We start from the raw sequence: 57,671 nt of genomic DNA on the forward strand, positions 1-57,671 counted from the left end.
GGTTCGAGTCCTTCATGGCTCACCAGTTTATTCAATCAATCTCAGCGGAAGCTGAGGTTTTTTTGTATGTTCACAACTATACCGAATGTAGGTGAAGACAGCATGAACAAGTGGATCATACGAGCGACTGTGTTTGTAGCAACCACGTTTATTGGCTTTGGTATTGCAAAATGTTTTGACGCAATCGGGAAGCCAAGGATAGCGGGTATTATTTATGCGTGCAGTATAGTGGCCGTGTTGGCTGCAGAAGAATGGATGAGAATGAAACAAAACAAACAGGCTGCTAAACAACGCATATAACACTCATCATACATAAGTACCGGACTGGGATTAGCCAGTCCGGTTTTTTTGTATCTTGATATGGTACAATGGAAGTAATTTATGCTGGATGAAATGGGTTGAGAGCGATGATGGATAAGCAAGCATTACAACTGCAAATCGAGCGACTAACAGGTATGCGCTTAGAGTCGCAACACATATCAACGGCACGGTGGGAAGATTGGATATCAGCAGCTGTGGGAGTGAAGGATGGAACTCCATCTCCTCGTACGATGGTGAAGCATGATGAGGAATGGTATTTGTTATGGAAGCAGGGTAAGACAACCACCGACGTCATGAAGCTGCAAGGGAAATCGCTATCGGGACAAGAGCTGCAATGGCTTGAATTAGTGCTGTTGATGCAGCATCAACCGAAATCGGGGATGGATACGGTTCATGTCACGGATGAGCAGCAGGCCTATCTAATCGGTCAATGGATCATCGAGCACATGCGAGATGGAGATACGGCCGCGGAAATTCCGGACTCCTTCTCATGGAAGACGAAAATGTTCACACAGACAGTGCCTTTCTTGCTTGTTGCGGAACATGCTCATCGAGATGGGCCAGGGTACAAGCATTTATATAAACTGCTCAAGTCTTATTTTGGCGGAGAATTGATCCTCCTTCCTTTATCGGATAAGGAGTGGCTGATCTTATGTCCCGAGCAACTGATTCAAGTTAGTGAGGCAGATGAGGATGTAGAAACGAAGGAGACGATGGAAGAGCAACTTACTTCTTTTTGTCTGGGACTGTATGAGCTGGTGGCCAGTGAATGGGTAGGTGACAGCCAGCTGTCCATTGGGTATCCTTTTGCACCGGTGAAGGGTATGCCGTCGGTCGTTAGCCAGCTGAGAGAAACGATGTACTTGGGGCGGACGTTCCATGTCACAGACAATATTCATCTTCCATGGGAGCTGCATCTAGAACGGCTTGTCAACAGTATACCAGATGCGGTTCGTAAGCAGTTTCTGCAGCGTGTCGTTACGAAGGCAGACAGCTTCAATGATGTAGAGACACTGTCTACGCTGGATACGTTCTTCCAGCATGACTGTAGTGTAAGCGAGACAGCCAAGCGTCTCTATATCCATCGTAATACGCTATTATACCGATTAGATAAGATTAAACATGAGACCGGGTTGGACGTTCGTCAATTTACGGATGCTGTGTTGGTAAAATTGATATTGCTATTGTACAAAGTAACAAAATAGGCCATTCATTTTTTGTGCAGTTTGTGTATGGTCATTTGTACAGGGTTCCGGTAAGATAAATGTATCGAAAGTAACCGATTACATTGTATCTAACTATAAGGGGGAAACGCACATGGCAGGCGTACGTTTAGAACATATTTACAAGAAGTATTCAGGTTCAGATAATCCAACAGTTAAGGATGTTAACCTGGACATTCAAGACAAAGAGTTCCTCGTATTGGTAGGCCCATCTGGTTGCGGTAAGTCGACAACACTGCGTATGATCGCAGGTCTTGAAGAAATCTCTGAAGGTAAATTGTTCATTGGCGACCGCCTTGTGAATGACGTTGCTCCTAAAGATCGCGATATCGCGATGGTATTCCAATCTTACGCGTTGTACCCGCATATGAACGTGTATCAGAACATGGCATTCGGTTTGAAACTGCGTAAGTTCAAAAAAGAAGATATCGACAAGCGCGTTCGTGAAGCAGCTCGCATCTTGGACATCGAGCACTTGCTTGATCGCAAGCCTAAGGCTTTGTCCGGTGGTCAGCGTCAGCGTGTTGCCTTGGGTCGTGCGATCGTTCGTGAACCACAAGTATTCTTGATGGACGAACCACTTTCCAACTTGGATGCAAAATTGCGCGGTCAAATGCGCGCGGAAATCTCCAAGCTTGCTAAGCGTTTGCAAACAACTGTTATCTACGTAACGCATGACCAAATCGAAGCGATGACGATGGGTGACCGTATCGTTGTTATGAAAGACGGTATCATTCAACAAGCAGCTTCCCCGGACGTATTGTACAATCATCCGGTTAACATGTTCGTTGCAGGATTCATCGGATCCCCTACAATGAACTTTATTACAGGTGTATTGTCTGAAGAAGGCGGCAACTTCCGCTTCAAGGCGACTGGCTTGGATGTAGCAGTTCCTGCAGGCCGTGCACAAATTTTGAAGGAAAAAGGATATGTAGGCAAAGAGGTTATTCTCGGCGTGCGTTCCGAAGATATCCATGAAGAGCCGGTATTCTTGGAAGCTTCCCCTAGCAGCATCTTCTCTGCAGCTATCGAAGTTACAGAGAACATGGGTCATGAAATGTTCTTGTACTTGACAGGTGTAGGCAAGGAAACGGTTATCGCTCGTGTAGACGGACGTTCTAACGCGAAAGAAGGCCAAAACGTGAAGCTTGCTATCGACATGAACAAAATCCACATTTTCGACAAAGATTCCGAGTTGAACTTGTTCGAAAGCTAATTGGATACAATAAATAGAAGGCTGGCCCTGAGGGCCAGCCTTTTTTGCATGTTTTTGTTTCGCAATCTGTATGTTCAGTGAAGTATGGATGTTCGGATCGTGGAAGATTGAACCGCTTTTATTTTTGCTCAAAATCGAGGCCAGTTTTTTGAATGTCTTAGATCCATAGTCTTTCTATTGCTGCAAGCCATTCAATGTGGTGCGAACAGGCTGGGAGAAGTTGTTCCCACTTGCTTGATCCCAGTTGATGGACCAGGTCATGACTCCGCGGAAGTTACGATAGCCTGAGGATTTTATCAATTGATAGGTACCTCCGTATGCCGTTCCCTTGACGAGATATTGCAATGCCTTATCGATATTTGCAGGTGACGTATAACCGCCGCCTGCTGCAGCTGGAGCAGCTGGCAAGCCGATGGCGATTTGGTCTTCGCGCAATGCTGGGAATCGGTTGGATGCGTTGCCGTTGACCGGGAAGCCTTGCAGCAGCATTTCAGCCATAGCTACTTGGAAATCCGCTGTGCCCTGGCTATAGGAACGTCCATCCAGTGCGGTTATGGAGCCTGTATTGTAATGTTGAACATGAAGGATGTTCAAGCGATCATTAAACGCATAAATTACAGGCAGATAAGCTCCCCATGGGCCACCGTATGCAACCATGCCACCCTGTACATATGCAGTTTCTGGCGCCATAGTTAGCATGAAGTCTGAGGATTTTCCTTGTAGAATCGTCCGGATTGCGCTAATGAGATTAACAATCTTCGGTGTTGTTGGGTATTTAAAGTCGGTATCGGCACCAGTCAAGGCAAGCGAGCTTCCTTCCAAATCAATGTCGATTCCGTTGAATCCATATTCTTGAATGAGATCATTCATAGAGCGTACGAAACTATCTCTAGCTGTGGTAGAGGTGAGTTCGACGGTTCCATTTGCCCCACCAATCGAAATAAGCACTTTTTTGCCTTGGGATTGAAGTAAAGCGATATCAGCCTTGAATTGTTCCTTCGTTGCGTTGTAAGGAGTGAAGGCCATCGTTACTCGATCGCCGATTGGCTCAGCGAATGCAACCTGGATGATATCGTAGCGCGGAGATATATCCTTTAAGCGGATATTGGTCGATCCATTATCGAAGTTATGCCAGTAGCCGATTAATTGTTTTGAGCCGCTGCCAATCGGAACTTGAGGGGTATCAGCAGTAAGAATGTTGCTGTCCGCAGAACGATTGCCGGCAGCGTCGTAGGCACGAACGAGAATCGTGTAAGAGGTGGCTGCAGTGAGCCCAGTCAATGTGTAGGTCGTGTTGGATGTTGAAGCAGCGTTGGTTCCGTTAAGGAGAACATCATATCCGGCGACGCCAATATTGTCGGTCGATGCATTCCACGAGAGGGTTAAACTGGTTGGTGTAGCAGACAACAGTTGTAATCCTGTTGGGGCAGTTGGGGGTTCTGTATCCACAGGGGCCATATTCGTATGGACGGCCAGACTGTTGCTCGCTTCTGACCGGTTGCCAGCAGCGTCGAGGGCTTTGATACTGAATGAGTAGGCTGAGTCTGGGGTAAGTCCTTTGGCAGTGTACGATGTGGTATTCGTAGTGCCTGCCAGTTGTGAGCCATTATACACTTCGTAAGATACGACGCCCACATTATCCGTAGCTGGGTTCCAGGCTAATACGACTTCAGTAATGCCAATTGAAGATGCGCGCAGATTGGTTGGGGCTGTAGGAGGTGTCGTGTCAACAGGCTCATCTGCTGACAGCTTCCATAAAGCAGGGACATTCGGTGGTTCCCAGCCGGTTAGTGAAGTATGCGGCTGAATGCAAGCATAAGTCTTGCCGCTATAGGAGACGAGATCCCCGGTTTTGTAGGCGGTATTCGGTGACCATGGGGCTGCTGCCCCTAAGACAGTGGCAGGGAAGAGTGACAACAAGAGGATAAAGACGAGAGCAAGGGATGAAAATGATTTTGGAAGCGGATTCATTGACAGACGTAAGGAACTTCGTTTCATATGATTGCCTCCTTCGTTCAAATATAAGGTTATGGACGAATGGGTCTGACAAGGAAGTCGTCATAGGTGGATTTCGGATTCATCGTCCTGCTCGCTTAACCTATTTATCAGCCAGGTACGGGAATCGGGATAAATATCATACACCTCCTTATCGATAGGTAGTTTGGAATATTCGTGGAGATAGGGTGATTTTCCTGCATCCCTTCAACAAATATGGAAAAAATCGTGGAATATGCCAAGGTTGTGCTTGCGAAAGAAGGAACGTTGAAAAAAGCTAGTTTTTCCTATACGATGAATACAAAGAGATACGGCATTATTGGCATCATAACAGGACGTAATCGATTGTGAGCAATGCCGGAGACGAAGGAGTGAACGACGATGGCCAAAAAGGTAAAGGTCTCCGAAATGGTGGAACAGTTCCACCTGGAGGTGCTGGCTGGCGATACAGGCTTGAAGCGAACAATTACTGTTGATGATTTACATCGCCCAGGCCTCGAGATGGCCGGATATTTCGAATATCACCCGAAGGAACGAGTACAGCTTCTTGGTAAGACTGAGCTTGCCTTCTTCGAAATGCTCTCCCCCGAGACGAAGCGAGAGCGTATGCAATTGTTCTGCTCGGAAGAGATGCCTTGCATCATCGTAACAAGAGGACTCGAGGTTCCGCAGGAAATTCTCGACGTATGTCAGGAGCAGGGAGTGCCTCTGCTGCGCTCGCGCACCGCAACAACGATTCTATCGAGCCGCATTACGAGCTTCCTTGAGAAAAAGCTGGCACCACCGGCTACCATTCATGGTGTACTGGTCGATGTATACGGTGTTGGTATGCTAATTACTGGCGGCAGCGGGATTGGTAAGAGTGAGACTGCCTTAGAGCTGGTTAAACGCGGACATCGTCTAGTAGCGGATGACGCGGTAGAGATCCGTCAAACTTCTGACAATGTATTGCACGGTTCGGCACCAGAGCTGATCCGCCATCTGCTTGAAATTCGCGGTATCGGCATCATCAACGTGATGACGTTGTTCGGGGCAGGTGCTATTCGGAACAATAAGCGAATCAGCGTGGTCATCTCTCTAGAGAATTGGCAGCAAGATAAGCAATATGATCGTCTTGGCATTGATGAAGAGACAACGAGAATTATTGATACGGATGTCCCTCTCGTTACCGTACCGGTTCGCCCAGGTCGGAACTTGGCCGTTATTATTGAAGTAGCAGCCATGAACTATCGCCTCAAGCGTATGGGTTACAATGCGGCATTGCAGTTTACGAACAAGCTGACGGAAACGATTGCCGAAGATATGGACGATTTCGATTGATCATCAGTGTAGCCTAATATAATGAAGGAGTGTAGAGCATGGCAACGATGCTGCTAGACCCGATAGCCATTCAGCTCGGACCATTGAAAGTGCATTGGTACGGGATTATTCTTGGTACCGCTGCACTGGTTGGGCTGCTGCTTGCGATTCGGGAAGGGAAGAGATTTGGCATATCCCAAGATTTCTTTATGGATTTGGTATTGTTCGGTGTACCCTCCGCATTGATCGGGGCACGCGCGTATTATGTCGCGTTCAAGTGGGATGAATATAAGGATAATTGGGTAGATGTCTTTAAAATATGGAACGGGGGCATTGCCATCTACGGTGCTCTCATAGGTGCAGTCATCTGCGCGCTCATCTATGTCCGTAAGAAAGGATATACTTTTTGGCGGATTGCAGATATTTGTGCACCAGGACTTCTCATCGGACAAGCGATTGGACGGTGGGGGAACTATGTGAATCAAGAAGCATATGGAGGGCCGGTTGAGGAATCATTTTTGCGCAATAGCTTGCACCTCCCTGATTTTATTGTGAATCAAATGAACGTCCAAGGCACATTCCATCACCCAACCTTTCTGTATGAGTCTCTGTGGAGCTTCATAGGAGTGTTGCTATTATTCGGCTTGCGACGTCTGCGCAGTGTTCGCAGTGGTGAAGTATTCATCAGCTACCTTATCTGGTATTCCATCGGCCGATTCTTTATCGAAGGCCTTCGCACGGATAGCTTGGCTTACCAAGGTTCAGACTGGGTAGTGTCGCTTATTGATGGATTGTGGTCGCCAATGACGGTCGTATTCGAGCCAGGCTTCCTTGATCCTGCGTATGGAAATGTACGTATCTCGCAGCTGCTTGCGATCTTCTTGATTGTAGCCGGTGTAATTACGATTATTATTCGTCGTATGACTGGTGCCGCGCGAGTTCCTTATCATGCGCCGATTGTGTCAACCCTTGGTACGGAGGCTGCTGCTGGTAGCACGGAAAAAGCGGTGACTACACAGGTGGATAAGGCCGAAGAGAATGTACATGAGACAGGGGCATCTGCGGAAGAGCATTCAGACAATGCACAATCGGAAACTGTGAAAACCGAAACTGCACAAACCGAATCTGAACAAACCGAAGCTGTGCAGGAATCATCAGACATTGATGATGCGAATGAAGCGAAAGATAATCAACAAAAAGATCATAACGAGAGCAAGAAGGAGTAATTAATGAAAATGATACGAACGGTACTGTTTGACTTAGACGGCACGATTATCGACACGAACGAGCTGATTATCGAGACATTTCTCCACGTTCTGCGGGACAAGACGCCGTCACCGTTCACTCGTGAACATATTATCCCGAGTATGGGATTAACGCTCGAAGAGCAGATTCGAATTTTTACAGGGCAGGATCAGGTGGATGAACTGGTAGCAGCGTATCGTAAATACAATTTAGCACGCCATGATGAGCTTGTTCGTGAGTTTCCTTATGTGAAGGAAGTGATGGCGGACTTGCATGCATCAGGCATTCAGCTTGGTGTCGTGACGACAAAAATGCGGGCGACAACAGAGCGGGCGCTGCGTATGTTCGGACTCATTGATTACTTAAGCACGATTGTTACTGTACAAGATGTCAATCATCCGAAGCCGCATCCTGAACCGGTGCTGCGAGCCGTTGAAGCACTGCACGCAAATCCAGCACAGACGATTATGGTTGGTGATAGTCCGGCTGATATTCTATCTGCGAACGCTGCCGGTGTAATATCATGCGGTGTAGCTTGGTCGCTGAAGGGAGAAGCTGTCCTTCGCCAATACGAGCCACGCCATATTATTCATGACATGCGGGATCTGTACGCATTGGTCGGATTGGAGCGGAAATAGAAGTGAGAGATGTGGAGCGGCATCCTGTCGAAGGGTCGAACAGTCTATGGCAAATCTACCGAACCGTTAGTCCTTGGAAGGGAATGTGGAATTTCATTTGCATTCAGCTTGCACGATACTGCCCCTCCTTGCGTATGAAATTGTGGATTTATCGCAAGCTGCTGCGCATGAAAGTAGGTGAATGCACAGCCTTTGGTCTAATGGCGATGGTGGATGTCTTTTTTCCTGAACGAATCGAGATTGGGGATAATACGATAATCGGCTATAATTCCACGATCTTAGCACATGAGTATTTGACACACGAATATCGGCTTGGAACGGTTCGGATTGGCAGTCATGTGATGATTGGAGCCAATAGTACGATCTTGCCGGGTGTCACGATTGGGGATCACGCTGTTGTCGCGGCGGGAACGGTCGTGCACAAAGACGTATTGCCTGGTCAAATGGTTGGCGGCAATCCCATGCGGGTTATTCGGGATGCAGCTCCCATGATAGAAGCATCCTCACAATAGAAGGATAAGCTGAGAAGTGGTAGGAAAGGGGTTCCCCACCTGCCACTTTTTTTGGTATTTACAAACAATTTGAATACGGAAACAAAAATGACAACACTTGCGAAGTATGTTAGATTAAAATAAATGTAATGTTACTGGAAGAAGAGGGAAGTTCGACATGCGAAAGAAACGCACTGTAGGTGTCATATTGCTCATAGCTCTTCTAAGCAGCACGTTGTTCTTGAATACGGATGGGGTACAGGCGCTATCACATCGTATTGTATGGGACGGGTACAACGGTTCGGAAGAGCAGGCATTGTTAATGGGGAATGAATGGTATGTCCCAGCCGACGCCCTGAAGAAAGCCTTCGGCATTCAAGTGCGTACGACAGACAAGCAATTAGACCTGGCACCAACAAATAATCTGGACTCACAATGGGTGTATACACCAGTCCATTATCGTGATGAAGTAGTGACACTGATGTACCACAATGTTCAGAAGAATCCGGATAACGTCACATTTATTTCACCGAATCAGTTGGAAGAGCAGATTCAGGCTTTACTCCATAATAACTATCATTTCATTTCCATGGATCAGTATATAAACTTTATGCTTCATGGGGGGGCGGTTCCACCGAATGCGGTCTTGATGACCTTCGACGATGGGTACGAATCTTTCTATACAGAAGTGTACCCGATCATGCAGAAGTACCATATACCTGCGACGAACTTCGTCATTGTCTCTACGATTGACAATCGCAAGAGTGCCGGACGACCGAAGCTGACATGGGAACAGATGCGTGAGATGAAGAGAAATGGAATGAGCTTCTTCAGCCATACGTACAATTCGCATGTATATACGGTGGTTAATGAGCAGGGTTCCTTGAGACCGATGTTGTCCAAGCCAGAATATTTGAAGAAGCTGCATCGCAAGGAGACACGCACGGAATTTACAGCGAAGGTTAAAAAGGATCTTAAGCGAGCTGAAGATCGCTTAAAGCAGATGCTTGGCAATACGTATAGTGTGGTTGCTTTCCCGTACGGGGCGTATAACAAGGATGTATTGGAAGTGTGCAAGCAGCTAGGTATTCATGTTACCTTCACGGTAAAGCCAGGTATCAATCAACGGACGACAACAAATGGATTCCGTATAAATGCAGGCAATCAGAAAATTCGAACATCAGAATTATTAGAACGCATGGGGAACAAGGGGAAAAATGTGCAGCTTGGGCGTGCAAAGACTTCCTATACAGTAAGTTGGGATCAAGCACCCATATATTCCGAGCTTACGCCGGTTAAAAAAAAGGACATTTGGTACCTGTCACTGCACCAGCTTCATCAACTGTTCGGTATAAAATACGAAATTGACGACGTTCAACAAATTGTGAGGTTGTTTCCCGGGAAATAACCTCGAACGTTGTCTTACGATAAACTTATTATTTGCCGAGTACCGCTTAGATTCGACACCCTTGATTCCTCGGTATGGGGAGAATAGATGACATGAGCAATAAGTCGAGCATTTCATCTTTATCGATATATAGAGCTATCGCGATGATGGCAGTTCTGTGCATCCATGCAACATCTCAGACGATTAAGGCGACACAGACAACCGATTCATTTGTTGTCTATAATTTTTTAAATGTGTTCAGCAAATTTGCTGTTCCTGCTTTTTTGCTGCTGACAAGCTTCGTCATGTTTTATAATTATTGTGACAAAGGATTAACTTCATGGAGCTCCTTAAAGGAATTCTACACTAAACGATTAAAACTAATTCTTCTTCCTTATGTAATCTGTTCTACTTGCTATTTTTTGTTGAATCATTGGCTTGCCTATCGCAGTCGTGGTCTGGGAGATACTTTACAGGCCTATGTTGTCAGCTTAATTAAAGGAACAGCATACACACACCTATACTATGTCATTATTCTAATTCAGTTTTATTTGATATTTCCGGTGATATTGTACTTCTTTCGCTCAGTAAAATCAGCGATATGGGCTATTCCTATTGGATTTTCCCTACATTGGGGCTTTGTCATTTGGAACAAGCTAGACCTGCATATTGTATACAAGGGGAGCCTGCTTGTGTCCTACTCGATCTATGTCATGGTAGGGGCGTTCATCGGTGTGTATTGGAACCGCATACAAGGCTGGTTCAATGCACTAACTCCTGAAGGCAGCAGACGTGATCGCTGGATTACAGCGGTGGTGTGGCTCGTGTGGATTGCGGCTTCACTCGGCCATGTCCAGCTATGGTATGCAACTTATAAATATGGTATGCGCTTCAATACGTTATGGTATGAGGCAGCTTGGAATGCTCACGCTTTGCTGTCGTGCGTCGTACTCATTCAATTATCTCAATACATTGAACGCAGATTTCCTGAGAGATTCGTGAAGTTAATTACTAGATTCGGAGATGTCTCATTCGGCATTTATCTGATTCATCCCGTGATCTTATATCTCTATCGCAAGATTCCGCTAGGAGGCGGAGACTCGATTAGTTATGCGCTGTATATCGGGGGAGGGTTCTTGTGTGCGTTCCTTCTATCTTGGGCTATTGTAGAATTATGCCATCGCTATATTCCGTTCAGTTGGATGTTCTTTGGGGCGGTTCCGAAAAAAAGAAGCGGGAGTGTGCAGAGGCAGAACCAACCAACACAGACGACAGTGCATCCTCCCAATTAGGTTATCACAATACACGCAAAGGCAAAGGTCTATCCTCATGAAGTTGGATCGTATAACGAACCCCACAAAGTGAATGGAGGGATGCAATAGTGGCACGGAAAGAATGGATTTCGACTCTTTCTATCGTGCGCGCACTTGCCATGCTTGGTGTTATCAGTGTTCATGCAACTTCGGAAACCGCAGCGATGATGAAGACATCAAGCTTATTTTACGGGTATACCTTTTTCAACATCTTTTTCAAGTACGGTACACCAACATTTATTTTACTTAGCAGCTTGGTGCTCTTCTATAACTATGGTGGTGGAGATAAGTTGCAGCCTCAGGCGCTGGGGAAGTTCTATAAGAATCGATTTCGCTATGTATTCATACCTTATCTAATCTGCTCAGTCTTCTATTTTATGCTTGTGCAGGTAACTTGGTATCCAGATCGTTCGTGGAGTGAAGCAGTGCCTGTGTTCGTTACGAAGCTATTAACAGGAACTGCTTATACGCACTTGTATTTTGTGTTTATTAGTATACAGTTCTACTTATTGTTCCCGTTGCTGCTAATGCTATTTCGCTCCCGGCGAGTTGTCGCTTGGGCCATCCCACTCGGCTTGGTCTTGCAATGGGGGTATGTATTATGGAACAAATATGGCGTGCAAATTCCGGCAAAAGGGAGTATTTCGCTGTCATACATAAGCTTTTATTTTGCAGGTGCTTACTTAGGAATTAACTTTCATAAAGTACGCCCTTGGCTTGATTCTTGGGGACGAGTCTGCTCGGTACGCTATAAGATGATAACAGGTTCAATCTGGTTGTTATGGCTTGGATTCGCGCTGCTGCATGTGCAGATATGGTATTGGACACGCTCCACGGGCAAAGAGATGAACTCACTTATTTATGAACTGCTCTGGAACGGACATACGTTGTTATCTGCAATTGTACTCATCCAACTTGCCTTCTATCTGGAACGCCGTCTACCAGAGCTCGGAAGAAGACTACTGTCTCAGCTTGGGGATCTATCCTTCGGCATTTACCTCATTCATCCCGCGTTCCTTGCCCTGTATCGACAGTTTCCGTGGCATAAGGGGAGCGCATCGTTATATCCAATATTCATCTTTATTGGTTATGTGTTCGCCCTCGGGATGTCATGGATCATCGTGTATGGGGCACTTCGATTTATACCGGGCGCTTCATTTGGATTAGGGGCCCCGCCACGCGATTGGATGCAGAATCGAAAGAATCCAGCTGCAGCAGTTGAAATGATTAGGAGCACGAATGCTTCTTAACGTCACCGGAAGAGCAGAAAATATATACATCTTCTACACTCAAGGAACACCCTGTATTCTTGCAGATTGCAAGAATACAGGGTGTTCCTTTTCTTTTATGGAGGAAGCTCGGGCTAAGGATTGTAAGGGAGGCAAGAGATGAAGGGAATTGCGTTGAAAATGGATTGACGATGAGAATATTACGTGATAATATTACCAGTAAAATTCTTTGGTTTGCTAATAAGGTAACATGTTAACATATTAACTCACTAAAGCAACTAATTCCGAGGTGACGCAATGACAAAGCCGAGAATGTTCGAGAAGCCTTCGGGTGTTCGTGATTATTTGCCAGAAGCTGTGCGCCGGTTGCGTGCAGTAGAAAGGAAAGCACTTTGCACGATGGATAGCTGGGGCTATGCGCAAATTATTACACCGACAATGGAATATTACGAGACGGTAGGTACGGCGAGCTCCACCTCTGATCACAAGCTATTCAAGTTGTTGAATCAACGCGGCACAACAATGGTGCTTCGTTCTGACATGACTGCACCAATAGCGCGAGTTGTGGCATCCTTGCTCGGCAAGGAGCCGTACCCTATTCGATTGTCTTACCATGCGAATGTGTTCCGCTCAATGGAGGAGGAGGCGGGACGTGAAGCTGAATTCTACCAGACAGGAGCAGAGATGATTGGGGATGGGTCTCCTGACGCCGATGCTGAGGTAATAGCACTGTCGATTGCTTGCTTAGAAGCAACGGGGATTGAACGGTTTAAGGTCGCACTGGGACATCATGGCTTTTTGGAAGGGCTGCTCGAATATGCACTTCCCCAGCAGGAAGAGGCACAGACACAATTGAAGCTGCGCCTAGTACAACGGGATGTAGTTGGTTATCGAGAGCTCATTCATAACTTGCCTATAGATCAAGAGCATCGAGGCTGCCTGGAGCAAGTGCTGCACTTGCGGGGAGGCCGAGATGTACTGAAGTCAGCTCGCGGTATAGCTGATGTGCCAGCGATGATGGAATCCATCCATCATTTAGAGAAAGTGTGGGATGTGCTGGAAGCCTACGGGGTGGAAGACCATATAGTATTGGATTTAACGATGCTAGGTGACTTTTCCTACTATACAGGTACGATATTCGAAGGTTATGCGGCGGACACTGGATTCCCTGTCTTAAACGGAGGACGGTATGATAATTTGCTGCAGCAGTTCGGTCGCTCGGCGCCCGCAACTGGATTTGCTCTTCAGACGACTCGTATTGTGGATGCTCTGTCTACCAGTGGTGATGCAACAAATGAAGATATAGCAACACTTACCATTCAATATGATGAATTTCACCGTCAGGAGGCATTCCGGGAAGCGGCACGTCTGCGGAAGGAAGGCAAGAAAGTGGTAACGCAATATATCGATTCTGAAGGTGAGAAACGATTGGATGGAAGTGTTGAGCCGGTGGTGCAGCCCGATGCATGTGTTAATCGAGGAAGCAAGGTGCTTGCCTTCACGAATCGCGCTTGACGACGAAGGAGGAACGACTTATGCAAGATTGGCTTAAGGTTGCAATGCCTAAGGGCCGCATTTACAAGCAGGCATCTGCCTTGTTCCGTCAAGCTGGACTCTATGTTCCAGAGGATGAGGATGAGTCGCGCAAGTTGATTATAGATGTGCCGGAAGCGAGCATGCAGTTCATTATGGCGAAGCCTGTTGATGTCCCGACTTATGTGGAGTATGGAGCGGCTGATATCGGCATCGTCGGCAAAGATGTATTAATGGAGGAAGACAAGGACGTATATGAGCTACTGGATCTAGGGATTGCACGCTGCCGGATGTCGGTCATCGGATTGCCATCATGGAAGCCGGTCAGCCACTTGCGGGTCGCAACGAAGTATCCGAATGTAGCCTCACAATATTTTCGTGAGCAAGGTCAGCAAGTAGAGGTGATTAAGCTCAATGGTTCCATCGAGCTGGCTCCCTTGATTGGTCTGGCTGATCGAATTGTGGATATGGTGGAGACAGGAAAGACACTGAAAGAGAATGGCTTGGTAGAGCTAGAGGAGATGTTCGGCATTACAAGCCGACTGATAGCCAATCAGGTAAGTTATCGCATGAAGAGCGAGGCCATTCAGAGCTTGTGCGAACGGCTTCAACGGATTGTGCCCCAGACATTGGAGAAGTCAGCGGCCATTCGTTAGGATGTTCTTAGTCATCAGTCTAGATGAGCAACGAAGTCTATTGCAGCAGGGGATTAGGAGGGAGAGAGTGAGATGCGGATCATACAAGCAGCAGATTGGAGCCTGGATCGGAAAATTGATTTCGGCACCCCCGAGCAATTGAGCAGCGTAAAGCGGATTGTGAGCGATGTGCGGCATGAGGGAGATGCAGGACTAATCAAATATACTAGGGAGTTCGATAAGACCGTCCTTACCCAAGAACAGCTTCGTGTAGAAGAGTCGGATATTGCATTGGCTTACGAGCAGGTTGATCAAGCGTTCTTAGTGGCCATTCGTCAAGCTGCAAGCAACATCAGACGGTTCCATGAGCGACAAAAGCGGACATCATGGATGGAGTTCGAACCAGATGGGACTCTGCTTGGACAGATTGTGCGTCCACTGAAGCGCGTAGGTGTATATGTGCCAGGCGGCAAAGCTGCATACCCGTCATCTGTTCTCATGAACGTGATCCCTGCTCAAGTAGCAGGTGTACCGGAGATCGTAATGGTCACTCCTCCAGCTACTGGTGGGACAAAAGGAATCAATCCATACATACTCGTAGCGGCTGCCGAAGCGGGTGTAAAGGAAATGTATCGGGTTGGCGGTGCACAGGCGATTGCTGCATTAGCTTATGGGACGGATACAATTGCCCCAGTAGATAAAATATGCGGCCCGGGGAACATCTTCGTAGCATTAGCGAAACGCGAAGTGTACGGGGTCGTTGATATCGATAGTATGGCAGGGCCCTCAGAGATTGTCGTGTTAGCGGATAAGCAGGCTAATCCTGTATTTGTGGCAGCTGATTTATTGTCCCAGGCTGAACATGACGCGATGGCATCGGCTGTTCTGGTGACAGACTCCATGGATCTGGCTCAAGCTGTGTCAATCGAGGTTGAACGTCAATTGAAGGAACTGCCTCGCCGTCACATTGCCTCTGCTTCTATAGAACAATACGGGGCAATTATCGTGGTTGAGGATCTGCGCGAGGGCGTCAAAGTCGTGAATCGATTGGCTCCTGAACATTTGGAAATCATGACGGAAGAGCCGATGGAGTGGCTCGGGCTTATAGAGAATGCGGGGGCAATCTTCCTTGGTGCTTACAGCTCTGAGCCGGTTGGAGATTACTTCGCGGGACCGAACCATATTATTCCGACGAATGGAACCGCGCGCTTCTCTTCCCCCGTCGATGTAGATATGTTTATGAAGAAGTCGAGCTTAATTCGTTACAGCAAGGAAGCACTGCTGACGAATGGGGCGGCCATTATCGAACTGGCTCGCCACGAAGGGCTAGAGGGGCATGCCAGGGCAATTGAGGTTCGTCTGCGAGAGCAGGAAAACGTGGAGTTTGAAGCTACGCATAGCGTCATAGAACAGTTGCGATAGCAGTAAGAGTAGGATTAAGAGAAACAGCTAGCAACAGAAATCGCAGGAATTACAGCAGTACTATATCAATAACGATAGTAAGGATAGTGGCAATAAAAAGAGATAGTAGAGATAGCGGTGATAGTAGAAATAGTAACAAATGGCTGATTTGGCAGACATAGTGGGGATAAAAAATTATAGAGATATTAGAAATCATAGAGACAGAGTGGAGAACATAAATAGAAACCTGGCGGAGCGGCACGGAAAGTAAAGAGAGACAGTGAAAGACAGGGAACAGTGGAGAAGGAACCGTGAAAAGCTAGGTGCAGTCAACGAGCTGCGAAGCTTATATTGGAAATAGCGGATTCTTAGATCATAGAAAGTAAGAATAAAAACTGCAATCTTCAACAGAAGGGCGGAACTTTTAATGGTACAGGAAGCAATTAGCCGTATACGTCAAGCAGATATTGCCCGCAAGACGAATGAGACGAATATTCAGTTGTCATTCTCGATTGATGGGACGGGAAAAAGTGAGTTGGATACTGGCGTTCCGTTCCTTACGCATATGCTGGATTTATTTACGAAGCACGGCCACTTTGATCTGAAGGTCGATGCTACCGGTGATATCGACATCGATGATCACCATACAGTTGAGGATATCGGCATTTGTCTCGGGCTTGCATTAAGAGAGGCTTTGGGCGACAAGTCGGGGATCAAGAGGTATGCGTCTGTATTTGTTCCGATGGATGAAGCATTGGCTCAAGTGGTTATCGATGTAAGCAACCGACCTCATTTCGAATACAGAGCTTCCTATCCATCCGCCCAAGTGGGCACGTTCACCACGGAACTTGTGCATGAGTTTCTGTGGAAATTAGCGCTGGAGGCGAGAATTACACTTCATGTCATCGTTCATTACGGTCAGAATACGCACCATATGATTGAAGCGGTATTCAAGGCGTTAGGGCGGGCGCTTGATGAAGCGACATCGGTTGATCCGCGGGTACAAGGTGTTCCTTCTACGAAGGAAGTGCTGTAGCTCATGATCGCCGTGGTCGATTATGGGAGGGGGAACCTTCACAGTGTTAGCAAGGCAGTGGAGCGATTAGGATATGAGGTCGTCCTGACCAGTTCCCGTGAGGAATTGCTGACTGCTGACGGCATCATTCTTCCAGGGGTTGGGGCATACGGAGATGCCATGCAGGCGCTTCGGGGAAGCGGGCTCATTCCCACTCTGCAGGAGGTAGTTGAAGGAGGCAAGCCAATGCTCGGCATCTGCCTAGGCATGCAGCTGTTGTTCGAGGGAAGCGATGAACATGGCTACCATGAGGGATTAGGCATGCTGCCAGGGCGTGCGGTGCGTTTCGAGGGCGGATCTTATAAGGTGCCGCATATGGGCTGGAATGAGCTAATGTGGCAGCAAGCAGCACATCCATTGGCGGGAGAGGCGGAGAATGGTTATGTGTATTTCGTACATTCCTACCGAGTAGTTGCGGAAGAGCAATCAGATGTACTTGCGACGTGCAGCTATGGAGGCGTTGAAGTCGCGGCAATAGTAGGGCGCGGCTCTGTATATGGAATGCAGTTTCATCCGGAGAAGAGCGGAGCATTGGGACTGCGCCTGTTAGGGAGATTTTTGGCGCTGACTGGCTCGGGCAGGCAATCCATACAACTGGCCAGATCATAGACAGGAGAATGATGGGAGAGGAAGGCGAGGCAGATGGCAGCGTTCACGATATATCCAGCAATCGATATTCGCGGGGGAAAGTGTGTCCGGCTTGTACAAGGGGATTATGGGCAAGAGACGGTCTACGATGAGCGCCCTGTAGAAGTAGCGCACCGTTGGGAAGCGAATGGCGCTTCTTGGATTCATCTGGTGGACTTGGATGGAGCGAAGGAAGGGCGCCCGATCAATGCGGAGCTCATTGGTGAAATTGCACGGTCTGTAGCGGTTCCGGTACAGGTTGGCGGCGGCCTGCGCACGCTTGAGGACATTGAGCAGTTGCTGGAAGCGGGCGTGGCGCGTGTCATATTGGGCACAGCGGCAATAGAGGATCGTGACTTCGTTGAAACCGTACTTGGCAAGTATGGCGACCGCATTGCGATTGGCATCGACGCCCGCAATGGATTGTTGCCACACGTGGTTGGCTGGAGACCTCGGAAGTGAAGGCGGGCGTGCTTGCGGCTGAGCTTGCTGCGGCAGGGGCGAAGACGTTCATCTTCACGGATATCTCTCGAGACGGCATGATGAAGGGGCCGAATATCGAGGCAATTGTACAACTGGCGAAGGTCTCGGGGCAGACCGTAATTGCTTCTGGGGGCGTCAGCAGTATGGATGATATTCATGCTCTATCCAAGTATGCGGTTGATGGTGTAGGTGGAGCAATTATTGGCAAGGCACTCTATACAGGCAGCATTGATTTGGCAGATGCAGTACGGCTGGAGGCAGCCGTACGAAGCTAGCCATACGGAACGGGGGCGATTGCGGTGTTGGCGAAGCGTGTAATTCCTTGTCTAGATGTGAAGGATGGCCGTGTTGTAAAAGGCGTCAATTTTGTTCAGCTTCGTGACGCTGGAGATCCGGTGGAACTTGCTGCGTTGTATGATCAGGAGGGCGCAGATGAACTGGTGTTCCTTGACATCTCCGCGTCTATCGAGGGTAGGGCAACGATGGTGGAGGTAGTACGGGAGACCGCAGGAGAAATCTCGATTCCTTTTACAGTGGGTGGCGGGATCTCTTCTGTCGATGATATGATGCGCATGCTGCGTGCAGGTGCGGACAAGATCGGCATAAATACAGCGGCTGTGAAGCAGCCAAGTCTCATAACGGATGGTGCGCGGCGATTCGGGTCGCAATGCATCGTAGTAGCCATCGACGCCAAGTACAATGAGACCTGGGGAGAATGGGAAGTGTATATTCACGGTGGGCGTACACCTACTGGATTGCGTGCAGTGGCTTGGGCACAAGAGGTGGAGCGGCTTGGGGCAGGGGAATTGCTGCTGACAAGCATGGATGCGGACGGAACAAAGGATGGCTTCGATAATAAGCTGACACGTGCAGTATCCGATGCTGTCGGCATCCCCGTTATTGCTTCAGGCGGTGCAGGGCGAGCAGGTGACTTTGTGGAGGCATTTACGGAAGGACATGCCGATGCTGCGCTTGCAGCGTCAATATTCCACTATAAAGAAGTATCGATTGCAGAAGTGAAGGAGGCGCTTCACGCAGAGGGGGTACGTGTACGATGACGCAACAAGTAATAGTAGATGGAGAACGCTTGGCTGCATCCATCCGTTGGAATGAATACGGCCTCGTGCCGACTGTTGTGCAGGATTCCATCACGAAGGAAGTCCTGATGGTGGCGTATATGAATCAGGAATCCTTGCTCTTGTCGTGCGAGACAGGAGAGACAGTATTCTGGAGCAGGTCTCGTCAAGAACTGTGGCACAAGGGCGCAACGTCAGGCAATACGCAGCGAATCGTATCCATAGCCGTGGATTGTGATCAGGACACACTGCTCGTGCAGGTCAGTCCAAGCGGACCGGCTTGCCATACCGGAAGCCGTACTTGCTTCGAACGTGGCCATATGGGATATGTGAGGGAAGAAGAGAGTCATGCGCCAGTTGTAAATTCGGTGCTGGCAGAGCTGGAGAACCTTATAGCACAGCGGCAGATTGAGCGTCCTGAGGGATCATATACAACCTACTTGTTCGAGAAGGGTCTCGATAAGATATTGAAGAAGATAGGCGAGGAGTCTACCGAGGTTGTGATCGCAGCGAAGAGTGACAACAAGGAGGAACTAGTTGGGGAGATTGGAGATCTGCTGTTCCATATGCTTGTTCTGCTACGCGAACGCAACATTGCGCTGGGAGACGTGTTATCCGTACTGGAGGCGCGCCACCGTGGGTCTAGACGGGATACGTATAATCAGAATGGGAAAGTAAAGTCGTGAATACAAGCTGCATAGGATGGCGGGCGATGTCATGTGTTCCTTATGAGAGGTGCGCAATGAAATTGCCCGCCTATTGTTCGTTGTTTGCGTGGTTGTGAACTTGAATATAAACATATCTAAATAGGGGTCAACAGATTGCCTGTGATCAAGATTTGAGTTATAATAAGATAAGAATTATTATTATATAAAAATAATACATCGAAGTTGATAATGTATTACCGATGTGCTTCTTCTGAATCTCCGGCCCTTGCGGTTATGGGAAATATAGAGGCTTGTGCCTGAATCTACAGAGAAACGCGAGGTTTGAATCTGTCCCTTGGAAAGACTTCGCGAAAGGGATGCAGGAATTGAGCGTCAATATGATATACTGTTGGGTATGTGTACAGTATATGAGTGTCAGGAGGGGCCTTGGCGATGGCAGAACAGAACAAGGTAGTTATGTTCCCGATGGATGCTGCTTCGTTCTCTGAACGTGCAGTACAATCGTTGGAACGACTGCACTACGACAAGGCGTTGACATATTTTCGCAAGGCGGTGGAGTGCGAACCGGACAACCCTATCCTGCAGTGCAATCTAGCAGGAACGCTTGCAGAAGCGGGGCGGTTCGAAGAGTCTAACGATACATTGCACCACATCTTACATGAACTCGATCCGAATATGAATGAATGCTACTATTATATGGCGAATAACTTTGCTTATATGGAGCAGTTCGAGGAGTCGGAGGCGATGCTTGAGACGTATTTATCCCGTGATCTCACAGGAATGTATACGGAAGAAGCGGAGGAAATGCTCGAAATGATTCGTTTCGAGGGGAAGCAGTCTTCTTCATCACAGCATCGCGGTGAGCAGAATGTGGGAGCTCAATCGTCGGCTGCGAAGCTGCCGTCAGCGCTGAGCGACGAAGAGATGGGAATCTCTGAGCAGGCAGAGGATGAGCATGCAGAAGCACGCATGCTGCTCGAAGCAGGCCGGTTCGTAGAGGCAGAGAAATTGTTGAAGCGGGTTGTGGATTCGGATCCAGATTATTTGGCCGCATGGAACAACCTGGCGTTAGCTTATTATTATATGGGGCAGTTCGATGAAGCGCGGGAGGCACTTGATGCCGTGCTTGAGAGAGATCAAGGGAACTTGCATGCATTGTGCAACTTGGCGATATTCGAGCGCCATGCCGGCAATGAAGCTGTCGTCCAGCAGCTTATTGCGATGATTGGCAAGATTCAGCCCTTCTATCGGGAGCATCTGTTCAAGATTGCGACTACGATGGGTATGTTGGATGAGCATGAGCTTGCTTATCAGCATTTGCGCCGCTTAGTAACAGGCCATATGCTGCGGGAAGCGAGTATTTACCATTATGCGGCTGTAGCGGCTTGCCGCTTGGGTCGATATGAGGAATCATCTCGCTGGTGGGCAGTATGCCGCAGACTGGATCCCAATTCCGGCATTGCAACGTACTATATGGAACGATTGCAGCAGCGTGGTGAGGGAGATATCGATCCTATGCCAACCTATCATTATCGTCTACCTTATGAGGAGGCTAGCCGTAGGGCTGCTTCGAAGGCTGCTTCAACTGATGGTAGTCGTTCGAGTCGTTCAGGGGACGGCAAGGATTGGGAGCAGCAGCTCAAGAAAGATCCGCTTGTACGAGCTTCATTGTTCTGGGCACTGCGATTCGGTGAGCCGGATGTAAAGCTTCAGGCACTCCAAGCGATGAGCTTACTCGGTGACGATGAGGCAAATGATGCGCTTCGCTCTATGCTGCTGGATCCAGATCAGGATGCATATATGAAGCAGGTTGCCGTATATGTGCTGCGTATGCACGGGGTAGAAGATCCAATTGAGGTAGAATGGAAGGGCGAGTACATTCAAGTTCACCGTAATCATATTGCAAATCGTCTGCCGGTCTGGGAGTCGCAATGGCAGCAGGTACTGGATATATTGCGTGATTCTATGAAAGAGCGATACGATCTGTTTCAGATGCATGATGCAGAGACGCTTTGGATTGAATTTATTACGCACTTATATCCCGACGAGGTGCCACGAATTGGCAAGGCGGGAAGCTGGGCTGCAGCGATCGAATTCATTATCGCGAAGATGATACGCCGTGAGATGTCCTATCAGCTTGCAGCAGAGCAATATGGTGTTTCGGCAACTACCGTTGCCAAGCATGTGAAACGAATGGAAGACACTTGTCAGGTAGAAGCTAAAATCAAGCAATCCTTTACATGAAGATAAAATAAATACTTGATTATAAGGGAGGCCAACCCCATGGAGAACAAAGTATATAAATCAGTTGTTATCGGCACAGGACCTGCTGGTTATACAGCAGCGATTTACTTGGCTCGCGCCAGCTTGAACCCGCTTGTGATCGAGGGACCTCAACCAGGTGGACAGTTGACGACGACTACAGAAGTTGAGAACTTCCCTGGGTTCCCAGAAGGCATCCAAGGTCCTGAATTGATGGACAATATGCGTAAGCAAGCTGAGCGCTTCGGCACGGAGTTCAAGACAGGCTGGGTAAACAGTGTTGATGTATCTAGCCGTCCATTTAAGCTTCAAGTTGAAGGTGTAGGTGAGATTGTCACAGAAACGTTGATTGTAGCAACAGGCGCTTCTGCGAAGTATATGGATATTCCAGGTGAGCAAGAGAACTTGGGTAAAGGGGTCAGCGCTTGCGCGACATGCGACGGATTCTTCTTCCGTGGGAAGAAAATCATCGTTGTTGGCGGTGGCGACTCTGCGATGGAGGAAGCTAACTTCCTGACTCGCTTCGCATCCGAGTTGACACTTGTTCATCGTCGTGATGAGCTTCGCGCATCGAAGATTATGCAGGATCGCGCGAAAAATAATGAGAAGATCAAATGGGGCTTGAATCGTACTCCAATTGAGGTCGTATCTACAGGCATGGGTGTTACAGGTCTCAAAGTGAAAAACAATGAGACAGGCGAAGAAGAAATTCTGGAAACAGACGGCCTGTTCGTTGCTATCGGGCACAAGCCAAACACAGATTTCTTGAAAGGCCACATTGAACTGGACGATCATGGCTATGTAATTGTGAAGCCAGGTTCTACGGAAACGAGTGTACCAGGCGTATTTGCTGCAGGTGACGTGCATGATACGAAGTATCGCCAGGCGATTACAGCAGCAGGTTCTGGCTGCCAAGCAGCTTTGGACTGCGAGAAGTTCTTGGAAGGACATATTACGCAGGACTGGAGCCAGTCTTTGAATCAATAAGGTACAAAAGTACTCACTATTCGGAAGTTGGGAGCCAGTAGGCTCCCTCTTTGTTTTCGTATGATTAGTGCAGGAGGTCGAACGGGAAAAGTGGGGACAGGAAGCGTGTCGAACGGACTGGAATGTATGGCAAAATTAGGCCGCAGGATGGGTTCGTACGCGCTTCTGGCGCGGCTTAACAACGCTTGGCTAGGGGCTCCGTTCTCTTGACCTGACTAGTGGGTTCGCGTATAGTGGGTACTGAAAGTACCATAATTCGATTACGTATATAAAAGGTGGATGACGCATGTCTGAGCAGATCTACGTGGGTGTCGATTTGGGCGGTACGGCCATTAAAGTTGGAATCTGTGATGCGGAAGGCAAGCTTCTGCATACATTTGAGGGGCCAACTGAAGTAGCTAAGGGTCCGGATACTGTCATGGATAATATCGAAAAATATGTTCGTCTCATTGTGGAACAATCTCCTTACGATTGGAGCCAAGTGGCTGGCGTCGGCGCAGGAGTCGCAGGATTTACGAATGTAAAGGAAGGCGTTATCATCTTGGCGCCCAACGTAGGATTCAAGGATGTGCCGATCCGTTCTATATTAGAAGAACGTCTAGGCAAGCCAGTTAAGATTGACAATGATGCAAATGTTGCCGCACTTGGCGAGGTGTGGAGCGGCGCAGGCAAGGGCATTGACCATTGTGTTTGCTACACGCTCGGAACGGGTGTCGGCGGAGGCATTATTATTAACGGTAGAATTGTACAAGGATTCTCAGGTCTAGCAGGAGAGCTTGGCCATATGGCGGTAATCCCTGATCTGGAAGCGATCCAATGTGGCTGCGGCAAGATTGGGTGCTTGGAGACAGTATCTTCGGCTACAGGTATTATTCGAATGGCCAATGATGCAGTTGAACGCGGAGATCGCACTTCCTTATCCTTGGTAGAGAGCATTACAGCAAAGGATGTATTCGATGCGGCGAAGGCGGGAGATGAGGTCGCAGTGCGCATCGTATCCCGCGCAGCTTATTACTTAGGCAAGGCGATGGCTGCTGTAGCAGTGACGCTGAATCCAGAGCGGTTCATTATTGGCGGAGGCGTATCGAAGGCAGGCGAGTTCCTGTTCGAGCAAATTCGTGAAACATTCATGAAGTTAACACCTGACCCGGTTACGCGCGGCGTATCCATCGTTCCAGCAGAGCTAGGCAATGATGCGGGTATGATTGGTGCGGCAGGCTTGTTCTTGCGTTCGTAGCCGAATCTTGTAAGAAGGAGAGGACGAACGATGATGGAATCGACAGAGATGACAGCTCTTGCGAAGCTGGTTATCATTACGGGGATGTCTGGTGCAGGGAAGACAATAGCTGTACAGAGCTTGGAGGATCTCGGTTTTTTCTGCGTGGACAATTTGCCGCCAGTACTTATACCGAAGTTTGCTGAACTCATCGAGCAGTCCAAGGGTAAGATTGGCAAGGTAGCGCTTGTCATTGACTTGCGCGGCAGAGAATTTTTCACGGCCTTATCAGAATCCATTAATTATATTCGGGATCACTTTACCATTAATTGTGAAATATTGTTCTTGGATGCAACGGATGCTGTTCTCGTGCAGCGTTATAAAGAGAGCCGTCGTCGTCATCCTCTCAATCCAGGCGGCATGCCGCTTGAAGGAATTAAGCAGGAACGCACACTGCTGGAAGATTTGAAGGGTTGGGCGACACAGGTTATTGATACGAGCAATTTGAAGCCTGTACAATTGAAGGAACGAATTGCGGCACGATTCACGCACGCGGATCAGAATATGATGTCGGTGAATGTGACTTCGTTCGGTTTCAAATATGGGGTGCCGATTGATGCGGATCTCATTTTTGACGTACGTTTTTTGCCGAATCCGCATTATGTGGAGCAATTGCGCCCGAGAACTGGACAGGATATTGAAGTTTATGATTATGTCATGAAATGGCCAGAAACACAGGCGTTCCTTGCTAAGCTGCTTGATTTGCTGAATTTCCTTATGCCGCAGTATCGCAAGGAAGGGAAAGGTCAGGTTATCATCGGCATCGGATGCACAGGCGGCAAGCACCGATCAGTGGCCATTGCAGAATATTTAGGTCGTACAATCGGAGCGAGTGATACGGAGGTTGTCCGTGTCAGTCACCGTGATGCTGAGAGAGATCGGCATTAGTGGAGGGTCGTTATGGCATGTGAAAAAGAAGAGCGCGTAAACCCACGTATCGTAGTTATGGGCGGCGGCACAGGACTGTCGGTCATGCTTCGAGGGTTGAAGGAGAAGCCGCTCGATATTACCGCAATCGTTACTGTGGCGGACGATGGAGGCAGCTCTGGTATATTGCGCAGCGAGCTGCAGATGCCCCCGCCAGGAGATATACGCAATGTATTGACAGCGTTGGCTGATGTGGAGCCATCGCTGTCGGAAATGTTGAAGTATCGCTTCAAGAGTGGATCTGGACTTGCAGGACATAGTCTTGGTAATTTGCTATTGGCGGCGATGACGGACATTACCGGCGACTTCGTTGCAGGCATTCGGGAGCTGAGCCGCGTACTTGCGGTTCGGGGCCGGGTACTGCCTGCAGCCAATCAAGCAGTTGTCCTGAAGGCTGAGATGGAAGACGGGTCTATTGTGTCGGGCGAATCATCAATCCCGCAAGCCGGCCAGCGCATTAAGCGTGTGTTCTTAGAACCGGAACAGGTGGAAGCGTTGCCTGAGGCAGTTGAGGCGCTCCGTCAGGCGGATGCCATCCTGATTGGACCAGGAAGCCTGTATACGAGCATTATTCCTACCTTGCTCGTACCGAAGCTGGCACAGGCCGTACTGGAATCAAATGCGGTGAAGATTTTTGTATGTAATGTGATGACTCAGCCGGGGGAAACGGATAACTATTCCGTGAGTGATCATTTGGAAGCTGTTCAGCTTCATGTCGGCACTCAATTGTTCGATTATGTTATCGTGAATAATGGGGAGATTCCGCCGCAAGTTCAGGATAAATATGCCGAACAGGGGGCAAAGGCTGTCCATTTGGATATGGAAGAAGTGACGAAGCGTGGATATCAGGTAATCGCGGATTCCTTAGTGCTGTTCCGCACCTATCTGCGTCACGACGCGGATAAGCTTAGTCATCATATTTATCAGCTTGTGGAAAATTGGATGTTACGAAAGAGGTGAGCCGCTATGTCTTTTGCAGCACAGACAAAAAAAGAATTAACCATGATCGAATCCGAGTCGTGCTGTGAGAAGGCGGAACTGTCTGCGCTAATGCGCATGAACGGTTCTGTGCAGCTCTCGTCCAACCGCAAGGTAATATTGGACATTTCTACAGAGAATGCAGCGATCGCACGCCGCATTTATACGCTTGTTAAAACGTATTTTCAAGTGCATACGGAGCTGCTTGTACGCAAGAAGATGCGCTTGAAGAAAAATAATGTGTACATTGTACGTATTCCGACGCGTGTGCAGGAGATTTTGCGTGACCTGCACATTGTATCGGAAGGGTTCTTGTTCACGGACGGCATTGACACGCAGATTGTTGAAAATAACTGCTGCAAACGCGCATATTTGCGAGGAGCGTTCATGGCAGGAGGATCGGTGAATAATCCAGAGGGATCTTCCTATCACTTGGAGATATCCTCGATGTACGAGGAACATTGCCGCGCATTAGTTGATCTGGCGAATGAGTTCCAGTTGAATGCACGATTCATTGAGCGCAAGAAGGGCTTCGTCCTGTATATCAAAGAGGGCGAGAAAATTATTGAATTCCTCAATATCATCGGTGCTCACCAGGCGCTGTTCAAGTTCGAGGATGTCCGTATTATGCGGGATATGCGCAACTCCGTGAACCGAATCGTCAATTGTGAAACGGCTAACTTGAATAAGACGATTGGTGCTGCTGTGCGCCAAATCGAAAATATTCGTTATCTGGATAGGCATCTTGGATTAGATAAGCTCCCAGATAAGCTGAGAGAAGTTGCCGAGGTCAGATTGGCACACCCGGATATTAATCTGAAGGAAGTGGGAGAGCTTCTGGGCGGTAAGGTTAGTAAATCCGGTGTCAATCATCGACTGCGCAAGATAGACGAGCTGGCTGAGCGAATGCGCAACGGATAGCGAGATAAACTTTATTCCTCGCTTAAAATCGTTTATAATGCTAATATGTGATGAAATAGAGCAAATTAGCGTAAATTTGTGTAATGTAAACTACATGGAATATAGGGGGTATGATTCGCATGGCTCAACAACCAATTGTCGTACGTTTGAAGACTGGACTGCACGCAAGACCTGCGGCCTTGTTCGTTCAAGAAGCGAATAAATATTCTTCGGATATCTTCGTTGAAAAAGAAGATAAGAAAGTCAATGCTAAGAGCATCATGGGTATTATGAGTCTCGCAATCAGCACCGGCACGTCAATTACCATTACTGCGGATGGTGCGGACGCCGATCAGGCTGTAAGCGCTTTAGTCGGGCTTGTAAGCAAAGAAGAATTGGACAGCTAATCTGTAGCTGACATCGTGTTCAATCATAGTGGAAGCAGCGAGCTGCCGCTGTGATCAAGAGAAGAGCCATAATGGCTCTTTTTTTATTATGGTAAGCTTGTTGAATGGTGCATCAGATGAACGGTATGAAATGTGATACAGCCTGATCTCTTGAAGGAGATCAGGCTGTATTTGTGTGGGGCTGTCACGTTGTCGAAACCTATTCTCTATAGACGTCAACAGATCCTTTTACATTCCCATTAATGCGCAGACGATATGTATTGCCTGGCTTGAGCTCATAGAAGTATACAGGTGCATTTTGATAACCTACACTAAGTTCGCGTGATTCTTCGATCAAATAACCTGCCCAAGGGTAGTACATCTCTAATTCGACCTTGAATTTTTCATTACTGCCGGTATTTTTCTCAGAGCTGACGTTCAACTGGAGTGTAGTGCGGAGAGTATCGCTAGGAACTACGATGTCTTTCTTAATTTGTTGTTGGGTTGTCGTGGAGAAATCAGCTGACCATTCGTATACAGCGATATATGCCTTAGCAATGTCTTGTTTTTGGTATACCTTCGAATACCCCGATTCCGGTCCGTACTTCTGTTCGATCATCAATTCATCAGCAGATTTGGCTGATAATGATGCAGGAGCAAGCATGCTCAATGCAAGAGCAACAAGTAAAGCAAATTTCCCTTTGTTACGGATCACATGTATTCCTCCTCGGACATCTTTTAATGGAAACTTACAGCTCTACCATATCATGGTTTCTTGTCGACCGACAGGTCGAAATAAGCATAAAATGACAATAATTGTATAAAACTGTAGATTGATGATTATAAAATGAACCTGCAGCGTTACATTTGTACCGATTCAATAGCCGCAGAAAATACATTTAAAGTTATGGCCGGACTTGCAACAATATTTACCTTGTTAACGTTTAGAAGACAAGAAGCAAGTCAATTTTACATTCTATAACGTGATGGAGGAATGGATTATGACGCAATTGACAGGAAGAATGACATGGCGCCGAATGACGATGGCGGTTATGCTTACAGGAGCGCTGCTTGTGGGGGCAGGAGTTGCAGCACCAGTGCCTGTGCATGCAGCTGCGGCAGAATTCAGTGTGAAGGATACAGTGAACGTGTCGGGCATGGGGGAATTGGAAGTAACGCCTGATGTGGCTTATGCGGAACTTGCAATAGATACACGTGGGAAAACAGCGGCTGAAGCACAAAAGCAAAATGCAGTGTTATTCGAAAAAGTGAAACAGGTGCTTACTTCGAAATATGGTGTTCAGGAAAAGGATCTGAAGACGGTCAATTTCTCGGTTAATCCTGAATATAAATACGTGGAAAATAAAGAGCCTCAAATCATAGGCTATCAAGCTCAGCATGCTGTGCGTGTGACGTATCGCGATTTGAATCGACTAGGGAGCTTAGTAGATGCAGCTACTGATGCAGGTGTGAACCGAGTAGTCCGTATTCAATTCGATACGGAGAAGCGCGCTGACTATGAGGCACAGGTGCTGGAGAAGGCAGTGCAGCATGCAGCGAAGAAGGCATCCACACTCGCGAAAGCAGCAGGCCGTGAAGCAGGTGCAGCACTTACGATTACAGAGTCTGGGGCGGATTGGTCCCCGATACGCGTGATGTACGACGCAGCAAGCCCGTCGGATATGAAAAAGGATGTTGCTTCAACTTCTTTGCAGGGCGGCCTTATTAAGTTGAATGCACAGGTGCAAATTCAATATCAATTGAAATAAAGCACGCAGCAACAACTGAAATGAAGCGTGCAGTAACAGCGTCGGCATGGATGAAAGCCTTCTGTTAAATCAATGAAATATTCCCAATTAGGCGGGTAGGAGCACATCAGAAATGGCGCTGTATCAAGGGGCACTCGTGTCAGAAATGACATAGTGCCTTTTTGTATGGAAGCCATCTTGGATTAGGGGTTGTATTTTAGGGAACAAAGCCCTAGAATGTAACAGGGGAAATGAATATTATCGTATTCTCCGATAGTTCGAATGTAAATAAGTGCCTCATGGCCTGATCGCTATTGGAAATAGGTCGAACCGTTGAAGAGAAATGTATGTTTTTGTCGAAATTACGTTAAAATAAGTTGTATCGTCAGACAAAACGATGTATATTGGATATGCAAAAACGCCAACGTGAACGGGACGTAGAAGCCATACCAATGGATATGGCTTTTTTTGCTTAATGAATAAGAACGTATCCTATACACTGCGCGCATTCTTGTTCATCCCATTTGGGGTGGTGCTGCAGAGCGTGTTAGCTTGCCATTGCGATGGCATGCTGCATGCAGGAACAGCTGCTCCAATTGGCAGACTGACGATGTAAGGGGTTGATGCTAATGATTGAACTGGTAAATGTGGAGAAGCATTTTGCCGGGCAACCCGTTGTGCATCCTCTGTCGCTTACGATTGGCGAAGGGGAATTTTTGACGCTGCTCGGTCCGAGTGGTTGTGGGAAGACAACCATTTTACGCATGATTGCTGGCTTTGAACAGCCTTCATCTGGCCATATCCGCCTAGATGGAGAAGATGTTACGAACTTACCTCCGAACAAGCGGAATTTGAATCTTGTATTTCAACATTACGCGTTGTTCCCTCATATGACGGTCGAGCAAAATATTCAATTCGGCCTAAAGATGAAGAAAATTCCGCAAGCTGAACAGCGCAAGCGTATTGATGAAGCCATTCGCTTGACGCAGCTAACAGCACTTGCGAAGCGTTATCCACATCAATTGTCTGGTGGACAGCAGCAGCGTGTTGCGATTGCACGGGCAATTGCTAACAAGCCGAAGGTGCTGCTATTGGACGAGCCGCTTGGTGCACTTGATTTGCAGCTGCGCAAAAATCTGCAGGCTGAACTGAAGCAATTGCAGCGGAGCTTGGGCATTACATTCGTATATGTAACCCATGATCAAGAAGAAGCGATGATGATGTCGGATCGAATCGTGATTATGAATAACGGACGTGTCGAACAGATCGACTCTCCTAAAAATATTTACGAACGCCCGGAGACGTTGTTTGCAGCTACGTTTGTAGGGGAGAACAACGTATTCCATGAAGAGAACCTCTTCACCGTACGTCCAGAGAAAATTCATGTGACAGCGGATGTGGAAGGTGCGCCTCGTACTGGAATTATTCAGGATATCGTTTATTTGGGGAACATCCACAAGCTGATCGTGCACTTGGATAACGACCAAACGAACGTATCGGTTGTGCTTGACTTCAAGGACGAGCGGACGTGGGAGATTGGCCAGCATATTGGAGTAAGCTGGAGTAAGCAAGATGAGGTGATGATCGGCTCATGAAACGCTCATTTGGCATCATTGCGCCGGTCGTATTGTGGCTGACGATATTCCTTGTCGTGCCGATGATCGCGGTCATCGCTGTATCCTTCATGCAGCGAGACGAGCTCGGAAATATCGTCTTTTCGTTTACGCTGAACAATTATGAACGATTTTTCGATCCCTTATACTTGGGTATTTATTGGGATACGCTGTGGCTATCCGTGCTAACAACGGCAATTTGCTTGTTGTTCAGCTATCCGCTTGCGTATTATATCTCGACGACGAGCCCGGCGAAGCAGAAGCTGCTGCTCATTCTCATTACGGTTCCGTTCTGGATTAACTTCCTGATTCGGACATACGCATGGGTACTCTTGCTGCGTACGCAAGGGGTCGTTAATCAGACGCTCCTTGATCTGGGATTGATCGCGGAGCCTCTGCAAATGCTCTATACCAAGGGAGCAGTACTGCTTGGAATGGTCTATACGTTCATTCCGTATATGGTGCTTCCGATTGATGTTTCTTTGGAGCAAATGGACAAGCGATTGCTTGAGGCATCCAGTGATTTGGGTGCTACGAAGTGGAAGTCGTTCTGGCATATTACGCTGCCGCAGACGAAGTCTGGCATGATGACAGGCAGTGTGCTTGTCTTCGTGACAACAGCGGGGATGTTCGTTGTTACAGACATTCTGGGCGGCGCTAAGGCGCAAATGCTCAGCAATATTATACAGAATCAGTTCCTAGGTGCGCGTGACTGGCCATTCGGTTCCGCGCTGTCAGTCGTGTTCGTGATCAGTTCCCTAATTATTATTGGGCTGTTCAACCGAGCACTCCGCTCCAAATATGATGCATCGAAGGAGGCGGGGGCATGAAGGCAGCAACCAAAAAGAAGCAGAGTCCGCTTCTTGCGCTCCATTCGATACTGTTAATTCTATTTATTTATATACCTGTATTTTTGATTATCGCGTACTCGTTCAACAATTCGCGGATTAATTCGAATTGGAGCGGCTTCACGTTCAAATGGTACAGTTCACTATTCGACAACCGGCAAGTAATGGAAGCACTCAGCAACAGCTTGTCAATCGCGTTGATATCTACAGTCATCTCGACTGTGCTTGGCACGATAGCTGCAATTGCACTTCGCCGAATGACTGCCAAGGGCAAGCAAGGCGTAATCGGATTGTTGTACTTGCCGATTATTGTGCCGGATATCATTATGGGCTTGTCCCTACTGGTGCTGTTCAGCCAGTTTAAGATTGATCTGGGCAAAATGACGGTTATTATTGCACATATCACGTTCAGTATTTCATACGTGTACGTAATCGTTGCTTCCAGACTTGCCAACATGGGCAAGCAGCTTGAAGAAGCAGCATCTGACCTTGGTGCTACACCATGGCAGACATTCCGCTATGTTACGCTGCCTTCGATATGGCCAGGCGTGCTTGCCGGAGCGATCATGGCTTTCACACTGTCGATTGATGACTTTATGATCAGCTTCTTTGTTGCCGGACCGAACTCGACAACTTTGCCGATTTACATTTATGGTTTGGTAAAACGGGGGATCTCTCCAGAGATCAACGCCTTGTGTACGCTAATGATTATCTTGAGCGTTGTGCTGATCGTACTGGCGCAATGGTTGTTGAACCGCGGTAACGGAGAGAAGAAAAGCTCTATGTTGCCGTTCTAATTCACTGTTCACCCGATGTGAGCAAGTGAATTTGAATCATAATAATTAATACATTCTAAGGATCTGTTGCAGGATCAGAGAGGGGTAACAAGAATTGAACAAAAAGAAATGGTTCGCGGTCGTATTGGCCGGGATGTTGGCACTAACTGCACTGGCAGGCTGCTCTTCTAAGCCGGAGCAAACATTGAATTTGTACAGCTGGGCAGATAACTTCGATATGGATATGATCAAGAAATTCGAATCGGAGAATAACGTAAAAGTTAACTATGCGATTTTTGCCAACAACGAGGAACTGCTGGCGAAGTTGAAAGCCGGCGGCGCGAATTATGATTTAATTCAACCGTCCGACTATATGGTGGCTAGCATGATTAAGCAAGATTTGCTGGAGCCACTTGATTTAAATCATATTCCGAATTTCCAATACGTCACGGATCGTTTCAAAAACCCTGAATTTGATCCTGGCAACAAGTACTCTATCGTATATACATGGGGTGTTACAGGCATTGCCTACAACACAAAATATGTGAAGCAAGCTCCAACCGATTGGGCGGATTTGTGGAAGGATGAGTACAAGGGTAAAGTACTTCTTCTGGATGACAACCGTGAGATCGTAGGTATGGCGCTGAAGAAGGCAGGCAAATCGAACAGTTCCCAAAATGAAGCGGAAATCAACGCGGCTGTTGATGACCTGCGCAAGCTTGTTCCGAACGTGCTTGCCTTCGATACGGACAACATCAAGCAGAAGATGATTGCGGAAGAAGGCTGGATTGGTACGGTATGGTCTGGCGATGCATCTGTCATTCATGGTGAGAACCCAGATGTTGCATTCATGATTCCGAAGACAGGAAGCACGATCTTCTCGGACAACTATGCGATTCCAAAGGGTACGAAGAATAAGGAATTAGCGGAGAAGTTCATCAACTTCATGCTTGATCCAGAGAACAGTGCGAAGAACTATGAGGCTATCGGTTACAGCAATCCTGTGACGAAGGCGAAAGAGCACCATAGCAAAGAGTATCTGGACAATAAAATGATCAACTTAACTGACGAAGAACTGGAACGTACAGAATGGCTCGGTGATGTTGGTAAAAATCTGCAATTGTATGATCGCTTGTGGACGGAACTGAAGAGCGGAAGATAATCGCATATCATTGAATCAACAATAAATGCCCTTAATCCACACTTAATGTGGATTAAGGGCATTTTTATGTTGATTATAGATTCAGGAGCAGCTTGGACAATGGTTCGGGTTGAGTCTTCATGAGCCAATGCCCTCCTTGCTCGAGGCTCATATAACGCCAGCCAGCATCCTGGGCGCGCAAGGCCATCGCACGGAAAAAGGCAGCCATCGGCCAACTATCAGGATGATCCAGCGGTTCTATGTAGATGCGAGGAAGGGCAGCGGCACGCTCATTGGTAATAGATAGCTCCTGCATATACGAACGTGTCGGCATTGGCGATTTACGCGGATCTGTTAAGTTAGGTGGTGCAATAAACGCCGGTGTGTCGCCATCTGCAGTACTTGGATAGGGATTATCCAAGTATGGAGCTGAGAGAGTCGCAACAGACTCTCCATGCCGGGGAAGCATGGCATCAACATAGACCAGCTGCTTGATTCGATCAGGCACAATTTCAGCTACACCGGTGATTACCATTCCGGAGAAGCTGTGTCCAACAAGAATAACATCCTCGAGCTGTTCATAAGTGAAGACCCCTACAATATCCTGAATGAATGTATGGAGATCAATGTCTGGATGAGCTAGATGTGTTCGCTCTCCAAGTCCAGTGAGGGAGGGAGTGTACACATCATGACCAGCTTGTCGAAGCAGGGATGCGACTTCCCTCCATACAAATCCGCCATCCCATGCTCCGTGGACAAGAAGATAAGTAGACAATTGAATCATTCCCCTTTCTTATACATGTGTCCATGTATGTAAGTTTATAAATTCATTAGTTCTATGATCATAGAACTATCATACATCCTGATGTAGAATTCAGCAATAGATGGAAGGGTTGGAAGCGGAACATTAAGCGTTGTATTCAGCCTTGTTCGATATGTTTTTCCTGACAATGTGTAATATATGGTGTGTGATCGGTAACATCAAAATGTACCAATTTCGCCTGCAACTGAGGTAGTACCGACGCAGGGTGCGTGATCAAAAAACGCGCAGTGGCGCGGTTGTAAAGGATATGTTAACGACAATGCGGAATCGACATATTTACGATATTGGTAAAGGATGCCTAAAATGTTCTCATGAAAGCGTTAGCATGGCTTCATGCACAGTTCATCGTTTCATCAATGAAAGTGACTGTGCCAACCATGCCATCATTTGAAGGGAGGGAGTGGACACGATGCAAGGAAATGGACAGAGTGCCCTTTCAATGAACGTGGTTCCAAATAAGAAGAAACCGACGTGGAAGAAGATGCTTCAGAATTGGGAGTTGTATTTATTTATTGCTCCTGCATTTTTGTACTTCCTCATTTTCCATTACGGCCCGATGTACGGGATTCAAATTGCATTCAAAAACTTCATCCCAGCGAAAGGGATTATGGGGAGCCCATGGGTCGGATTCGACCACTTCGAGCGCTTCTTCAACTCGTACTACTTCTGGGATCTGCTGTGGAATACGCTGAGCATCAGCTTGTATGAGCTGGCGATAGGCTTCCCGCTGCCAATTATATTGGCGCTTGCCTTTAATGAAGTTAAGGATGGGATATTCAAGCGAACGGTACAGACGATAACCTATGCACCGCACTTCATTTCCGTTGTCGTCATGGCAGGTATCATTATTACGTTCCTGTCTCCTTCAACTGGTATCATCATTCATATCATTAAGTTCTTCGGATTTGAACCGGCCTCTTTCCTTACGGATCCGGCATGGTTTAAGACAATGTATGTCTTGTCTGGTGTGTGGCAGGGTACAGGCTGGGGGACAATCATTTATTTGGCAGCCTTGTCCGGTGTCGATCCACAGCTGCACGAAGCAGCCGTCGTGGACGGTGCGAACCGGTTCCAGCGTATCTGGCATATTAACATTCCGGCAATTATTCCAACGATTACAATCTTGCTCATTTTGAACATGGGCAGCATTCTTGGTGTCGGATTTGAGAAAATATTGCTCTTGCAAAACCCACTCAACATGGAATCTTCTGATGTCATATCGACATTCGTATATCGTTCCGGTTTAGTAGATGCGCAGTACAGCTTCTCCACGGCGATAGGTTTATTTAACTCGATCGTTAATGCTATTTTGCTCATCGTTGTTAACCAAATCGCGCGACGCACGAGCGAAACAAGCTTGTGGTAGGAAGGAGGAGGATGGAACATGGCTGCTACTGTGAAAGAAACGAGAGCGGACAAGATTTTTATCGTATGTAACTATATTTATTTAACGATAGCTTTGATTCTTGTATTGTATCCTGTGTTGTATATTCTAAGCGCTTCTATCAGTGATCCGAAGATGGTAGCCTCCGGTGAAATGTGGCTGTTCCCAAAAGGAATCACATTTGACGGATACGCTCGCGTGTTCGAGAACTCAAAAATATGGAGTGGTTATGGGAACACCATTTTATATACCGTTGTAGGTACGTGCGTTAACCTAGCCGTAACGTTACCGGCAGCATACGCATTGAGTCGATCGGATTTCATTGGACGTAACTTCTTTATGGGGATGTTTCTGTTTACAATGTTCTTCGGTGGCGGATTAGTTCCGGGATATCTGTTGATTAAAGCATTGGGGCTAATCAACAGTATGTGGGCGTTAATTTTGCCGGGTGCAGCATCAGTCTGGAACATCATCGTGGCACGGACATTCTTCCAATCCACGATACCTAGAGAACTTCAGGAAGCAGCAAGCATTGACGGCTGTACCAACATGCGGTTATTCCTGCAGATTATTTTGCCGTTGTCAGCTCCGATCATAGCCGTTATGGCATTATTCTATGGGGTTGGACATTGGAACAGCTACTTTGGCGCTCTCATTTATTTGAATGAAGAGTCGAAATATCCACTGCAAATGATCCTGCGTCAAATTCTTGTTCTGCAGGAAATGTCGGCAGAAACGACTGGTGCTGCGGTAAGTAGTTCGGTTGCCGCTGCGCTAAACAACAAGGCAGAAATCGCATCGCTCGTCAAATATTCGGTCATTATTGTTTCGACGTTACCGGTTATCGTGGTATACCCATTCTTGCAGCGGTACTTCGTGCAAGGGGTTATGATTGGATCGGTCAAAGGATAGCTTGAACAGACTGTTGCAAATTTTAGAATGCGCTTGTGAATGTATCCAGAGTAGAATTCATCAGTAACGAATCTCTCTATTTCGTCTAGTGAGCATGAAAGATATGTACGTTGTCATTGTCGAATCTATGAACGGTAATAAACGAAGGCTCGCCTTTGCTTATTATAGAAGCAGGACAAAGAGTATAATAATCATCAAAAGGGAGGATCATTGCCATGCAAAAATGGAAAAAAACGTGGGCATTGTTGATGTCTATGACCTTGATCTTCACAATGCTCGCAGGATGCGGATCGTCAGACAAGCCTGCCGCAGAGGGAAGCAAAGGTAGCGAGGAAGCACTTAGCAACTTAAATCAAGAAGGCTTCCCGATCGTCAAGGAACCTATTACACTTACGATGATGGGACAAGACGTAGGGATTCAAAACTGGAAGGATATGGCCTTGCTAAAGCAAATGGAAGAGAAGACTGGCATTAAGTTCGAATACCGAAATGCACCTCTCGACAGCTTTGATACAAAGCGCAACCTTGTATTTGCTAGTGGCGATTATCCTGATGTGTTCTTCTCCGGTCAATTGCAGTCTGCAGATGAAATCAACTATGGAAGCAGCCAAGGCGTACTGATTCCTTTGGAAGGACTTATTGAGAAGTATGCACCGAATTTGAACAAAATCCTGAATGACAATCCAGATATTCGCAAGTCGATTACGACGCCGGATGGACATATCTATTCCTTGCCAAGCATTGATTTGGATGCAGGCTGGTATCGTGGTCCATTGTGGTATAACGGCAAGTTCTTGAAGAAGCTTGGCATGGACAAAGTACCATCCACAACGGATGAACTATACACATACTTGAAACGGGTAAAAGAAGAAGATCCGAACGGAAATGGCAAGAAGGATGAAATTCCGCTTGTTTCCGTTAAGCTTGACGACATTCGCATGTGGTTGTTCGGCTCTTGGGGGATGTATGGCGAATTCATCTATGCGGATAAAGCAGGAAAAGTTCACTACTCTCCAATGGAGGAAGGATACAAAGGCTATCTTACGTTCTTGAACAAGTTGTGGAACGAAGAATTGTTAGATCATGAAACCTTCTCCCAAACGGATGAGCAAAAGAAAGCAAAAGGGAAAAATAATCAAGTGGCATTGTTCGCTGATTACCATGCCTACTTCACATTGGGCGGCGAGCCTAGCATGACTGACCCGATGTACGCTCCTGTGAAAAGCGAGATGGGCGAACCGGTCGCAGCGAAGCATCCAGGTTTGATGAAGGGCGTATTCGCGATTACGAACAAGAACAAAAACCCAGAAGCAACCATGCGTTGGGTAGACTTCTTCTATTCGGTAGAAGGCTCTGAATTGCTTAGCTATGGCCCGGAAGGCACGCTGTGGGAGTATGCAAACAAGGAAGACCATACAAAGAAACAACTTCCGGTACCGGATGGTAAGGATCGTGAGGACTATCGTGCAACTTTGACGCCGGACTACGGTACGATCGTTCCGAAAGTCATGACAGAAGAAGTGAAACGCGGATTCGAAGGCGAATTCGAGAAGTGGTTGAAGAAAGAAACAGAGGAAAAAATCAATCCGATCGCGAAAGTTCCATTCCCGAGCGTATATTTGTCCGAGGCTGATCAGCAGCAAGTATCGAGCTTGCGCTCTGACCTCGACACTTACGTGAAGCAAATGGAAGCGAAGTTCGTAACAGGGCAAGAACCGCTTGCGAATTGGGATAAGTATATAGGTACATTGAAGAAGATGGGCGCTGAGAAAATCGTTGAGATTTATCAAAAAGCCTATGACCAATGGAACTCAGGGAAATAAACACTAGTTGTAACCTCGTAAATTGTGAAATAAGCTAATCGGAAAGAAAACGAGCACCTTAGGCTTCCTATTCTGCCTTTGGTGCTCGTTTTCTTTGTACGTATGCACTTAGCTTATAGATTCATCGTCCGCATCTGCGGCAGCTTTTGCTTGCTCGCTTGAAGCATGAAGCTTTCGGTATTGGCCTGGTGTATATCCCGTCTCTTTTTTGAACTTGCGAATAAAGTTCGGTGTATCCAAATATCCGACCCTGACGATGATGTCCTTAAGCGGATCACTAGTCGTCAGCAGCTGGCGAATGACCTCATCCATGCGGCGCTGCCATATATATTGAGAGAAGTTGCTGCCTGTCTTCTCCTTGAACGAACGGCTGAGATAAGAGGAAGAGATAGAGAACTTCTGTGCGATTGCTTCCAAGCTCAAGCTGTAGTCGGTATATTGTTGATCGACGTGTGCAATAACGCTGTCCATTAAAGAGAGCTGTTCATTTTCCGAGTTGCGCTCTACTTGTTCGCAAATATGTGCGGCCAAGAGCTGAAGCTTCTTCTCAAGCTCCTCCAGTGACTCGAAGGAGGTAAAGCTCGGAATATCGCGAATTAACTCGTTCAAGCCGAGCTCAGACGCTGTCTTCAACAAGGTATTCATAATATCGAAGCAAATACAGCGAAGGAGTGATATCGATACGCGCTCTGCCTTCAGCTTGTTGAATATCGCTTCAATCATTTGCATTGCAACGGTATCATTGCCCTGCTTCAAGCTTTGTGTAAGCTTAAGCAGAGAGTCCTTAGCGATCCAGAACGTATCGTTTGGTGTATGGGACAGCTTGTTGAAATACGTAATGCTGCCCTTGCCGTTCGCCATACGATATTCCAGCGCAGAAGCTGATTCGATATAAGACTGATTCAAGAGCGCTGCATCCTCATAGGCATTACCAACACCAATGGATGGGATGAGGTGCGTGCTCTCCATCACGATTATTCGAAGAGCTTCGACGATTTGTTCCATCTGGTGCTCCACGGAGATTCTTGAGTCCTCATTCATACTGACGATGAGGGCGAATTGATCAAAATGCGGCAGCTCAATGCCATATGCGTGTGCACCGTATTCCGGAATTTCGATCTCCTCGAGCAGTTCTACAATCTGCTGACGATGCTGCAAGGCATCTGCGACGCCAGGATACTCGTCCCAAGAGATTGCAATGATGAAATAGTACTTGCCTGTCAGTTCAATGCCGATCATCTCCATAATATGTGCAGATTCTGGGTTGTCCAGCTTCCCATGCTTGAGCAGCATGAGCAGGAATTGATTTCGGGCAAATGGCTCTTGAATATCGACGCGGGCACTATAGTCATGCAGAGTTTTACGAATCCACTCCAACTCATTGCGTCTCTTAGGTGCCGGCTGTGCAGCAGAGGCTTCTTCATTCAACAAAGCAAATTCCATAAGATCATGGATTGGATGGTATTGCTTGCGTGCCAGGATTATGGCTGCTAGAATGCCGGCGATGACCACTACAGCGAACGCGAGCATGAAGAAGGTCTGAATATGGAACACACGCCCGAAAAATTGCTCGCTCGGCATAGCCGTCACATAGGTCCACCCATTCATAGAAGATTTAACAGAAACAATGGATTGCTGCATATTATCCAGCTTCAAGCTATGGATGCCGGGCCCGAGCTCTGACAGCAAGTGAATCTCAGTTTTTGGGATAGGCTCTCCATGATTATTCTGGGTAAGCACACGGCCCTTATCGTCGAAGATGTAGGTATTGCCTTTGAATCCATTCAGAATGGTGTCCATAAGCCCCGTTAGCTTCGATTCCTCCATCAGGAACAGCACGGTTCCGTGCGGGGAAGAGCTATTAGGCGTTATCGGTATGATGTATGCAAGCATGGACTTGGTAATATTCATGCTCAAGTTAACGGATTCCGCTGGTCGTACGACAGGATAGAGCTCAGTTTCCAGCTCCTTAATAATATCCTTCTTGCTCCAGTCCTCGAATAGATAGTATTGATCAAAGAGGACATCTACATTGGTCATTCCTTTTGACGAGTAGATGGCGTGGCTGTTCCTGTAGAAAAGGAATAGCTCTTCTAGAATGGAACTGTTCGCTTTATATTTGCCGAGCGCGGATATCGCATCGCGGCTGTAATAGGGATGTCGTATCATATAAGGTGTCAATTGTTCATCATAAGCAATGCGAGAAGCAATGTCTCGAAGCTCCGTCATGCGAGAATCGATGTTCAGCTTCACCTGATTGAGCTGGTTCACGTTCGATTGCTCGATTTCGGAACGAAGATTGTTGACGGCATTTTGATAGATGAAGATCGTGAGAACCACTAATGGGATGAGAAAAATCAATATATACGACCATATGTACTGTAATAGCAGCTTCGACCGAAAATAGTTCCAACTCATCCTGACAAGCCTCCTAGTAGTCTCTTGATGTAATCTTGCTATGAAGTGGATCTGGCAATAAGTAAGAAGACAATCTAATAGAGAAGAAATGTTGATGATTTGTAATTATTGTATACGTTTCGCTTCATCTGTAAAGCGAGAAATTGAAAAAAAGCGGCAATATTCATATTGTAAACGATTCCAATCGGAAATGGAATGATTTCCTGGTGTGTACAACAATTTCTGTAGGGTGGACATTATAGGTGTATTGCCATTGAGGGAATTGCTTTTTATCTTATTTTAAGGTTCGGTTCAGTTTTCTTTAATGTAACTCTAGTATTCTAACAATGGACCGAATGACAGATGAGTTCTTGCGAAGGAGGGTTGCCGGCAGCGATTACTGACCTTGGTCAACCGGAGTCTTCCGTTGCACAAGGTGATCCGTTTCATCTTTCTCATGGTTTACAGTTTACCCCTAGAACATATATAGACCGCATCGGCGTTTGCGCGATGCGGTCCTTTTTTTGTAGCTAAATGAATTGAATTCGGTTTGTAACAGGTCGACCCGAAGTTGTTTCAGTGCATACAGGCCTAGGTCTATGTAGGTTATTATTTACATATATTAGTTTTAATGCAATATATTATTTCGAATCCCTGTAAATGAGGAAGAGTTGTGACTGAAGCTATGTTGCATGGTTAAGGAGGGGAGAGGTTGAATGATGAAATGGATTCAAGAGCATGAAGTGCTGCCATTATCTCATTACAAAACTATGCGGTCAGAGAGTCCTTTGTTGTGGTCAGAGAGCTCTCTGTTGCGTTCAGAGAATCCTCAGCTGCTGGGGGGAACGTTCTGGCATGCGTACCGATACGATCATATTAAGAGGATATTTGCTGATTACAATCATTTTTCCTCCGAATTGCGAAGCGAAGACAAGCGGCCGATCGAATACAGCATCCTCCGCACTGATCCGCAGAAGCATAGCCAGCTTCGAACATTAGTCTCGCAAGCCTTCACACCTAGATCCATTGAAAAGATGATTCCACGAATTGAAGCATTGGCGGATGAGCTTCTAGATAAGGTGGAAAGCAATGGACGAATGGATGCAGTTCAAGACTTCGCAGTTCCGCTCCCGATTATTGTAATCGCAGAAATACTCGGCATACCGGTACACGATCGAGATCAGTTTCGGGAATGGTCGGAGGCATCGGTGAGTGGTGACATTGACCGCAATAGTAATTGCCAGAAGGAGATGGCTGTATATTTCGAGGCGATCGCAGAAGAACGCCGTCGTAATCCACAGGATGATCTGATCACTAGGCTTGTGCATGCAACGTCAGACGGAGAACCGTTGTCCCCCTTTGAACTCATTGGGTTCTGTATTTTGCTGCTAGTAGCTGGTAATGAAACGACAACGAATTTGCTCTCTTCTGCTCTAGCGTGTTTCGACAGTGAGCGCATCGCATGGGACGATATTAGATCCGATCGTTCTTTACTGCCTGGCGCTATTGAAGTAGTGCTGCGGTTTACCTCGCCGGTACAGTTAATGTTTCGCCGTGTGAAGAAGGATGTGGAAGTAGATGGCATGATGTTAACTGAAGGGCAGTTCGTCATGTTGTGGATCGGGTCAGCGAATCATGACGAGTCTGTGTTCGAGCAGCCAGATCTCTTCCATATTCGTCGTCAGCCAAACCCGCATTTAGCGTTTGGTCATGGTATCCACTTCTGCCTGGGGGCCCAACTTGCACGGCTGGAAGCGAGGATAGCGTTGAATGCAATGCTCGATCGTTTCCCGAACTACCAATGTGATCATTCCAAGCCGTTGAAGCGCATCCAGAGCGAGTTTATGTTCGGTTTCGAGTCATTGCCGATCATTCTTACCTAAGTAAACCTAGCTTTTCGTTATTCATGTCAGTTGAAATAAGCAATAAAAAACAGCCTCTCTACATGCAAAATAGATCGCATGAGAGAGGCTGTATCACGTTTACTGTTTACTCTTTGCCAAGAACCTTATCAACCAGACCGTATTCATACGCTTCTTGGGCAGACATGAAGTAGTCGCGATCCGTATCGCGCTCCACGCGCTCAAGTGGTTGACCTGTGCGATCCGCCAAAATTTTGTTCAACGTGTCGCGCATCTTCAAGATGCGCCGTGCGCGAATCTCGATATCGGACGCTTGCCCTTGTGCTCCGCCAAGCGGCTGATGAATCATAATTTCGCTGTTCGGCAGGGCGAAACGCTTGCCCTTGGCACCTGCATTAAGCAGGAACGCTCCCATGGAAGCTGCCAAACCCACGCAAATCGTAGATACGTCCGGCTTGATGTGCTGCATTGTATCGTATATGGCCATGCCGGCTGAGATTGAACCGCCTGGGCTATTGATGTACAAATGAATATCCTTCTCCGGGTCATCTGCAGCCAAGAACAACAGCTGGGCGATAATCGAATTCGCCACGAGATCGTTCACTTCTGTTCCGAGGAAGATGATGCGATCCTTCAACAATCGAGAGTAAATATCATAGGATCTTTCGCCACGATTCGTCTGTTCAACAACTACGGGTACATAACTCAAGATAACCCCTCCTAACTAATATCATTACACATTCAATATAAAGGACTTGAAACAAAAAGTCAAAGATGGTCAAACTATGTAGAGAAAAAAACATCTATCGTTTCGCTTCTGCAAAATTCAAGATGTTACTTCCGTGCTTATTCACCTAAATGTATGCGTAACGTAGCTTCTTATCCTGTACCAAATAAGGACAGGAGTGTAAATGGCGCGCCCGCAAGGAATCGAACCTTGATCTCAGGCTCCGGAGGCCTACGTCATATCCATTGGACCACGGGCGCATTCATACAAGAGCAAAATTTATTATATAAGAAAGCGTATAACAAAGTCAAGTGAGCGCCACTGAATATTTATTAAAAACGGGAAGTTTGGAAGTGCCCACTGATTACTGGGATACAGAGATGATTGCATTGGCACCGCAGAAAGGATCCTTCGACCATAATTAAGGTTTTAACTTTTAAGGAGGGAACGGTTGAATTCTTTCTATAATAAGTGGACGGTGCCAAATAAGGTGGATGTTGCCCGATCTAAGTGAGCAATGTCGATGTCTAAACTACATGGGGAAGTAGAGAGCGAACAGGATGTGAAGGAAAGCTCAAAACTTTTTAAACGCAGGTACGAGCAGGGCATGATGTCCGTCATTAATGTCTATACTGAGGAATGTCTAAAATTTTTGCGAAATATGTATTAACTTGTCGTATTTTGGGTTAATTACATCATAGGCAGTCGTATGCCCTTCTAGATATGTTGTCTGATAATGAATAACTTCGATATTGCTTGCTTATTATAGAAGTTGTTTATAGGCAGAGAATTCGCGATTTTGGGCGCAAAATCAGGGGTTCAGGATACTTGCAAGTTGCTGCGTTATTCGGTAGAATAGTGGTGGGACAAAAAATGTAGAGATGGGACGTTTTTAGTCCAATGGTTGCTTATGGGAAGCAGGAGTGGAGAGAATGCGTGAGTGGTTAGAAATACAGAAGCGACTTCTACCTGAACTCATTGAACTGTTGAAGAAGCGTTACACCATCCTGCATCAAATCATGTTGTCCGACTCCATTGGGAGAAGAACGCTGGCAACGTCATTGCAGATGACCGAGCGTGTGCTCCGTGCAGAGACCGATTTATTGAAGGCGCAAGGCCTGATTGATTCGGATAACACGGGTATGCGAATCACTGATGAAGGCCGGCAACTTGTCCGGAAGCTGGAATCCGTGATGGGCGAATTGCTCGGGATGCGCCAGCTGGAGGAGAGTATCCGCCAAGCATTCGGTTTGAAGCAGGTCATTGTCGTACCCGGCAATTCGGATGTATCGCCTGCCGTGAAGCAAGAACTCGGGCAAGCGGCTTGTAGAGCGCTCAGCAGCGTAATGGACAAGGAAGATGTCGTGGCGGTGACAGGCGGCTCCACATTGGCTGCAATGGCAGATCAATTGACGAGTTCATCACCGTTGAAAGGCAATTGGTTCGTACCCGCACGTGGGGGACTTGGGGAGAGCTTGGAATACCAAGCGAACACAATCGCATCCACGATGGCGAAGCGCGTAGGCGCTCAGTATCGGCTCTTGCATGTGCCGGATTTGCTGAGTGAGGAAGCGTACCAGTCGCTTAAGCAGGAACCGAACATCCAAGACATTTTGCGAGTAATTCGCCAAGCACGCATTGTCGTGCATGGCATTGGAGAAGCTCTCGTTATGGCGAAGCGCCGCCGTGCGGATGAAGAGACGATCCAGCAGCTGCTCGAAGAAGGGGCGCTTGCAGAAGCTTTCGGGTATTATTTTGACCGAGACGGGCATGTCGTTCATACGATGCTAACACTGGGCCTTCGCCTAGAGGACATCTCTCGTATGGAGGTAGTCATTGCCATTGCTGGAGGTCAGAGCAAAGGTGAATCGATTACTGCAGTGCTTCGTGCAGGACACGAAGACATTCTCGTTATTGATGAAGCAGCAGCAGTTGAAGTATTGAAACATTGTGGTCTCGATGTGCCTTACAGGCCGTCTTGAGATATATAAAAAAATTGCGAAGGAAATGGGAGGAATCATCAATGGTTAAAGTTGGTATTAACGGCTTTGGTCGTATCGGACGTAACGTATTCCGCGCAGCATTGAACAATTCAGAAGTAGAAATCGTTGCAATCAACGATTTGACAGATGTAAACACTCTGGCTCACCTGTTGAAATATGACACAACTCATGGCAAATTCGAAGCTACAGTAGAAGCTAAAGAAGGCGCTTTGGTTGTTAACGGCCGCGAAGTGAAAGTATTCGCTGAGCGCAACCCTGAGAACTTGCCTTGGGGCGCTAACGGCGTTGAAATCGTTGTTGAGTCCACTGGTATCTTCACAGCGAAAGACAAAGCTGAAATGCACTTGAAAGGCGGCGCGAAGAAAGTTATTATCTCCGCACCTGCTACTAACGAAGATATCACAATCGTTATGGGCGTTAACGAAGATAAGTATGATGCTGCAAGCCATACAATCATCTCCAACGCTTCTTGCACAACAAACTGCTTGGCGCCATTCGCTAAAGTATTGAACGACAAGTTTGGTATCGAAAAAGGTATGATGAACACAATTCACTCCTACACTAACGACCAAAACGTTCTTGACTTGCCGCACAAAGACTTGCGTCGTGCTCGTGCAGCAGCTCAAAACATCATCCCTACTACAACTGGTGCTGCTAAAGCGGTATCCCTTGTATTGCCTGAATTGAAAGGCAAATTGAACGGTATGTCCATGCGCGTTCCTACTCCTAACGTGTCTGTTACAGACTTGGTAGTAGAACTTAAGAAAGACGTTACTGTTGAAGAAGTAAACGCAGCTTTGAAAGAAGCAGCTGAAGGCCCATTGAAAGGCATCTTGAACTACACTGAAGAGCCATTGGTATCCAGCGACTTCAACGGCGACCCAGCTTCCTCCACTATCGATGCTTTGACAACGATGGTAATCGGCGGAAACTTGGTTAAAGTTGTATCCTGGTACGACAACGAGTGGGGCTACTCCAACCGCGTTGTAGACTTGGCAGCTTTCATCGCAAAAAAAGGTCTGTAATCGCATAGCACTTACAATCAAAGAGGAGTGACCGTTCAGGCCTCCTCTTTTGATCCTTATAGTGCCTAGAGCATATCGAGAACCAGTGCGGACACAGATTTTTAGATATACAGAGATAGAGAGTACAGAGAGAAACCAGAACATACTAACGAACGATATACGATATATAGAGAGAAAGATTTAGATGGAACCCATACAGAACAAGAACACAGAACATACCGAACAACACACCAGAGAGAGGCGTGTGCCGGTGTAATCGACGATAGGAGGAACACGGGGATGAACAAGAAAAGTGTGCGTGATGTAGAAGTTAAGGGTAAGCGCGTATTTGTACGTGTAGATTTCAACGTTCCATTGGAAAATGGTGTGATTACGGATGATACACGTGTACGCGAAACGCTGCCGACAATTAACTATTTGGTGGAACAAGGTGCGAAAGTTATTTTGGCAAGCCACATGGGTCGTCCGAAGGGCGAAGTTGTGGATTCCATGCGTCTGACACCTGCAGCAGTACGTCTTGGCGAACTGCTTGGTAAGCCCGTTAAGAAGCTTGACGAGTCAATTGGTGAAAACGTAAAAGCTGAAATTGCAAAAATGGAAAACGGCGACGTTGTCGTGCTTGAAAACGTTCGTTTCCACAAAGGCGAAGAGAAGAACGATCCAGAATTGGCTAAAGCCTTCGCAGAACTTGCGGACTTGTTTGTGAACGACGCGTTCGGCGCGGCTCACCGTGCACATGCATCCACTGAAGGCATCGCACATCACTTGCCAGCCGTGTCCGGTCTGTTGATGGAGAAAGAATTGACTGTACTTAGCAAAGCGCTGACAAACCCTGAGCGTCCATTTACGGCAATCGTAGGCGGTTCCAAGGTTAAAGATAAAATCGACGTTATCAACAAAATGTTGGAAATCGCCGACAATATCGTGATCGGTGGCGGCTTGACATACACATTCTTCAAAGCACAAGGCAACGAAATCGGGAAGTCGCTTGTCGACAACGAGAAGCTTGATGTTGCTTTAGGCTTCATCGAGAAAGCCAAAGAACTTGGCAAAAACCTCTACTTGCCAGTAGATATCGTAGTTACAGATGACTTCAGTGCAGATGCAAACACACAAGTGGTAGCGATCGACAGCATTCCTGCAGAATGGGAAGGCATTGACATCGGTCCGAAAACTCGTGAAATCTATGCTGATGTTATCAAGAATTCCAAGCTTGTTGTATGGAACGGACCTATGGGCGTATTCGAAATCGAGCCGTTCTCTCATGGTACGCGTGCAGTAGCAGAAGCATGTGCGGAAACTGCTGGTTACACAATCATCGGCGGCGGCGACTCTGCAGCAGCGGTTGAGAAGTTCAAGCTGAAAGATAAAATGGATCACATCTCCACAGGCGGCGGCGCTTCCCTTGAATTCATGGAAGGCAAAGCATTGCCAGGCGTGGTTGCATTGAACGATAAGTAAGAGAGCAAGTAAGGGGATGGCGGCTTCGGCCGCTCCCTTATGCGTAAAGGAGTGAATCGTGTGAGACAACCGATTATCGCAGGGAACTGGAAAATGTTCAAAACGGTATCGGAAGCTGTCGCTTTCGTATCCGAAGTGAAAGGCAAAGCAGAAGTGGAAGGCGTAGAGAGCGTACTCTGCGCACCATTTACAAACTTGCCAGCATTGGTTGAAGCAGTGAAAGGCACAAGCATCAAGATTGGTGCACAAAACCTTCACTTTGAAGATTCCGGTGCATTCACAGGCGAAATTTCCGGCGCTATGTTGAAAGACCTTGGCGTACACTACGTCATTATCGGTCATTCCGAGCGTCGTGCATACTTCGCGGAAACTGATGAAACAGTAAACAAAAAAATGCATGCAGCATTCCGTCATGGCTTGACGCCAATCGTATGCGTGGGTGAGTCGCTTGAAGAGCGTGAATCCGGCAAAACGAACGACGTGTGCAAAGTGCAAACAGAAGCAGCATTCCAAGGATTGTCTGTTGAACAAGCAAAAGAAGCTGTCATCGCTTATGAGCCAATCTGGGCGATCGGTACAGGCAAATCCTCCACAGCGAAAGACGCGAATGAAGTTATCAGCTACATCCGCAGCGTTGTGAAGGGCTTGTACAATGATGAAGTTGCTGCTGCTGTTCGCATTCAATACGGCGGAAGCGTAAAACCGGAAAATGTACGTGAATACATGGCAGAAAGTGATATTGACGGCGCATTGGTAGGTGGCGCAAGCTTGCAACCAGCTTCCTTCATCTCCTTGGTGGAAGGGGCGAAGTAAGATGCCCGCACCTAGACCGGTAGCCCTTATCATCATGGACGGCTTCGGACTTCGCGATACACTCGTTGGCAACGCAGTCGCGCAAGCGAACAAGCCAAACTACGACCGTTACATGAGCCAATTCCCTCATACGACACTGACAGCTTGCGGCGAAGCGGTAGGCTTGCCAGAAGGTCAAATGGGGAACTCCGAGGTAGGTCACTTGAACATCGGTGCAGGCCGCATCGTATATCAAGACCTGACTCGTATTACGAAATCGATCCGTGAGGGCGACTTCTTCTCGAACGAAACACTGCTTGCAGCAGTGAAGACTGCGAAGGAGAACAACAAGGCGCTTCACATTTACGGATTGTTGTCTGATGGTGGCGTACACAGCCATATCGACCACGCGCTTGCGATGCTCGATCTCTGTGCGCGTGAAGGCTTGAAGGACGTATACATTCACGCATTCTTGGATGGCCGTGATGTTGCGCCTGATAGCTCCCGCGGATATATCGAAAAGCTGCAAGCCAACATCGCTGAAGTTGGCATAGGCCGTATCGCTACGGTTCAAGGCCGCTACTATGCGATGGATCGCGACAAGCGCTGGGAACGTGTTGAGAAATCGTACCGCGCAATGGTATACGGCGAAGGCCCAAAATACCGCGATCCAATTGCTGCAGTTGAAGAATCTTATTCCCAATCCGTATATGACGAGTTCGTTATGCCTACGGTAATTGTGGATGAGAACGATCAGCCGGTTGGCTTGGTTCAAGAAGGCGACTCCGTCGTATTCATGAACTTCCGCCCAGACCGTGCGATCCAGCTTGGCCAAGTGTTCACCAACGATGATTTCCGCGGCTTCGATCGTGGCGACAAGTTTCCTAAGAACTTGCATTTCGTTGCGCTTACGCTGTTCGCAGAAACAGTTGGCGGATATGTTGCTTACTCTCCAAAAGAGTTGGACAACACGCTTGGTGAAGTGCTCGTGCAGCATGGCAAGAAGCAGCTTCGCATTGCGGAAACTGAGAAGTATCCGCACGTAACGTTCTTCTTCAGCGGCGGCCGTGACGTTGAACTTCCTGGTGAGAAGCGTGTGCTTATCAACTCGCCTAAGGTAGCAACTTACGACCTGCAGCCTGAAATGAGTGCTTACGAAGTTGCAGAAGCAGCTGTGAACGAAATCAACTCTGACCAGTTCGATACGATTATCCTGAACTTCGCCAATCCTGATATGGTTGGTCACTCCGGTATGCTGGAACCAACAATCAAGGCCGTAGAAGCTACGGATGAGTGCATGGGCAAGGTAGTTGAAGCGGTATTGGCGAAAGGCGGCGTCTGCCTCATTACGGCGGATCACGGCAACGCGGATATGGTATTCGACGAGCAAGGCCGTCCATTCACTGCACATACGACGAACCCGGTTCCATTCATCGTTACTTCGAATGACGTGGAATTGCGCGAAGGCGGCATCTTGGCAGACATCGCTCCGACGATTCTTGACTTGATGAACGTTCCTCAGCCAGCAGAGATGACTGGACAAACCATGATTAAGAAGTAAGTTTTACAACTTACCTAGATATATAGTAATTTATCTATAAACAATCAAAAAAGGAGTTGTACACACCATGACAATGATTATGGACGTATACGCACGCGAAGTGCTTGACTCCCGTGGTAACCCTACGGTAGAAGTAGAAGTAAAATTGGAATCCGGCGGCTTCGGCCGTGCAATCGTACCTTCCGGTGCATCCACTGGTGCCCACGAAGCAGTTGAGCTTCGCGATGGCGACAAAGGCCGTTACGTTGGTAAAGGCGTAGAGAACGCTGTTAAAAACGTAAACGAAATTATCGCTCCAGAAATCATCGGTTACGATGCTCTTGACCAAGTTGCAATCGACAAAGCGATGATCGAGCTTGATGGCACGCCTAACAAAGGCAAATTGGGTGCTAACGCAATCTTGGCTGTATCCATGGCTGTAGCTCGCGCTGCTGCACATGCATTGGATATGCCTTTGTACACATACCTTGGCGGATTTAACGCGAAGCAATTGCCAGTACCAATGATGAACATCATCAACGGTGGTGAGCATGCTGACAACAACATCGACGTTCAAGAGTTCATGGTATTGCCAGTAGGCGCACCTAACTTCAAAGAAGCACTTCGCATGGGTGCTGAAATCTTCCACAACCTGAAGTCCGTATTGAAGGGCAAAGGCTTGAACACTGCAGTAGGTGACGAAGGTGGATTCGCTCCTAACCTTGGTTCCAACGAAGAAGCGCTTCAAGTTATCATCGAAGCAATCGAAAAAGCTGGCTACAAGCCAGGCGAAGAAGTATTCTTGGGTATGGACGTTGCGTCCACTGAGTTCTACAAAGACGGTAAATACACATTGGCAGGCGAAGGCAAGTCCTACACATCTGCTGAGTATGTTGACCTTCTTGCTTCTTGGGTTGATAAGTACCCAATCATCACAATCGAAGACGGTATGTCCGAAGACGATTGGGATGGCTGGAAGTTGCTCACTGAAAAATTGGGCGGCAAAGTACAACTCGTTGGTGACGACTTGTTCGTTACAAACACGGAGCGTCTTGCTCAAGGTATCGAAAAAGGAATCGGTAACTCCATCTTGGTTAAAGTTAACCAAATCGGTACGCTTACAGAAACATTCGAAGCGATCGAAATGGCAAAACGCGCTGGCTACACAGCTGTTATCTCCCACCGTTCTGGTGAGTCCGAAGACAGCACAATCGCTGACATCGCGGTTGCAACTAACGCTGGCCAAATCAAGACAGGTGCTCCTTCCCGTACAGACCGCGTTGCGAAGTACAACCAATTGCTTCGCATCGAAGACAACTTGGGAAGCACAGCTCGTTACGACGGCTTGAAATCCTTCTATAACTTGAAAAAATAATTGGCTTGCCGCACAAGCGGCTTGCTGATTCGATAGAAGCCAGACTCCCTTGAAGGGGTCTGGCTTCTTTTTTATGACCCCATATCCATATGTGAGGTAGGCATATTGTGCTCTTCCTTTAATCTACCTTTTACTCTTGCTTGCCTTTCGTACTTGTCCTTCTTGTCTTCCCTTATTTCTCTTTGTTCTTCCCCAGTTCTGATCCTTGTGAAATTATTCTTCATCGATTCGCTCCGACTAGAGATGGGTTTTACCTAGACCTGAGGCTAGTTTTGGAAATAACCTATTGTGGAACACTATTCCAGGGGATATAATCATCGTGTACTACTAATCAATATACAATACTGAATCATAAATTATAATTCATCACGTTATGGAGTGGGGGTGACTCGATTGAAGGAAATCGTTCAATTTAAAAAAGGGGTGCTCGGACTGTGTGTCATGGTTCTCATTAACCAGAGAGATCGTTACGGCTTCGAGCTGGCCCAGCAGATATCCAAGCATGTGGAGGTTGCCGAAGGTGCTCTATATCCAGTTCTGCGGCGGATGGTTGCGGATGGTCACTGTACAACCTATTTGCAAGAATCTACCGAGGGACCGCCACGGAAATATTATAAGCTTACTTCAGTAGGCAAGGATTATATGAATGAGCTCGTGACCGAGTGGGATAAATTTGTGTCGGGAGTAGCCAATCTGCTTACCGAAGCGGAAGAAGAAGAATCCAAGGAGAAGTGAGAGAGGTGAACAACATGCATAAGCAGTTATTTATGCTGCAATTGAAAATGGGCCTACTGTCGCTTCCAGAGGCGGAGCGCAATGAAATATTAGCAGAGTATGATGCACACTTTGAATTCAGCAAGCAGCAGGGACGAACAGAAGAAGAGATTGCTAGAGAGCTTGGCGATCCAGAAGAACTTGCGGCCGAGCTGCTGTTAGGTGAACGAGGGGATAAAGAGGTTGAACGGGAGCCGGAAACAGAACCGTTTATTCCTAGTCAACAAGGTCAAGCTTCACAAGTACCTCCACTCTTCGAGGATCCTAGCTTCCTGAAGAATGCTGAACAGCCGTTGGATTTGAATCAGCATTATGGGGAACCAAATCGATATTCTCAAGAGTACGGCGGAATACCGAATACTGCTTACCCACCATATCAGCAGTCCGAAGGACGACGTCCCCGTTCAGCTATCGCCTATGCAGGTACGATCTTTATTAGCATTATGGTTGTCCCAGTTATGTTCGGGCTATGGGCAACGTGGTTTGGGCTTGGTGTAGCGGCTATAGCGTTATTGGCAACTCCTCTTTTGTTCGCATTCAAAGTCGGGTTTGGCGGAGAGTTTTATCGTGCAGAGTTGTCGATCGTGGCGATTGCATTTGGAATAGGAATATTTTTAATACAAGCGATAGTTGCTGTAGGACGTGCATATTTGAAATGGAACCGAATCTATTTCCACTGGGTCGCCTATGAAGGAAGGAGCGAGGTTAGATGAATTGGAATCGTGCAACTATGAATATGGTCGGAATTGTGTGTATCGTGGCAGGGGTTGCGGGCTTGATCTATTACGGCCCAAATCAGCTATTTAAGTCACAACTTCCTTCATATGAGTACCGTATCTCTGCGGAAGGCTCACAGGATGGATCTGGTCAGGAAAAAGGGGCAGATAAGACATCTGATTATGAATCTCGCATTGATGTAGGGGAACTTGAGAGTATAGTCATCAATGCGGATTATGGGGATGTTAAGGTAAGCTGGATCAATGATAATAAGAATATGATTGAGTTGAAGGGGCAGGCGCCAGAAGCGGTCATTAATAGAATTCGTGATGTTCAAGCAGAGGATGGAACGCTAGAGCTGAATTTTGAAGACAATGATCATGCAGGGTGGTTGAATATCAACATCGGCAATATGCAGCGCCGTTATCATGAGGTTATCATCCATACATCGGAGAATTTTGTGCTCGACAATTTGTCGTCGAATGTGTCTGCAGGTGCGTTTGAAATGACAGGTGGGCATATTAAGCGACTTGAAGCATCAAGTAATCTGGGAAGGGTAAAGGTAAAGAACGTAACAGGGGATTTCGTTAAGCTTAGATCAGACTCAGGCCAAGTGGTAGCAGATAATGTCGATGCAGAGATCGAAGCAAGCTCTTCACTCGGAAGTGTTGACTTGAACCAGACGAAGAAGTATGTTCAGGCCTCAGCCAATGCAGGCTCCATCTCTATTGTTCAAGCTGCTGCACATCCGATCGATGCGGAAGGCCAGCTTGGAAGCGTGAATATCCGTGTTGTTCCTGAATACAACGGGAAGTTTGATCTGAAAACAGAGTTAGGAAGCGTCTCCGCACCGAATGAGAAACATGGAAGCGATATGGTTATAAAGGTGCGGACAGAAGCAGGCAGTATAAAGATTGTCGAAAAATAGTATTGGCTTCTCGGAAGATTCATGTGAATCGGTTATAATGTACTTATCTTAAATTTAGAGGAGCAAGATACTGTAAAGGGGTAAGGACACATGAAACCGATTCATAAAGTGCTGACATTGGCTGGCTCGGATACGAGCGGTGGAGCTGGCATTCAAGCTGACCTAAAAACATTCCAGGAACGCGGTGTGTACGGTATGACCGCATTGACGACCATTGTAACGATGGATCCGGAAGAAGGTTGGGCGCACCGGGTGTTCCCAATCGCGCTCTCCACGATAGAAGAGCAATTGAAGACAATCATGAGTGTCGGTATTTCAGGCATGAAGACTGGTATGCTGGGTTCTATCGATATCATTGAGCTGGCAGCACGCACCATTGAGAAGCATAATATTCCGAACGTCGTTGTTGACCCGGTTATGGTATGCAAGGGTGCTGACGAGGCACTTCACCCAGAGACGAACGATGCTTTGCGGGACATACTCGTACCGAAGGCTGTCGTGGTAACACCGAACTTGTTCGAGGCTTCACAGCTGGCAGGAACAGCGCCAATCCGTACGCTCGAAGATATGAAGGAAGCCGCTGCCCGCATTCAAGAGCAGGGAGCGAAGTACGTATTGGTGAAGGGCGGCTCCAAGATTGGATTGCCTACTTCCGTCGATGTATTGTATGATGGCAAATCCTTCGAAATATTGGATGCTGATCTGATCGATACAACCTATACGCATGGCGCTGGCTGTACGTATTCAGCAGCAGTAGCAGCAGAACTGGCGAAGGGGAATGATGTACGTGAGAGCGTCCATAAGGCGAAGAGCTTCATTACGGAAGCGATCCGTCATTCTTTCCCACTTAATCAGTATGTTGGACCTGTGCGCCATAATGCTCTGCGCTTGCTGCAGCATGGCGAAGAATAAGTAAGCGACGTATTCATGTAAGAATGCCTGGTAGCCTGAGGTAGCTTTCCGGAAGAGAAAGGAAAGGGAGAGAGGATAAGCCTTGCCTGCTTCTTATTCGTGTGATACAATAAAAGTACTGTTTTTGGCTTTTCGAACGTGTATCACGCATTAGGAGGTGTAACTGTGGAAATTTTCTTGAAAATTTTGCTTGTCATTTTTTCTATCGGTTTGATTAGCATTGTGCTTCTGCAGAAAGGGAAAAGTGCCGGCTTGTCAGGTGCCATCTCCGGCGGTGCGGAACATCTATTCGGAAAGCAGAAGGCACGCGGTCTGGACTTGTTCCTGCAACGTGCAACGGTTGTATTGGCAGGAGGATTCTTTATCTTGTCACTGATCGTAGCTTATTTCCTTAAAGGTTAATTCCCATTCGTAAGCAAAGCGAGGACATGCTCCTCGCTTTTTTTGTACCCATTTTTCCGGCGAAGACAAGAAACTTGTTACGATGTGGATCGAACGGAAAAAATGTAGGAAAAGCGCCGGGATGTAACGATTTTATTTCGTGTATACTAGGTTATATATTGTTATACTGTATCATGCAGGTCATGGCAAGGTGAGGTGAAGGAATGGTAACAGAACAACAGTTGTTGGACTTTATGCGTGAAACCGCTTATAAGCCGATGACCTATCAAGAGCTGGAGCAGCATTTCGATATTGAAGGCGCTTCAGAGTTCAAGGCATTTCTGAAAATGTTGAATCAAATGGAAGAAGAGGGTAAGGTGCTGCGCACTCGTACAGACCGCTACGGTGTGCCGGAGCGTATGAACTTGCTGCGTGGTCGCTTGCAGGCGCATGCCAAAGGCTTCGCATTCTTGATTCCGGAAGAAACGGGGCACCCCGATGTATACATTCACGCGAATGATTTGAAGACTGCGATGCATGGGGATACCGTGCTTGTACGCGTGACGAATAAAGGCTTTGACGGCGCTCGATTGGAAGGCGAAGTTGTGCGCATTGTGAAGCGTGCAGTGGAGCGTGTTGTCGGCCTTTTTCAAAATTACGAATCGTATGGATTTGTCATTCCAGATGACAAGCGGATCAATCGCGACATCTTCATTCCGAAGGAAGATATGCATGGCGCGGTTACCGGGCAGAAGGTCGTTGTCCATATTGTAAGCTATCCGGAAGGAAGAGCAGCAGCGCAAGGTATGGTGGCCGAAATTCTTGGTCACAAGGATGATCCTGGCGTTGATATTTTGTCCGTCATCCGTAAGCATCAGCTTCCGGAGGCGTTCCCTGATGAAGTGATGGCAGAAGCAGAAGCTGTGCCGGATTCCATAACCGAGGAAGAAATCATCAGTCAGCGACGCCGTGATTTACGGGGCATGAATATCGTCACGATTGATGGAGAAGATGCGAAGGACTTGGATGATGCGGTATATGTAGAGCAGCTTCCGAATGGACATTACAAGCTTGGCGTCCATATTGCAGACGTCGGCTATTATGTGAAGGAAGGTTCTGCGCTGGATCGCGAGGCATATGCTCGCGGCTGCAGTGTGTATCTGGTGGATCGAGTTATTCCGATGCTGCCGCATCGATTGTCCAACGGAATATGCTCCCTCCATCCGCGTGTGGATCGTTTGACATTGTCCTGCGAGATGGAATTCGATGAGAAGGCGAAGCTCGTGAAGCATGATGTATTCCCGAGTGTAATTCGTACTGTTGAGCGTATGACGTACACTAATGTACGGAAAATCGTTGAGGATGAGGATCCTGAGGTATCAGCACGCTACGCTTATTTGGTTGACAGCTTCAAGCTGATGAAGGAATTGGCGCTGAAGCTCCGCCAGAAGCGGATGAACCGTGGCGCAATTGATTTCGATTTTGTGGAATCGAAGGTGTTGGTTGATGAGAAGGGCGTACCGACCGATATCATCAAGCGGGAACGTACGATTGCGGAGCAGATTATTGAAGAGTTCATGCTGGCAGCTAACGAGACGGTTGCGGAGCATTTCCACTGGCTCAGAGTTCCGTTCCTATACCGGATTCATGAAGAGCCGAATAGTGAGAAGCTGTTCAACTTCATGTCCTTCGCAGCGAACTTCGGATATGTTGTTCGAGGCAAGGGCAATTCGGTACATCCTCGTTCCTTGCAGATGCTGCTCGAGGAAATTGAGGGAACGCGTGAGCAGACTGTGATCAGCACGATGATGCTTCGCTCAATGAAGCAGGCGAAGTATGATGCGGAGATGACAGGCCACTTCGGACTAGCTGCTGAATTCTATTCGCACTTCACATCACCTATCCGCCGTTACCCAGACTTGGTCATTCACCGAGTCATGCGGGAAGTGATGGATAATGGAGGAGCGTTGCCTGAGAAGCGCTTGGAGCAGCTACATGCGCGCATGCCGGATATTGCGCAGCAGTCCTCAGAGCGTGAGCGGGTAGCCGTTGATGCAGAACGCGACACAACAGCGCTGAAGAAGGCAGAATTCATGCTCGATAAGGTCGGCGAGGAATTTGACGGCATTATTAGCAGT

General features: G+C 47.3%; 51 protein-coding genes, 1 tRNA gene and 1 pseudogene (1 of these 53 running past the window's edge). 47 read left to right on the forward strand and 6 right to left on the reverse strand.

The window, feature by feature from the left end; genetic code table 11:
• The 3 genes from BBG47_RS14065 to BBG47_RS14075 all read left to right on the forward strand — a co-directional run.
• Positions 1 to 300: hypothetical protein (locus BBG47_RS14065; protein WP_217492504.1), on the forward strand; the 300-nt coding region annotated here is incomplete at its 5' end.
• Between the two features lie 107 nt (positions 301 to 407).
• Positions 408 to 1,526 (forward strand): PucR family transcriptional regulator, encoded by a 1,119-nt coding sequence (locus BBG47_RS14070; protein ID WP_254659824.1) that lies wholly within the window; start codon positions 408 to 410, stop codon positions 1,524 to 1,526.
• Between the two features lie 112 nt (positions 1,527 to 1,638).
• The gene (locus tag BBG47_RS14075; protein WP_021252862.1) at positions 1,639 to 2,760 is read left to right on the forward strand and encodes an ABC transporter ATP-binding protein; all 1,122 of its coding nucleotides are present in this window, start codon (positions 1,639 to 1,641) and stop codon (positions 2,758 to 2,760) included.
• 174 nt (positions 2,761 to 2,934) lie between these two features.
• Here BBG47_RS14075 and BBG47_RS14080 read toward each other — a convergent pair whose 3' ends face one another.
• Positions 2,935 to 4,758, reverse strand: coding sequence for a fibronectin type III domain-containing protein (locus BBG47_RS14080; protein ID WP_083189301.1), 1,824 nt, complete (start codon positions 4,756 to 4,758; stop codon positions 2,935 to 2,937).
• A 378-nt stretch (positions 4,759 to 5,136) separates the two neighbouring features.
• Between BBG47_RS14080 and hprK the strand changes: the two genes are divergently transcribed.
• The 22 genes and pseudogenes from hprK to BBG47_RS14190 all read left to right on the forward strand — a co-directional run bounded on the left by hprK (position 5,137) and on the right by BBG47_RS14190 (position 27,592).
• Positions 5,137 to 6,075: an HPr(Ser) kinase/phosphatase gene (gene hprK, locus BBG47_RS14085; protein WP_065292215.1), complete on the forward strand. Its 939-nt coding sequence runs from the start codon at positions 5,137 to 5,139 to the stop codon at positions 6,073 to 6,075.
• A 38-nt stretch (positions 6,076 to 6,113) separates the two neighbouring features.
• Positions 6,114 to 7,280 (forward strand): prolipoprotein diacylglyceryl transferase, encoded by a 1,167-nt coding sequence (lgt, locus tag BBG47_RS14090; RefSeq protein WP_065292216.1) that lies wholly within the window; start codon positions 6,114 to 6,116, stop codon positions 7,278 to 7,280.
• A gap of 9 nt (positions 7,281 to 7,289) precedes the next feature.
• The gene (gene ppaX, locus BBG47_RS14095) at positions 7,290 to 7,937 is read left to right on the forward strand and encodes a pyrophosphatase PpaX (protein WP_065292250.1); all 648 of its coding nucleotides are present in this window, start codon (positions 7,290 to 7,292) and stop codon (positions 7,935 to 7,937) included.
• A 2-nt stretch (positions 7,938 to 7,939) separates the two neighbouring features.
• A complete protein-coding gene (locus tag BBG47_RS14100) occupies positions 7,940 to 8,449 on the forward strand; it encodes an acyltransferase (RefSeq protein WP_065292217.1) in 510 nt (169 codons plus the stop codon).
• Between the two features lie 157 nt (positions 8,450 to 8,606).
• The gene (locus BBG47_RS14105; protein ID WP_065292218.1) at positions 8,607 to 9,836 is read left to right on the forward strand and encodes a polysaccharide deacetylase family protein; all 1,230 of its coding nucleotides are present in this window, start codon (positions 8,607 to 8,609) and stop codon (positions 9,834 to 9,836) included.
• A gap of 92 nt (positions 9,837 to 9,928) precedes the next feature.
• Entirely contained in the window at positions 9,929 to 11,107 is a 1,179-nt protein-coding gene (locus BBG47_RS14110; RefSeq protein WP_175400537.1) for an acyltransferase, read from the forward strand.
• An 89-nt stretch (positions 11,108 to 11,196) separates the two neighbouring features.
• Positions 11,197 to 12,378, forward strand: coding sequence for an acyltransferase (locus tag BBG47_RS14115; RefSeq protein ID WP_254659823.1), 1,182 nt, complete (start codon positions 11,197 to 11,199; stop codon positions 12,376 to 12,378).
• 276 nt (positions 12,379 to 12,654) lie between these two features.
• Positions 12,655 to 13,872, forward strand: a complete 1,218-nt coding sequence (locus BBG47_RS14120) for an ATP phosphoribosyltransferase regulatory subunit (protein ID WP_065292221.1) — start codon at positions 12,655 to 12,657, stop codon at positions 13,870 to 13,872.
• A 20-nt stretch (positions 13,873 to 13,892) separates the two neighbouring features.
• Positions 13,893 to 14,546 carry an ATP phosphoribosyltransferase gene (gene hisG / locus BBG47_RS14125; RefSeq protein ID WP_065292222.1) on the forward strand — a complete coding sequence of 218 codons (654 nt, stop codon included), beginning with the start codon at positions 13,893 to 13,895 and terminating at the stop codon, positions 14,544 to 14,546.
• A 72-nt stretch (positions 14,547 to 14,618) separates the two neighbouring features.
• Complete coding sequence (hisD, locus tag BBG47_RS14130) at positions 14,619 to 15,947, forward strand: histidinol dehydrogenase (RefSeq protein WP_065292223.1); 1,329 nt, start codon at positions 14,619 to 14,621, stop codon at positions 15,945 to 15,947.
• Between the two features lie 406 nt (positions 15,948 to 16,353).
• Positions 16,354 to 16,962 carry an imidazoleglycerol-phosphate dehydratase HisB gene (hisB, locus tag BBG47_RS14135; protein WP_065292224.1) on the forward strand — a complete coding sequence of 203 codons (609 nt, stop codon included), beginning with the start codon at positions 16,354 to 16,356 and terminating at the stop codon, positions 16,960 to 16,962.
• 3 nt (positions 16,963 to 16,965) lie between these two features.
• Positions 16,966 to 17,610 (forward strand): imidazole glycerol phosphate synthase subunit HisH, encoded by a 645-nt coding sequence (gene hisH, locus BBG47_RS14140; RefSeq protein WP_065292225.1) that lies wholly within the window; start codon positions 16,966 to 16,968, stop codon positions 17,608 to 17,610.
• A gap of 33 nt (positions 17,611 to 17,643) precedes the next feature.
• A pseudogene (hisA, locus tag BBG47_RS14145) lies at positions 17,644 to 18,386 on the forward strand (1-(5-phosphoribosyl)-5-[(5-phosphoribosylamino)methylideneamino]imidazole-4-carboxamide isomerase).
• A 24-nt stretch (positions 18,387 to 18,410) separates the two neighbouring features.
• Positions 18,411 to 19,169: an imidazole glycerol phosphate synthase subunit HisF gene (gene hisF / locus BBG47_RS14150; RefSeq protein WP_065292226.1), complete on the forward strand. Its 759-nt coding sequence runs from the start codon at positions 18,411 to 18,413 to the stop codon at positions 19,167 to 19,169.
• Positions 19,166 to 19,873: a bifunctional phosphoribosyl-AMP cyclohydrolase/phosphoribosyl-ATP diphosphatase HisIE gene (gene hisIE / locus BBG47_RS14155; RefSeq protein WP_065292227.1), complete on the forward strand. Its 708-nt coding sequence runs from the start codon at positions 19,166 to 19,168 to the stop codon at positions 19,871 to 19,873. The genes hisF and hisIE overlap by 4 nt, the downstream gene beginning before the upstream one ends.
• 414 nt (positions 19,874 to 20,287) lie before the next feature.
• The gene (locus tag BBG47_RS14160; protein WP_065292228.1) at positions 20,288 to 22,099 is read left to right on the forward strand and encodes a tetratricopeptide repeat protein; all 1,812 of its coding nucleotides are present in this window, start codon (positions 20,288 to 20,290) and stop codon (positions 22,097 to 22,099) included.
• Between the two features lie 39 nt (positions 22,100 to 22,138).
• Complete coding sequence (gene trxB, locus BBG47_RS14165; RefSeq protein WP_065292229.1) at positions 22,139 to 23,104, forward strand: thioredoxin-disulfide reductase; 966 nt, start codon at positions 22,139 to 22,141, stop codon at positions 23,102 to 23,104.
• A 286-nt stretch (positions 23,105 to 23,390) separates the two neighbouring features.
• Entirely contained in the window at positions 23,391 to 24,341 is a 951-nt protein-coding gene (locus tag BBG47_RS14170) for an ROK family glucokinase (protein ID WP_065292230.1), read from the forward strand.
• Positions 24,342 to 24,371: 30 nt separating this feature from the next.
• On the forward strand, positions 24,372 to 25,268 hold the full coding sequence (gene rapZ, locus BBG47_RS14175; protein WP_021252841.1) for an RNase adapter RapZ: 897 nt from the start codon (positions 24,372 to 24,374) through the stop codon (positions 25,266 to 25,268).
• Between the two features lie 12 nt (positions 25,269 to 25,280).
• Positions 25,281 to 26,267, forward strand: coding sequence for a gluconeogenesis factor YvcK family protein (locus BBG47_RS14180; RefSeq protein ID WP_021252840.1), 987 nt, complete (start codon positions 25,281 to 25,283; stop codon positions 26,265 to 26,267).
• Between the two features lie 6 nt (positions 26,268 to 26,273).
• Positions 26,274 to 27,206 (forward strand): DNA-binding protein WhiA, encoded by a 933-nt coding sequence (gene whiA / locus BBG47_RS14185; RefSeq protein WP_021252839.1) that lies wholly within the window; start codon positions 26,274 to 26,276, stop codon positions 27,204 to 27,206.
• Between the two features lie 119 nt (positions 27,207 to 27,325).
• Positions 27,326 to 27,592 (forward strand): HPr family phosphocarrier protein, encoded by a 267-nt coding sequence (locus BBG47_RS14190; RefSeq protein ID WP_005545782.1) that lies wholly within the window; start codon positions 27,326 to 27,328, stop codon positions 27,590 to 27,592.
• A 199-nt stretch (positions 27,593 to 27,791) separates the two neighbouring features.
• Here BBG47_RS14190 and BBG47_RS14195 read toward each other — a convergent pair whose 3' ends face one another.
• On the reverse strand, positions 27,792 to 28,286 hold the full coding sequence (locus BBG47_RS14195) for a hypothetical protein (RefSeq protein ID WP_065292231.1): 495 nt from the start codon (positions 28,284 to 28,286) through the stop codon (positions 27,792 to 27,794).
• A gap of 286 nt (positions 28,287 to 28,572) precedes the next feature.
• Between BBG47_RS14195 and BBG47_RS14200 the strand changes: the two genes are divergently transcribed.
• From BBG47_RS14200 to BBG47_RS14220, 6 genes are all read left to right on the forward strand, one after another.
• Positions 28,573 to 29,340 (forward strand): SIMPL domain-containing protein, encoded by a 768-nt coding sequence (locus BBG47_RS14200; RefSeq protein ID WP_065292232.1) that lies wholly within the window; start codon positions 28,573 to 28,575, stop codon positions 29,338 to 29,340.
• Between the two features lie 454 nt (positions 29,341 to 29,794).
• Positions 29,795 to 29,935, forward strand: a complete 141-nt coding sequence (locus tag BBG47_RS29930; RefSeq protein ID WP_175400538.1) for a hypothetical protein — start codon at positions 29,795 to 29,797, stop codon at positions 29,933 to 29,935.
• A gap of 7 nt (positions 29,936 to 29,942) precedes the next feature.
• On the forward strand, positions 29,943 to 30,914 hold the full coding sequence (locus tag BBG47_RS14205) for an ABC transporter ATP-binding protein (protein WP_028533457.1): 972 nt from the start codon (positions 29,943 to 29,945) through the stop codon (positions 30,912 to 30,914).
• Complete coding sequence (locus BBG47_RS14210) at positions 30,911 to 31,762, forward strand: ABC transporter permease (RefSeq protein WP_065292233.1); 852 nt, start codon at positions 30,911 to 30,913, stop codon at positions 31,760 to 31,762. The genes BBG47_RS14205 and BBG47_RS14210 overlap by 4 nt, the downstream gene beginning before the upstream one ends.
• Positions 31,759 to 32,577, forward strand: coding sequence for an ABC transporter permease (locus BBG47_RS14215; protein WP_065292234.1), 819 nt, complete (start codon positions 31,759 to 31,761; stop codon positions 32,575 to 32,577). Before BBG47_RS14210 ends, BBG47_RS14215 begins: the two co-directional genes overlap by 4 nt.
• A 94-nt stretch (positions 32,578 to 32,671) precedes the next feature.
• Entirely contained in the window at positions 32,672 to 33,718 is a 1,047-nt protein-coding gene (locus BBG47_RS14220; protein ID WP_044354024.1) for an ABC transporter substrate-binding protein, read from the forward strand.
• A 73-nt stretch (positions 33,719 to 33,791) separates the two neighbouring features.
• Here the strand turns inward: BBG47_RS14220 and BBG47_RS14225 are convergent, their stop codons facing one another.
• Positions 33,792 to 34,472 (reverse strand): alpha/beta fold hydrolase, encoded by a 681-nt coding sequence (locus BBG47_RS14225; RefSeq protein ID WP_065292235.1) that lies wholly within the window; start codon positions 34,470 to 34,472, stop codon positions 33,792 to 33,794.
• Positions 34,473 to 34,929: 457 nt separating this feature from the next.
• Between BBG47_RS14225 and BBG47_RS14230 the strand changes: the two genes are divergently transcribed.
• The 3 genes from BBG47_RS14230 to BBG47_RS14240 all read left to right on the forward strand — a co-directional run bounded on the left by BBG47_RS14230 (position 34,930) and on the right by BBG47_RS14240 (position 38,639).
• Complete coding sequence (locus tag BBG47_RS14230; protein ID WP_021252831.1) at positions 34,930 to 35,886, forward strand: ABC transporter permease; 957 nt, start codon at positions 34,930 to 34,932, stop codon at positions 35,884 to 35,886.
• An 18-nt stretch (positions 35,887 to 35,904) separates the two neighbouring features.
• Positions 35,905 to 36,816, forward strand: a complete 912-nt coding sequence (locus BBG47_RS14235; protein WP_065292236.1) for a carbohydrate ABC transporter permease — start codon at positions 35,905 to 35,907, stop codon at positions 36,814 to 36,816.
• A 215-nt stretch (positions 36,817 to 37,031) separates the two neighbouring features.
• Positions 37,032 to 38,639, forward strand: coding sequence for an extracellular solute-binding protein (locus BBG47_RS14240; RefSeq protein WP_065292237.1), 1,608 nt, complete (start codon positions 37,032 to 37,034; stop codon positions 38,637 to 38,639).
• Between the two features lie 108 nt (positions 38,640 to 38,747).
• On the opposite strand, the gene BBG47_RS14245 is transcribed toward BBG47_RS14240, so the two are convergent.
• A complete protein-coding gene (locus BBG47_RS14245) occupies positions 38,748 to 41,057 on the reverse strand; it encodes a helix-turn-helix domain-containing protein (RefSeq protein ID WP_065292238.1) in 2,310 nt (769 codons plus the stop codon).
• 695 nt (positions 41,058 to 41,752) lie between these two features.
• Between BBG47_RS14245 and BBG47_RS14250 the strand changes: the two genes are divergently transcribed.
• The gene (locus BBG47_RS14250; RefSeq protein WP_065292239.1) at positions 41,753 to 42,919 is read left to right on the forward strand and encodes a cytochrome P450; all 1,167 of its coding nucleotides are present in this window, start codon (positions 41,753 to 41,755) and stop codon (positions 42,917 to 42,919) included.
• A gap of 106 nt (positions 42,920 to 43,025) precedes the next feature.
• Here the strand turns inward: BBG47_RS14250 and clpP are convergent, their stop codons facing one another.
• Both clpP and BBG47_RS14260 read right to left on the reverse strand, forming a co-directional pair.
• The gene (gene clpP, locus BBG47_RS14255; RefSeq protein ID WP_021252826.1) at positions 43,026 to 43,607 is read right to left on the reverse strand and encodes an ATP-dependent Clp endopeptidase proteolytic subunit ClpP; all 582 of its coding nucleotides are present in this window, start codon (positions 43,605 to 43,607) and stop codon (positions 43,026 to 43,028) included.
• Positions 43,608 to 43,810: 203 nt separating this feature from the next.
• A tRNA-Arg gene (locus BBG47_RS14260) sits at positions 43,811 to 43,885 on the reverse strand.
• A gap of 672 nt (positions 43,886 to 44,557) precedes the next feature.
• Here BBG47_RS14260 and BBG47_RS14265 point away from each other — a divergent pair.
• The 12 genes from BBG47_RS14265 to rnr all read left to right on the forward strand — a co-directional run.
• Entirely contained in the window at positions 44,558 to 45,607 is a 1,050-nt protein-coding gene (locus BBG47_RS14265) for a sugar-binding transcriptional regulator (protein WP_065292240.1), read from the forward strand.
• 41 nt (positions 45,608 to 45,648) lie between these two features.
• The gene (gene gap, locus BBG47_RS14270; protein ID WP_021252824.1) at positions 45,649 to 46,653 is read left to right on the forward strand and encodes a type I glyceraldehyde-3-phosphate dehydrogenase; all 1,005 of its coding nucleotides are present in this window, start codon (positions 45,649 to 45,651) and stop codon (positions 46,651 to 46,653) included.
• 279 nt (positions 46,654 to 46,932) lie between these two features.
• Positions 46,933 to 48,114 carry a phosphoglycerate kinase gene (locus BBG47_RS14275; RefSeq protein ID WP_065292241.1) on the forward strand — a complete coding sequence of 394 codons (1,182 nt, stop codon included), beginning with the start codon at positions 46,933 to 46,935 and terminating at the stop codon, positions 48,112 to 48,114.
• Between the two features lie 60 nt (positions 48,115 to 48,174).
• Positions 48,175 to 48,927 carry a triose-phosphate isomerase gene (tpiA, locus tag BBG47_RS14280; RefSeq protein ID WP_065292242.1) on the forward strand — a complete coding sequence of 251 codons (753 nt, stop codon included), beginning with the start codon at positions 48,175 to 48,177 and terminating at the stop codon, positions 48,925 to 48,927.
• A 1-nt stretch (position 48,928) separates the two neighbouring features.
• A complete protein-coding gene (gene gpmI / locus BBG47_RS14285; protein ID WP_065292243.1) occupies positions 48,929 to 50,467 on the forward strand; it encodes a 2,3-bisphosphoglycerate-independent phosphoglycerate mutase in 1,539 nt (512 codons plus the stop codon).
• Positions 50,468 to 50,534: 67 nt separating this feature from the next.
• Positions 50,535 to 51,821: a phosphopyruvate hydratase gene (gene eno / locus BBG47_RS14290; protein ID WP_021258213.1), complete on the forward strand. Its 1,287-nt coding sequence runs from the start codon at positions 50,535 to 50,537 to the stop codon at positions 51,819 to 51,821.
• Positions 51,822 to 52,214: 393 nt separating this feature from the next.
• Entirely contained in the window at positions 52,215 to 52,556 is a 342-nt protein-coding gene (locus BBG47_RS14295) for a PadR family transcriptional regulator (protein WP_094183167.1), read from the forward strand.
• Positions 52,557 to 52,570: 14 nt separating this feature from the next.
• Positions 52,571 to 53,308 carry a DUF1700 domain-containing protein gene (locus BBG47_RS14300; protein WP_065292252.1) on the forward strand — a complete coding sequence of 246 codons (738 nt, stop codon included), beginning with the start codon at positions 52,571 to 52,573 and terminating at the stop codon, positions 53,306 to 53,308.
• On the forward strand, positions 53,305 to 54,240 hold the full coding sequence (locus BBG47_RS14305) for a DUF4097 family beta strand repeat-containing protein (protein ID WP_065292244.1): 936 nt from the start codon (positions 53,305 to 53,307) through the stop codon (positions 54,238 to 54,240). The genes BBG47_RS14300 and BBG47_RS14305 overlap by 4 nt, the downstream gene beginning before the upstream one ends.
• Positions 54,241 to 54,330: 90 nt before the next feature.
• Positions 54,331 to 55,152, forward strand: a complete 822-nt coding sequence (gene pdxK / locus BBG47_RS14310; RefSeq protein ID WP_065292245.1) for a pyridoxine/pyridoxal/pyridoxamine kinase — start codon at positions 54,331 to 54,333, stop codon at positions 55,150 to 55,152.
• 165 nt (positions 55,153 to 55,317) lie between these two features.
• Positions 55,318 to 55,554 carry a preprotein translocase subunit SecG gene (secG, locus tag BBG47_RS14315; RefSeq protein ID WP_021252815.1) on the forward strand — a complete coding sequence of 79 codons (237 nt, stop codon included), beginning with the start codon at positions 55,318 to 55,320 and terminating at the stop codon, positions 55,552 to 55,554.
• A gap of 203 nt (positions 55,555 to 55,757) precedes the next feature.
• Positions 55,758 to 57,671: the 5' portion of a ribonuclease R gene (gene rnr, locus BBG47_RS14320; RefSeq protein ID WP_065292246.1), read on the forward strand. The gene runs 1,299 nt beyond the window's last position; 1,914 of the gene's 3,213 nt are visible here — the first part of the coding sequence; it begins with the start codon at positions 55,758 to 55,760; the stop codon falls past the right edge of the window.

The organism is Paenibacillus sp. KS1 (assembly GCF_001680695.1).
In the GTDB taxonomy this organism is placed as follows: Bacteria; Bacillota; Bacilli; order Paenibacillales; family Paenibacillaceae; genus Paenibacillus_B; species Paenibacillus_B suaedae.

What these genes read in the sequence shown, in the direction of transcription:
- BBG47_RS14070 (WP_254659824.1), top strand. Translation starts at nt 408, where the DNA reads ATGATGGATAAGCAAGCATTACAACTGCAAATCGAGCGACTAACAGGT.
- BBG47_RS14075 (WP_021252862.1), top strand. Translation starts at nt 1,639, where the DNA reads ATGGCAGGCGTACGTTTAGAACATATTTACAAGAAGTATTCAGGTTCA.
- BBG47_RS14080 (WP_083189301.1), bottom strand. Translation starts at nt 4,758, where the DNA reads ATGAAACGAAGTTCCTTACGTCTGTCAATGAATCCGCTTCCAAAATCA.
- hprK (WP_065292215.1), top strand. Translation starts at nt 5,137, where the DNA reads ATGGCCAAAAAGGTAAAGGTCTCCGAAATGGTGGAACAGTTCCACCTG.
- lgt (WP_065292216.1), top strand. Translation starts at nt 6,114, where the DNA reads ATGGCAACGATGCTGCTAGACCCGATAGCCATTCAGCTCGGACCATTG.
- ppaX (WP_065292250.1), top strand. Translation starts at nt 7,290, where the DNA reads ATGATACGAACGGTACTGTTTGACTTAGACGGCACGATTATCGACACG.
- BBG47_RS14105 (WP_065292218.1), top strand. Translation starts at nt 8,607, where the DNA reads ATGCGAAAGAAACGCACTGTAGGTGTCATATTGCTCATAGCTCTTCTA.
- BBG47_RS14110 (WP_175400537.1), top strand. Translation starts at nt 9,929, where the DNA reads ATGAGCAATAAGTCGAGCATTTCATCTTTATCGATATATAGAGCTATC.
- BBG47_RS14120 (WP_065292221.1), top strand. Translation starts at nt 12,655, where the DNA reads ATGACAAAGCCGAGAATGTTCGAGAAGCCTTCGGGTGTTCGTGATTAT.
- hisG (WP_065292222.1), top strand. Translation starts at nt 13,893, where the DNA reads ATGCAAGATTGGCTTAAGGTTGCAATGCCTAAGGGCCGCATTTACAAG.
- hisD (WP_065292223.1), top strand. Translation starts at nt 14,619, where the DNA reads ATGCGGATCATACAAGCAGCAGATTGGAGCCTGGATCGGAAAATTGAT.
- hisB (WP_065292224.1), top strand. Translation starts at nt 16,354, where the DNA reads ATGGTACAGGAAGCAATTAGCCGTATACGTCAAGCAGATATTGCCCGC.
- hisH (WP_065292225.1), top strand. Translation starts at nt 16,966, where the DNA reads ATGATCGCCGTGGTCGATTATGGGAGGGGGAACCTTCACAGTGTTAGC.
- hisIE (WP_065292227.1), top strand. Translation starts at nt 19,166, where the DNA reads ATGACGCAACAAGTAATAGTAGATGGAGAACGCTTGGCTGCATCCATC.
- BBG47_RS14160 (WP_065292228.1), top strand. Translation starts at nt 20,288, where the DNA reads ATGGCAGAACAGAACAAGGTAGTTATGTTCCCGATGGATGCTGCTTCG.
- trxB (WP_065292229.1), top strand. Translation starts at nt 22,139, where the DNA reads ATGGAGAACAAAGTATATAAATCAGTTGTTATCGGCACAGGACCTGCT.
- BBG47_RS14170 (WP_065292230.1), top strand. Translation starts at nt 23,391, where the DNA reads ATGTCTGAGCAGATCTACGTGGGTGTCGATTTGGGCGGTACGGCCATT.
- rapZ (WP_021252841.1), top strand. Translation starts at nt 24,372, where the DNA reads ATGATGGAATCGACAGAGATGACAGCTCTTGCGAAGCTGGTTATCATT.
- BBG47_RS14180 (WP_021252840.1), top strand. Translation starts at nt 25,281, where the DNA reads ATGGCATGTGAAAAAGAAGAGCGCGTAAACCCACGTATCGTAGTTATG.
- whiA (WP_021252839.1), top strand. Translation starts at nt 26,274, where the DNA reads ATGTCTTTTGCAGCACAGACAAAAAAAGAATTAACCATGATCGAATCC.
- BBG47_RS14190 (WP_005545782.1), top strand. Translation starts at nt 27,326, where the DNA reads ATGGCTCAACAACCAATTGTCGTACGTTTGAAGACTGGACTGCACGCA.
- BBG47_RS14200 (WP_065292232.1), top strand. Translation starts at nt 28,573, where the DNA reads ATGACGCAATTGACAGGAAGAATGACATGGCGCCGAATGACGATGGCG.
- BBG47_RS29930 (WP_175400538.1), top strand. Translation starts at nt 29,795, where the DNA reads ATGAATAAGAACGTATCCTATACACTGCGCGCATTCTTGTTCATCCCA.
- BBG47_RS14205 (WP_028533457.1), top strand. Translation starts at nt 29,943, where the DNA reads ATGCTAATGATTGAACTGGTAAATGTGGAGAAGCATTTTGCCGGGCAA.
- BBG47_RS14210 (WP_065292233.1), top strand. Translation starts at nt 30,911, where the DNA reads ATGAAACGCTCATTTGGCATCATTGCGCCGGTCGTATTGTGGCTGACG.
- BBG47_RS14215 (WP_065292234.1), top strand. Translation starts at nt 31,759, where the DNA reads ATGAAGGCAGCAACCAAAAAGAAGCAGAGTCCGCTTCTTGCGCTCCAT.
- BBG47_RS14230 (WP_021252831.1), top strand. Translation starts at nt 34,930, where the DNA reads ATGCAAGGAAATGGACAGAGTGCCCTTTCAATGAACGTGGTTCCAAAT.
- BBG47_RS14235 (WP_065292236.1), top strand. Translation starts at nt 35,905, where the DNA reads ATGGCTGCTACTGTGAAAGAAACGAGAGCGGACAAGATTTTTATCGTA.
- BBG47_RS14240 (WP_065292237.1), top strand. Translation starts at nt 37,032, where the DNA reads ATGCAAAAATGGAAAAAAACGTGGGCATTGTTGATGTCTATGACCTTG.
- BBG47_RS14245 (WP_065292238.1), bottom strand. Translation starts at nt 41,057, where the DNA reads ATGAGTTGGAACTATTTTCGGTCGAAGCTGCTATTACAGTACATATGG.
- BBG47_RS14250 (WP_065292239.1), top strand. Translation starts at nt 41,753, where the DNA reads ATGATGAAATGGATTCAAGAGCATGAAGTGCTGCCATTATCTCATTAC.
- BBG47_RS14265 (WP_065292240.1), top strand. Translation starts at nt 44,558, where the DNA reads ATGCGTGAGTGGTTAGAAATACAGAAGCGACTTCTACCTGAACTCATT.
- gap (WP_021252824.1), top strand. Translation starts at nt 45,649, where the DNA reads ATGGTTAAAGTTGGTATTAACGGCTTTGGTCGTATCGGACGTAACGTA.
- BBG47_RS14275 (WP_065292241.1), top strand. Translation starts at nt 46,933, where the DNA reads ATGAACAAGAAAAGTGTGCGTGATGTAGAAGTTAAGGGTAAGCGCGTA.
- gpmI (WP_065292243.1), top strand. Translation starts at nt 48,929, where the DNA reads ATGCCCGCACCTAGACCGGTAGCCCTTATCATCATGGACGGCTTCGGA.
- eno (WP_021258213.1), top strand. Translation starts at nt 50,535, where the DNA reads ATGACAATGATTATGGACGTATACGCACGCGAAGTGCTTGACTCCCGT.
- BBG47_RS14300 (WP_065292252.1), top strand. Translation starts at nt 52,571, where the DNA reads ATGCATAAGCAGTTATTTATGCTGCAATTGAAAATGGGCCTACTGTCG.
- BBG47_RS14305 (WP_065292244.1), top strand. Translation starts at nt 53,305, where the DNA reads ATGAATTGGAATCGTGCAACTATGAATATGGTCGGAATTGTGTGTATC.
- pdxK (WP_065292245.1), top strand. Translation starts at nt 54,331, where the DNA reads ATGAAACCGATTCATAAAGTGCTGACATTGGCTGGCTCGGATACGAGC.